Annotated in this window: 62 protein-coding genes and 1 riboswitch (1 of these 63 running past the window's edge); of the genes, 24 read left to right on the top strand and 38 right to left on the bottom strand. The window is 69.1% G+C overall.

Translation table 11 applies throughout. The features are described from left to right. The 6 genes from ASE12_RS00905 to ASE12_RS00885 form a co-directional block, all read right to left on the bottom strand. Nucleotides 1-118, bottom strand: partial view of a hypothetical protein gene (locus tag ASE12_RS00905; protein ID WP_056395716.1) — the beginning only. Its footprint begins 326 nt before the window's first position; 118 of the gene's 444 nt are visible here — the first part of the coding sequence; its start codon is at nt 116-118; its stop codon lies off the left edge, out of view. Continuing rightward, entirely contained in the window at nt 115-1062 is a 948-nt protein-coding gene (rsmH, locus tag ASE12_RS00900) for a 16S rRNA (cytosine(1402)-N(4))-methyltransferase RsmH (RefSeq protein ID WP_056395713.1), read from the bottom strand. The genes ASE12_RS00905 and rsmH overlap by 4 nt, the downstream gene beginning before the upstream one ends. Beyond that, nucleotides 1059-1187: a hypothetical protein gene (locus tag ASE12_RS20640; RefSeq protein ID WP_255355457.1), complete on the bottom strand. Its 129-nt coding sequence runs from the start codon at nt 1185-1187 to the stop codon at nt 1059-1061. Before ASE12_RS20640 ends, rsmH begins: the two co-directional genes overlap by 4 nt. A gap of 127 nt (nt 1188-1314) precedes the next feature. Continuing rightward, entirely contained in the window at nt 1315-1764 is a 450-nt protein-coding gene (gene mraZ / locus ASE12_RS00895; protein WP_056213312.1) for a division/cell wall cluster transcriptional repressor MraZ, read from the bottom strand. 206 nt (nt 1765-1970) lie between these two features. After that, a complete protein-coding gene (locus ASE12_RS00890) occupies nt 1971-2357 on the bottom strand; it encodes a DUF3040 domain-containing protein (protein WP_056395710.1) in 387 nt (128 codons plus the stop codon). After that, nucleotides 2344-3114, bottom strand: a complete 771-nt coding sequence (locus tag ASE12_RS00885) for a class I SAM-dependent methyltransferase (protein WP_056395708.1) — start codon at nt 3112-3114, stop codon at nt 2344-2346. Before ASE12_RS00885 ends, ASE12_RS00890 begins: the two co-directional genes overlap by 14 nt. An 85-nt stretch (nt 3115-3199) precedes the next feature. Here ASE12_RS00885 and ASE12_RS00880 point away from each other — a divergent pair, with 85 nt between their 5' ends. Beyond that, nucleotides 3200-4459, top strand: a complete 1260-nt coding sequence (locus ASE12_RS00880) for an NAD(P)/FAD-dependent oxidoreductase (protein WP_056395706.1) — start codon at nt 3200-3202, stop codon at nt 4457-4459. Here ASE12_RS00880 and metF read toward each other — a convergent pair. Then, the gene (gene metF, locus ASE12_RS00875; protein WP_056395702.1) at nt 4456-5349 is read right to left on the bottom strand and encodes a methylenetetrahydrofolate reductase [NAD(P)H]; all 894 of its coding nucleotides are present in this window, start codon (nt 5347-5349) and stop codon (nt 4456-4458) included. The genes ASE12_RS00880 and metF overlap by 4 nt on opposite strands. A gap of 23 nt (nt 5350-5372) precedes the next feature. Between metF and ASE12_RS00870 the strand changes: the two genes are divergently transcribed. Beyond that, a complete protein-coding gene (locus tag ASE12_RS00870; RefSeq protein ID WP_082582001.1) occupies nt 5373-6416 on the top strand; it encodes a polyprenyl synthetase family protein in 1044 nt (347 codons plus the stop codon). On the opposite strand, the gene ASE12_RS00865 is transcribed toward ASE12_RS00870, so the two are convergent. Both ASE12_RS00865 and ASE12_RS00860 read right to left on the bottom strand, forming a co-directional pair. Then, nucleotides 6391-6807: a barstar family protein gene (locus ASE12_RS00865; RefSeq protein WP_056395697.1), complete on the bottom strand. Its 417-nt coding sequence runs from the start codon at nt 6805-6807 to the stop codon at nt 6391-6393. The two genes, ASE12_RS00870 and ASE12_RS00865, sit on opposite strands and share 26 nt — an antisense overlap. Continuing rightward, nucleotides 6804-7211 carry a ribonuclease domain-containing protein gene (locus ASE12_RS00860; RefSeq protein WP_082582000.1) on the bottom strand — a complete coding sequence of 136 codons (408 nt, stop codon included), beginning with the start codon at nt 7209-7211 and terminating at the stop codon, nt 6804-6806. The genes ASE12_RS00865 and ASE12_RS00860 overlap by 4 nt, the downstream gene beginning before the upstream one ends. Before the next feature lie 131 nt (nt 7212-7342). Between ASE12_RS00860 and pknB the strand changes: the two genes are divergently transcribed. From pknB to ASE12_RS00845, 3 genes are read left to right on the top strand one after another with little or no spacing between them, the layout of a single operon-like run. Continuing rightward, nucleotides 7343-9394 (top strand): Stk1 family PASTA domain-containing Ser/Thr kinase, encoded by a 2052-nt coding sequence (gene pknB / locus ASE12_RS00855; protein WP_235508812.1) that lies wholly within the window; start codon nt 7343-7345, stop codon nt 9392-9394. A 3-nt stretch (nt 9395-9397) separates the two neighbouring features. Continuing rightward, the gene (locus ASE12_RS00850) at nt 9398-10270 is read left to right on the top strand and encodes a DMT family transporter (RefSeq protein ID WP_056395691.1); all 873 of its coding nucleotides are present in this window, start codon (nt 9398-9400) and stop codon (nt 10268-10270) included. A 4-nt stretch (nt 10271-10274) separates the two neighbouring features. After that, entirely contained in the window at nt 10275-10805 is a 531-nt protein-coding gene (locus ASE12_RS00845) for a carboxymuconolactone decarboxylase family protein (protein WP_056395688.1), read from the top strand. Here ASE12_RS00845 and ASE12_RS00840 read toward each other — a convergent pair. The 4 genes from ASE12_RS00840 to ASE12_RS00825 form a co-directional block, all read right to left on the bottom strand. Further along, nucleotides 10802-11281 carry a DUF1990 family protein gene (locus tag ASE12_RS00840; RefSeq protein ID WP_056395685.1) on the bottom strand — a complete coding sequence of 160 codons (480 nt, stop codon included), beginning with the start codon at nt 11279-11281 and terminating at the stop codon, nt 10802-10804. The two genes, ASE12_RS00845 and ASE12_RS00840, sit on opposite strands and share 4 nt — an antisense overlap. 167 nt (nt 11282-11448) lie before the next feature. Continuing rightward, entirely contained in the window at nt 11449-12786 is a 1338-nt protein-coding gene (locus tag ASE12_RS00835) for a class II 3-deoxy-7-phosphoheptulonate synthase (RefSeq protein ID WP_369797156.1), read from the bottom strand. A gap of 61 nt (nt 12787-12847) precedes the next feature. Next, nucleotides 12848-13876, bottom strand: a complete 1029-nt coding sequence (locus ASE12_RS00830; protein ID WP_056395662.1) for a 6-phosphofructokinase — start codon at nt 13874-13876, stop codon at nt 12848-12850. Between the two features lie 125 nt (nt 13877-14001). Then, a complete protein-coding gene (locus ASE12_RS00825; protein ID WP_056213288.1) occupies nt 14002-14754 on the bottom strand; it encodes a 1-acyl-sn-glycerol-3-phosphate acyltransferase in 753 nt (250 codons plus the stop codon). 78 nt (nt 14755-14832) lie between these two features. On the opposite strand from ASE12_RS00825, the gene ASE12_RS00820 reads away from it, so the two are divergent. Both ASE12_RS00820 and ASE12_RS00815 read left to right on the top strand, forming a co-directional pair. Continuing rightward, on the top strand, nt 14833-15609 hold the full coding sequence (locus ASE12_RS00820; protein WP_056395653.1) for a carboxylesterase: 777 nt from the start codon (nt 14833-14835) through the stop codon (nt 15607-15609). Next, nucleotides 15602-16006 (top strand): hypothetical protein, encoded by a 405-nt coding sequence (locus ASE12_RS00815; protein ID WP_056395650.1) that lies wholly within the window; start codon nt 15602-15604, stop codon nt 16004-16006. Before ASE12_RS00820 ends, ASE12_RS00815 begins: the two co-directional genes overlap by 8 nt. On the opposite strand, the gene ASE12_RS00810 is transcribed toward ASE12_RS00815, so the two are convergent. The 4 genes from ASE12_RS00810 to ASE12_RS00795 are packed head-to-tail and all read right to left on the bottom strand — an operon-like array spanning nt 15912 to nt 18616. Continuing rightward, nucleotides 15912-16949 (bottom strand): ROK family glucokinase, encoded by a 1038-nt coding sequence (locus tag ASE12_RS00810; protein ID WP_056395649.1) that lies wholly within the window; start codon nt 16947-16949, stop codon nt 15912-15914. The genes ASE12_RS00815 and ASE12_RS00810 overlap by 95 nt on opposite strands. Further along, entirely contained in the window at nt 16942-17895 is a 954-nt protein-coding gene (locus ASE12_RS00805) for an ROK family glucokinase (protein WP_056395645.1), read from the bottom strand. The genes ASE12_RS00810 and ASE12_RS00805 overlap by 8 nt, the downstream gene beginning before the upstream one ends. Then, the gene (locus tag ASE12_RS00800) at nt 17892-18182 is read right to left on the bottom strand and encodes a hypothetical protein (RefSeq protein WP_056395642.1); all 291 of its coding nucleotides are present in this window, start codon (nt 18180-18182) and stop codon (nt 17892-17894) included. The genes ASE12_RS00805 and ASE12_RS00800 overlap by 4 nt, the downstream gene beginning before the upstream one ends. Beyond that, nucleotides 18179-18616 carry an SRPBCC family protein gene (locus tag ASE12_RS00795; protein ID WP_056395639.1) on the bottom strand — a complete coding sequence of 146 codons (438 nt, stop codon included), beginning with the start codon at nt 18614-18616 and terminating at the stop codon, nt 18179-18181. Before ASE12_RS00795 ends, ASE12_RS00800 begins: the two co-directional genes overlap by 4 nt. Before the next feature lie 133 nt (nt 18617-18749). Here ASE12_RS00795 and ASE12_RS00790 point away from each other — a divergent pair, with 133 nt between their 5' ends. After that, nucleotides 18750-20477: a long-chain fatty acid--CoA ligase gene (locus tag ASE12_RS00790; RefSeq protein ID WP_235508811.1), complete on the top strand. Its 1728-nt coding sequence runs from the start codon at nt 18750-18752 to the stop codon at nt 20475-20477. Here the strand turns inward: ASE12_RS00790 and ASE12_RS00785 are convergent. From ASE12_RS00785 to ASE12_RS00775, 3 genes are all read right to left on the bottom strand, one after another. Continuing rightward, nucleotides 20444-21691: a basic secretory protein-like protein gene (locus ASE12_RS00785; RefSeq protein WP_056395637.1), complete on the bottom strand. Its 1248-nt coding sequence runs from the start codon at nt 21689-21691 to the stop codon at nt 20444-20446. The two genes, ASE12_RS00790 and ASE12_RS00785, sit on opposite strands and share 34 nt — an antisense overlap. Further along, on the bottom strand, nt 21684-22652 hold the full coding sequence (locus ASE12_RS00780) for a C40 family peptidase (protein ID WP_157412763.1): 969 nt from the start codon (nt 22650-22652) through the stop codon (nt 21684-21686). The genes ASE12_RS00785 and ASE12_RS00780 overlap by 8 nt, the downstream gene beginning before the upstream one ends. Nucleotides 22653-22660: 8 nt before the next feature. Beyond that, nucleotides 22661-22835: riboswitch (cyclic di-AMP (ydaO/yuaA leader) on the bottom strand. Between the two features lie 75 nt (nt 22836-22910). Beyond that, nucleotides 22911-23144: a hypothetical protein gene (locus tag ASE12_RS00775; RefSeq protein ID WP_056395631.1), complete on the bottom strand. Its 234-nt coding sequence runs from the start codon at nt 23142-23144 to the stop codon at nt 22911-22913. Nucleotides 23145-23276: 132 nt separating this feature from the next. Here ASE12_RS00775 and ASE12_RS00770 point away from each other — a divergent pair, with 132 nt between their 5' ends. Together ASE12_RS00770 and ASE12_RS00765 are read left to right on the top strand one after the other, a co-directional pair. Then, a complete protein-coding gene (locus tag ASE12_RS00770) occupies nt 23277-24980 on the top strand; it encodes a DEDD exonuclease domain-containing protein (protein WP_056395629.1) in 1704 nt (567 codons plus the stop codon). 10 nt (nt 24981-24990) lie between these two features. Further along, nucleotides 24991-25266 carry an Lrp/AsnC family transcriptional regulator gene (locus ASE12_RS00765; protein ID WP_056215766.1) on the top strand — a complete coding sequence of 92 codons (276 nt, stop codon included), beginning with the start codon at nt 24991-24993 and terminating at the stop codon, nt 25264-25266. Here the strand turns inward: ASE12_RS00765 and trpD are convergent. Together trpD and ASE12_RS00755 are read right to left on the bottom strand one after the other, a co-directional pair. Then, on the bottom strand, nt 25263-26303 hold the full coding sequence (gene trpD, locus ASE12_RS00760) for an anthranilate phosphoribosyltransferase (RefSeq protein WP_056395626.1): 1041 nt from the start codon (nt 26301-26303) through the stop codon (nt 25263-25265). The genes ASE12_RS00765 and trpD overlap by 4 nt on opposite strands. 4 nt (nt 26304-26307) lie before the next feature. Further along, the gene (locus ASE12_RS00755; RefSeq protein ID WP_056404428.1) at nt 26308-26712 is read right to left on the bottom strand and encodes a response regulator transcription factor; all 405 of its coding nucleotides are present in this window, start codon (nt 26710-26712) and stop codon (nt 26308-26310) included. Between the two features lie 93 nt (nt 26713-26805). Between ASE12_RS00755 and ASE12_RS00750 the strand changes: the two genes are divergently transcribed. From ASE12_RS00750 to ASE12_RS00735, 4 genes are all read left to right on the top strand, one after another. Further along, complete coding sequence (locus ASE12_RS00750) at nt 26806-27375, top strand: heme-copper oxidase subunit III (protein WP_235508810.1); 570 nt, start codon at nt 26806-26808, stop codon at nt 27373-27375. A 72-nt stretch (nt 27376-27447) separates the two neighbouring features. Then, the gene (locus tag ASE12_RS00745) at nt 27448-28275 is read left to right on the top strand and encodes a c-type cytochrome (RefSeq protein ID WP_056395621.1); all 828 of its coding nucleotides are present in this window, start codon (nt 27448-27450) and stop codon (nt 28273-28275) included. Further along, nucleotides 28272-29321: a ubiquinol-cytochrome c reductase iron-sulfur subunit gene (locus tag ASE12_RS00740; RefSeq protein ID WP_056395618.1), complete on the top strand. Its 1050-nt coding sequence runs from the start codon at nt 28272-28274 to the stop codon at nt 29319-29321. Before ASE12_RS00745 ends, ASE12_RS00740 begins: the two co-directional genes overlap by 4 nt. Then, a complete protein-coding gene (locus ASE12_RS00735) occupies nt 29318-31030 on the top strand; it encodes a cytochrome bc complex cytochrome b subunit (RefSeq protein ID WP_056395615.1) in 1713 nt (570 codons plus the stop codon). The genes ASE12_RS00740 and ASE12_RS00735 overlap by 4 nt, the downstream gene beginning before the upstream one ends. A gap of 110 nt (nt 31031-31140) precedes the next feature. Here ASE12_RS00735 and ASE12_RS00730 read toward each other — a convergent pair whose 3' ends face one another. From ASE12_RS00730 to ASE12_RS00680, 11 genes are all read right to left on the bottom strand, one after another. Beyond that, on the bottom strand, nt 31141-32316 hold the full coding sequence (locus tag ASE12_RS00730) for an Ig-like domain-containing protein (protein WP_235508808.1): 1176 nt from the start codon (nt 32314-32316) through the stop codon (nt 31141-31143). A gap of 77 nt (nt 32317-32393) precedes the next feature. After that, a complete protein-coding gene (locus tag ASE12_RS00725; RefSeq protein WP_056395611.1) occupies nt 32394-32789 on the bottom strand; it encodes a cytochrome c oxidase subunit 4 in 396 nt (131 codons plus the stop codon). Nucleotides 32790-32792: 3 nt separating this feature from the next. Continuing rightward, nucleotides 32793-34556, bottom strand: a complete 1764-nt coding sequence (ctaD, locus tag ASE12_RS00720) for a cytochrome c oxidase subunit I (protein ID WP_056395608.1) — start codon at nt 34554-34556, stop codon at nt 32793-32795. Then, entirely contained in the window at nt 34556-35371 is an 816-nt protein-coding gene (coxB, locus tag ASE12_RS00715) for a cytochrome c oxidase subunit II (RefSeq protein WP_056395605.1), read from the bottom strand. The genes ctaD and coxB overlap by 1 nt, the downstream gene beginning before the upstream one ends. 125 nt (nt 35372-35496) lie before the next feature. After that, complete coding sequence (locus tag ASE12_RS00710) at nt 35497-36471, bottom strand: carbohydrate kinase family protein (RefSeq protein WP_056395601.1); 975 nt, start codon at nt 36469-36471, stop codon at nt 35497-35499. 58 nt (nt 36472-36529) lie between these two features. Further along, a complete protein-coding gene (locus ASE12_RS00705; protein ID WP_056215755.1) occupies nt 36530-36898 on the bottom strand; it encodes an iron-sulfur cluster assembly accessory protein in 369 nt (122 codons plus the stop codon). Between the two features lie 78 nt (nt 36899-36976). Further along, complete coding sequence (locus tag ASE12_RS00700) at nt 36977-38092, bottom strand: glycerate kinase (protein ID WP_056395599.1); 1116 nt, start codon at nt 38090-38092, stop codon at nt 36977-36979. Nucleotides 38093-38096: 4 nt separating this feature from the next. Beyond that, nucleotides 38097-39368 carry an aminotransferase class I/II-fold pyridoxal phosphate-dependent enzyme gene (locus ASE12_RS00695; protein ID WP_056395595.1) on the bottom strand — a complete coding sequence of 424 codons (1272 nt, stop codon included), beginning with the start codon at nt 39366-39368 and terminating at the stop codon, nt 38097-38099. Between the two features lie 26 nt (nt 39369-39394). After that, nucleotides 39395-39964 carry a hypothetical protein gene (locus ASE12_RS00690; protein ID WP_056395592.1) on the bottom strand — a complete coding sequence of 190 codons (570 nt, stop codon included), beginning with the start codon at nt 39962-39964 and terminating at the stop codon, nt 39395-39397. Between the two features lie 5 nt (nt 39965-39969). Next, complete coding sequence (gene htpX, locus ASE12_RS00685; protein ID WP_056395589.1) at nt 39970-40872, bottom strand: zinc metalloprotease HtpX; 903 nt, start codon at nt 40870-40872, stop codon at nt 39970-39972. After that, a complete protein-coding gene (locus tag ASE12_RS00680) occupies nt 40847-41572 on the bottom strand; it encodes a PspA/IM30 family protein (protein WP_056395586.1) in 726 nt (241 codons plus the stop codon). Before ASE12_RS00680 ends, htpX begins: the two co-directional genes overlap by 26 nt. A 30-nt stretch (nt 41573-41602) precedes the next feature. On the opposite strand from ASE12_RS00680, the gene ASE12_RS00675 reads away from it, so the two are divergent. Further along, nucleotides 41603-42133, top strand: a complete 531-nt coding sequence (locus ASE12_RS00675) for a DUF3043 domain-containing protein (protein WP_056395583.1) — start codon at nt 41603-41605, stop codon at nt 42131-42133. Nucleotides 42134-42196: 63 nt separating this feature from the next. Here the strand turns inward: ASE12_RS00675 and ASE12_RS00670 are convergent, their stop codons facing one another. Together ASE12_RS00670 and gcvT are read right to left on the bottom strand one after the other, a co-directional pair. Next, nucleotides 42197-42400 (bottom strand): hypothetical protein, encoded by a 204-nt coding sequence (locus ASE12_RS00670; RefSeq protein ID WP_056395580.1) that lies wholly within the window; start codon nt 42398-42400, stop codon nt 42197-42199. A gap of 3 nt (nt 42401-42403) precedes the next feature. Further along, nucleotides 42404-43504, bottom strand: coding sequence for a glycine cleavage system aminomethyltransferase GcvT (gene gcvT, locus ASE12_RS00665; RefSeq protein WP_056395577.1), 1101 nt, complete (start codon nt 43502-43504; stop codon nt 42404-42406). Between the two features lie 58 nt (nt 43505-43562). Here gcvT and ASE12_RS00660 point away from each other — a divergent pair, with 58 nt between their 5' ends. Beyond that, nucleotides 43563-45011: a leucyl aminopeptidase gene (locus ASE12_RS00660; RefSeq protein WP_056404424.1), complete on the top strand. Its 1449-nt coding sequence runs from the start codon at nt 43563-43565 to the stop codon at nt 45009-45011. Continuing rightward, nucleotides 45008-46360 carry a serine hydrolase gene (locus ASE12_RS00655; RefSeq protein ID WP_056395576.1) on the top strand — a complete coding sequence of 451 codons (1353 nt, stop codon included), beginning with the start codon at nt 45008-45010 and terminating at the stop codon, nt 46358-46360. The genes ASE12_RS00660 and ASE12_RS00655 overlap by 4 nt, the downstream gene beginning before the upstream one ends. Before the next feature lie 78 nt (nt 46361-46438). Here ASE12_RS00655 and ASE12_RS20295 read toward each other — a convergent pair whose 3' ends face one another. After that, nucleotides 46439-47014 carry a hypothetical protein gene (locus ASE12_RS20295; RefSeq protein ID WP_200954939.1) on the bottom strand — a complete coding sequence of 192 codons (576 nt, stop codon included), beginning with the start codon at nt 47012-47014 and terminating at the stop codon, nt 46439-46441. A gap of 104 nt (nt 47015-47118) precedes the next feature. On the opposite strand from ASE12_RS20295, the gene lpdA reads away from it, so the two are divergent. From lpdA to ASE12_RS00630, 4 genes are read left to right on the top strand one after another with little or no spacing between them, the layout of a single operon-like run. Further along, entirely contained in the window at nt 47119-48501 is a 1383-nt protein-coding gene (gene lpdA, locus ASE12_RS00645) for a dihydrolipoyl dehydrogenase (RefSeq protein ID WP_056395573.1), read from the top strand. Nucleotides 48502-48522: 21 nt separating this feature from the next. Next, entirely contained in the window at nt 48523-50439 is a 1917-nt protein-coding gene (gene sucB / locus ASE12_RS00640) for a 2-oxoglutarate dehydrogenase, E2 component, dihydrolipoamide succinyltransferase (RefSeq protein WP_056395570.1), read from the top strand. Between the two features lie 3 nt (nt 50440-50442). Then, nucleotides 50443-51336 carry a TIGR01777 family oxidoreductase gene (locus ASE12_RS00635; protein ID WP_056395567.1) on the top strand — a complete coding sequence of 298 codons (894 nt, stop codon included), beginning with the start codon at nt 50443-50445 and terminating at the stop codon, nt 51334-51336. Then, the gene (locus ASE12_RS00630) at nt 51333-51848 is read left to right on the top strand and encodes a DUF664 domain-containing protein (RefSeq protein ID WP_056395564.1); all 516 of its coding nucleotides are present in this window, start codon (nt 51333-51335) and stop codon (nt 51846-51848) included. The genes ASE12_RS00635 and ASE12_RS00630 overlap by 4 nt, the downstream gene beginning before the upstream one ends. On the opposite strand, the gene ASE12_RS00625 is transcribed toward ASE12_RS00630, so the two are convergent. Further along, on the bottom strand, nt 51820-52311 hold the full coding sequence (locus tag ASE12_RS00625) for a hypothetical protein (protein ID WP_056395561.1): 492 nt from the start codon (nt 52309-52311) through the stop codon (nt 51820-51822). The two genes, ASE12_RS00630 and ASE12_RS00625, sit on opposite strands and share 29 nt — an antisense overlap. 24 nt (nt 52312-52335) lie before the next feature. Between ASE12_RS00625 and lipB the strand changes: the two genes are divergently transcribed. The 3 genes from lipB to ASE12_RS00610 are packed head-to-tail and all read left to right on the top strand — an operon-like array spanning nt 52336 to nt 54736. Continuing rightward, complete coding sequence (gene lipB / locus ASE12_RS00620) at nt 52336-53058, top strand: lipoyl(octanoyl) transferase LipB (protein ID WP_200954938.1); 723 nt, start codon at nt 52336-52338, stop codon at nt 53056-53058. A 36-nt stretch (nt 53059-53094) separates the two neighbouring features. Then, complete coding sequence (gene lipA, locus ASE12_RS00615; protein WP_200935550.1) at nt 53095-54018, top strand: lipoyl synthase; 924 nt, start codon at nt 53095-53097, stop codon at nt 54016-54018. A 10-nt stretch (nt 54019-54028) separates the two neighbouring features. Continuing rightward, nucleotides 54029-54736 carry a DUF4191 domain-containing protein gene (locus tag ASE12_RS00610; RefSeq protein ID WP_056395559.1) on the top strand — a complete coding sequence of 236 codons (708 nt, stop codon included), beginning with the start codon at nt 54029-54031 and terminating at the stop codon, nt 54734-54736. Nucleotides 54737-54801: 65 nt separating this feature from the next. Here the strand turns inward: ASE12_RS00610 and ASE12_RS00605 are convergent, their stop codons facing one another. Beyond that, the gene (locus ASE12_RS00605) at nt 54802-55161 is read right to left on the bottom strand and encodes an RDD family protein (protein ID WP_056395556.1); all 360 of its coding nucleotides are present in this window, start codon (nt 55159-55161) and stop codon (nt 54802-54804) included. Between the last annotated feature and the right edge of the window lie 54 nt (nt 55162-55215).

Here is a 55215-nt window from a genome sequence, read left to right as displayed (position 1 = left end):
GGGCCCGGCTGCGTACGGGCCGGACGAGACGCAGGCCGGCTGCCTTGGCGGCCTCGGGCGAGAACCGCGGAGCGGCTGCTCCACCCAGGTTCACGGCGCGCGCCGTCTGCGGGCTCACGCGGCGATCCGCTCGACGACACGAAGGCGTACGGACCGGGCACGCGAGTTCTCCTCGATCTCCGCGTCGGTCGCCATCTCGGCGCCACGCGTGACCAGGCGGAAGCGGGCCTCGTGCCCCTCAGGCACGAACGGCAGGTCGCGGGGCACGTCGGTCGTGGTGACCTCGGTGAACGCGCGCTTGGTGATCCGGTCCTCGAGCGAGTGGTAGGCCAGCACGACGACCCGGCCGCCGGGTGCCAGCACCTCGAGCGAGGCCGGCAACGCGCGGCGGTAGACGCCCAGCTCGTCGTTGACCTCGATGCGCAGGGCCTGGAACGTCCGCTTGGCGGGGTTGCCGCCGGTACGCCGGGCGGCCGCCGGGATCGATGTGCGGATCAGGTCGACCAGTCGGGCGCTGTCGGTGAACGGCTCACGGGCCCGCTCCGCGACGACGGCGTCGGCGATGCGCTTGGCGAACTTCTCCTCGCCGTACTCCCGCAGCACGCGGGCCAGGTCACGTGAGGTGTACGTGTTGAGGATGTCGGCAGCCGTGAGCTCGTCCTCAGGGTTCATCCGCATGTCCAGGGGAGCGTCCTGGGCGTACGCGAAGCCGCGCTCGGCGAGGTCGAGCTGCATCGAGGAGACACCGAGGTCGAACAGCACCCCGGACACCGTGCGGAAGCCGGCGTCGGCGACGACATCGGCGATCTCGTCGTAGACCGCGTGCGCGAACGTCACGCGGTCGCCGAAGGACTCGAGCCGCGCCTTGGCCCGGGCGAGCGCCTCGGGGTCGCGGTCGATGCCGATGACGTGCAGGTCGGGGAAGCGGTTGAGCATCGCCTCGGTGTGGCCGCCGAGTCCCAAGGTCGCGTCGATGACGACAGGGCGATCGACGGCGACTGACGGAGCCAACAGGTCGAGGACGCGTTCGAGCAGGACCGGAACGTGGCTCGCCTCGGTCATAGCGACCCCAGGACGAGCGCGATCACGGCGGCGAGGGCGACCGACGAGCCGAGGGAAAAGGCCATGAGCCGCACGCCGTCGGCAACCTCGTGCCGTACGCGTCGTGTGCTCGTGTCGATCCTCATGCCACCTCGTCCTCTCCGCTCGTCGTGCTGCCCGGCTGCTTTCGTGTGGCCAGATCTGCGTCCGCTGGGTCTGACACCGGGGAAGTGATGTCAGAACCACGCGGGCGCAGATCTCGCCACGCGACCGTCAGAAGATGCCGGGCATCACTTCCTCTGACATGTCCGCGAACGGACCTTCCTGGGCGTTCGAGAACTCGGTCCATCGGCCCGAGTCCCAGATCTCGATGCGGTCCATCGCCCCGACGACCGTGCAGTCGCGGTCCAGATGGGCCCACTCGCGGAGAACAGTCGGCACGGAGATCCGGCCCTGCTTGTCCGGGACCTCCGACGAGGCGCCGGAGAAGAACATGCGGGTGAAGTTGCGGGCCGCCTGGTTGGTGAACGGCGTGTCGCGGACCCGGTCGGTGAAGGCGTTGAACGCCTCGGTCGTCCATCCGTAGATGCAGTTCTCCTGGCCGCGGGTGAGCACGATGCCGTGCTCGAGCCGGGGGCGGAACTTGGCCGGGAGGAAGAGCCGGCCCTTGTCGTCGAGACGAGGGGTGTAGGTGCCGAAGAAGTTTGCGACATCCGGGTTCACCTCTCTCCTCCTCGCTACCGGCCAGTTCCTCCATTTCGCTCCACCATACCCCACGATCCCCCACCCAGCACCCATTTCGGGCATGTTCGAGTGGATTTCTGGGTGGGTGCTCCCAGACGTGGGGCAGCGTCAAAACGCCGTCAGGGCAAAGAAAAACCGCCCCCGAGGGGGCGGCTGTGGTGAATGTGGAGTGAAGTGGGGCGGATCTAGCGTTCGTCGCCGTCCCGGCGGCGCTGCCAGCGCTCCTCCATGCGGTCGACGAACGTGCCCGTGGGCTTGGACGGCTTGCCCGGGGTGCGGGCCGGCTCCTCGTTGCTGCGGCCGATCCCCCGCTTCCAGGCGTTCATGAACAGATAGGCCGTGCCGAGCATCGCGACGAATCCGAGGACCCCGAGCCAGGTCATCGCCGACACCGCGCCGGCGAACAACAGGACCAATCCACCGAGGAATCCCAGGACAGCAAGGATCGCCACGCGACGGTTGTGGGCCATGAACTTCGAGCCACGAAGGGTGGAGGCGAAGTCAGGGTCTTCGGCGGCCAATGACTGCTCGAGCTGGTGGAGCAGCCGGGCCTCTTCATCAGAGAGCGGCACTTTTGCCTCCTGGATCGGGTGTTGCTACTGACAAGTCTAGGCGTGCGATCGTGTGCAGACCAGCCGAAAGGGCTGTGAAGTCCTCAGAAGTGCTCAACAGGCGCTCCAACGCATACAGCGCATCGCGCGCGCCAGGCTCGGTGTCGACGATCGCGCTGGGCACGAGGTCGGCGAAGACCCGCACGCCAGTCGTCGCGATCGGCACGAATCCGTGGGTCGTCAACAGGTCCTCGACCTCTCCCACGACGAAGCGGCGCGGTCCCATCGAGCGGACGTCCCAGCTGCCGGCAGAACGCCCGACCAAGGACTGCGCCGTGACGAAGTCACCGGCGAGGGCACGCGCGGCCACCGCGGCATTGCGGCCCGCGACAACGACGCTGACGTGTCCGCCGGGACGCAGCACCGTGGCGATCGTCGCGAGCGCCTGTCCTGGGTCGTCGACGTGCTCGATGACGTCGTGGCAGATGACGAGGTCGAACGACGACGGGGCCACGTGGTCGAGCAGGTCGGCCGCATCGCCCTGGACCGCGTTGACCCCTTGGGTGAGGCCGGCCTCGACGCCGCGGCGGTGCAACGAGGCAAGTGCGTCGGGGCTGGGGTCGACGACCGTGACCCGGTGCCCGAGGGCCGCCAGACGTACGGCATCGCTGCCCGTGCCGCCACCGAGGTCGAGCACGTCGAGCATGTCACCGGCTCCCGCCACGTCGACGGCGTCCACGACGGACTGCCACATCAACTCGGTGCGGACCGGACCCATGACGGACACTGTGCCACAGCGCCGGTCCCGGATTCCGACAGCGTCCGGGGGCGTCGCGCCGCCGCGCGGCCGCTAGTCTGCGCGCATGGCGAACGTCGTGGTCGTGGGTGGCGGCTTCGCAGGCATGTCCGCCGCCGCACGCCTGGCCAAGCTGCGTCATCACGTGACCCTCCTGGAGAGCACCCAGACGCTGGGCGGACGACTCAACGGCATGACGGTCGGCGGCCGGACCTGGCCCCTCGAGCTCGACACGGTGACGCTGCCCGGTGTCTTTCGCGACCTCTTCCGCAAGTCGGGCCGTCCCCTCGAGCAGGTGCTCGACCTCACCAAGACGGAGGGGCGCCGGCACGTCTTCAAGGACAAGTCGGTGCTCGACCTTCCGCTCGGCAACAGGGGCGACCAGCACAACGCGCTGATGGCGGCGTTCGGCGAGGACGAGTGGTCGCCGTGGGTCGACACGCTCGCCGACTCGTGGGACGTCATCCGGCGCATGGCGCTCGACCAGGTGTTCCCCGGCAAGCCGGCGGTCGACCGTACGGTGCGCAAGGCCCTGCAGCCACGACGCAGCCTCGCGGCGCTCGCCGACAAGGACCTCGACGACGACCGCCTCCGCAAGCTCGTGCTCAACCCCCCGCGGCTGGCGGGTCAGGACCGCTTGGCGACGCCGGGGTTCGTCGCGGTCAGCCACTACGTCGAGCGTTCCTTCGGGCGTTGGCGGTTCGCCGGTGGGCTGCCGGCGCTCGCGACGGCCCTGGAGAAGCGGCTCGGCGAGCGCGGCGTGACCGTCGAGCTCGGCGAGTCGGCGCACGAGCTGGTCCTCGAGGAGGGGCAGGTCCGCGGCGTCGTCACCTCACTGCGTACCGTGCCGGCGGACATCGTCGTGTGGTGCGCGCCCAACCGCCCCGCTCCCTTGCCGCCCGTCGACCTCATGCCGGTCATCCCGGCGTCGCGCAGCCTCGTCGTGCTGTCGGCCGAGGCGCCGGAGCTGCCCGACGAGATCTTCGTGCACGCCAACCCGCCGATCCGCATGTGGTCGGGCGGAGACGGGCTCTGGACGATCGAGCATCGCAGCGGCGAGGATCCGCTTCGCGCGCTCGTACGCTTCGGGATCGACGTAAGGCCGTACGTCGAGGAGCAGATCGACCTCAGCCCGTCCGACCTCGTGGGGATCGGTCACTGGGGCTGGGCCCTGCGCAGCTGGACCAGCATCTTCGACGTGCCCGGCGTGGCGCCCACCGGCGGCTTGTTCTTCGCCGGTGCGCACGCGCACCCGGGCCCGACGCTCGAGGCGATCGGCATGGCCACGGCCTCGATCGCCGAGGCGATCGGTCCCGTGCCCCGTTAGATCAGGCCGTCGGAGCGCAGGGCCTCGAAGATCTCGCGTGTCGCCTTGGAGCGGTTGAGCGTGATGAAGTGCAGGCCCGGGGCACCGCCCGCCAGCAGGTCGCGGCACAGCTGGGTCGCCAGCTCGATGCCCTTGGCACGCACGGCCGCCTTGTCGTCCTGGATCGGCTCGACCTGGTCGAGGACCTCGCGAGGCAGCTCGGCGCCGGACAGCTCGGCCATGCGGGCCACCTGGGCGAAGTTGAGGATCGGCATGATGCCCGGCACGATCGGGATGTCGCAGCCCTTGGCACGCACGCGCTCGACGAGGGCGAAGTAGTCGGACGCACGGAAGAACAGCTGCGTGATGGCGTAGTCCGCGCCGGCGTTGGCCTTGTCGACCAGCACCTGGGCGTCGTGCTCGATGCTCGCCGCGTCGGGGTGGCCCTCGGGGAACGCCGCGACACCGATGCAGAATCCGCCGAGGTCCTTGGCGAGCTCGACGAGGTCGATCGCGTGGTCCATGCCGTCGGGGTGCGGCTCCCAGGGAGCACGAGGGCCGCCCTTGGGATCGCCGCGCAGCGCCAGCACGTCGTCGACACCGGCTGCGGCGTACTGCTTGAGCACCGACTCGATCTCGCCGCGGGTCTGCGCGACTAGCGTCAGGTGGCCGACGGGGCGCATCCGGGTCTGCTCCGCGATCCGTGCGGTGATGCGGACCGTGCGCTCCTGGCTCGTGCCGCCCGCGCCGTAGGTCACTGAGACGAACGTCGGCTCGAGCTCCTCCAGGTCGGCGATGGTCTGCCACAGCACGGCTTCGCCGTCGTCGTCCTTGGGCGGGAAGAACTCGAACGAGTAGCTCGGCGACGGCCCGCGGATGGCGTCGACGAGGGACTGGTCTTGGGAAGGCATGGTCCAACGGTATCGTCCGGGCTGTGAATGCACGTGCCGTTGATCCCGAATTCCGGACGCGTATTGATCACACTCTCGAATCCTTCGTCGACGGCCAGCGGGCGCTTCTCGCCGACCTGGGCCCGGACCTCGACGGTCTCGCCGACGCGGCGATCGCGTTCGTCGGCGGCGGCAAGCGCCTGCGGCCGCAGTTCTGCTACGCCGGGTGGCTCGTCGCCGAGGGCGCGCCCGACGAGCCGGGAATCGTCACGGCCGCGGCTGCGCTCGAGTGGCTGCAGGCCAGCGCCCTCGTGCACGACGACCTCATGGATGGCTCCGACACCCGCCGCGGTCGGCCCAGTGTGCACCGCGCCTTCGAGGCGAAGCACCGCGAGGAGAAGCGCCACGGTGACCCCGTGGGCTTCGGCACCTCCGCCGCCGTGCTGCTCGGCGACTTGCTGCTGTCGTGGTGCGACGAGATGTTTCGTAGCAACGGGCTGCCGCACACCGACGACGCATTCCGCTTCCTCGACCTCTGCAAGACCGAGGTGGTGGCCGGCCAGTTCCTCGATGTCGCAGGGCAGACCCGCGAGTCGCTGTCGGTCGCCGAGGCCATGAAGGTCGTCCGCTACAAGTCGGCCAAGTACACCGTCGAACGACCGCTGCACATCGGCGCTGCGCTCGCCGGCGCCGGCCCCGACCTGATCACCGCCCTGACCGACGTCGCGCTCCCCCTCGGCGAGGCGTTCCAGCTCCGTGACGACGTGCTGGGCGTGTTCGGCGACCCGGAGCTGACCGGCAAGCCGGCCGGTGACGATCTCCGTGAGGGCAAGCGCACCGTGCTCGTCGCGCGGGCCGCCGAGCTCACCGACGACGCGGGACGTGCCCTGCTGCGTACGTCGCTGGGCACCCTCGAAGGTGTCGACGCCGTACGCGACCTCATCGAGACCTCGGGCGCGCTCGCCGCTGTCGAGGACGACATCGCGAGGCTCGAGGCTGCGGCCGACGAGGGCATCGACCGTCTCGGGCCGGCCGCGCGCGACGTCCTCGGGCCGCTCGCGCTCACAGCAACCCGTCGAACTCGCTGACCTCCAGCTCGTCGCGCACCACCACGACGAGCGCCGGCGCCTGACCAGTCGCATCGCGCAGCACCTCGACGACCGCGCTGGTCTGCACGGGGTCGACGTCGGCCAGCTCCCGCAGCCCGTCCCACACGATCACCGTCGGCTGAGCGGTGAGGTCGGCCAGGGCGTCGAACAACGCGTCGAGGTTGCGGCCGAACCACTCCGGCAGCGACCAGGAGGCCGCCACCCTGTCGTAGAACTCGTCGTACGACGTCACGCCGCGCGTGTCGAGGCCGAGCGCCTGCCACCCGGCGGCCGTCGCCTCGCCCACCAGGTCGCGGTCGCGTCGGCCACGCCAGGCGTACACGCCCGGCGAGACCCGCCCGGCCAGCACCGAGTCGAAGGTCGCGGTCATCGTGGCTCCTTCACGCGTACGAACGAGCGGTAGTGGTCGGCCGTGTAGTAGAGCTCGCCACCCCGCCCGGCAATGATCCGGCGGGCGCCGCGGTCCGACTCGCCCGGGGTCGGCACCGTGTATTCGTGCCAGTAGCCGCGCTCATGCTCCGGCAGCAGACCCTCGCGGTTCATGAACACGACACCGTCCCTGCTGTAGGGGAAGGGACCGCCGGCCCTGATCAGGGCGATCGTCTCGAACGCCTCCGCCGGCAGCCCCTGACGGTCCGGAACGGCCTGCGTCTGCGTCGTCGACGTCGGCGCAGGATCGTCATCGGCCGACCTGTCGCGTGCGCCGAGGACGATCACCAGGACGCCCACGATCGTCAACAGGAGGATCCAGCCACCGCGGCGCATGCCGTCCATCGTCCCTCATGAGCGACGTGGCGAACGTCACGGCAACACCGTGACACGCCCACCGTCACGTTCTGGATGTGGAAGAGTCTCTAGAATCAGTGGACGGGTTCGGGGGGATCCAGATGTCGAGGGAGGGTGGCGTGACAGTGACGGGCGACGAAGCCCTGGTCGGGCGCGTCCTCAACGACCGCTACCTGATCGGCACCCGCATCGCGCGTGGCGGGATGGCGAGCGTGTTCCGGGCCGTCGACCAGCGGCTCGACCGCGAGGTCGCGATCAAGGTCATGCACCACGGCCTCGGCGACGACCAGCAGTTCACCGACCGGTTCGTCCGCGAGGCCAAGTCCGCCGCCAAGCTCAACCACCGCAACGTCGTCTCCGTGTTCGACCAGGGGCGCGACGGCGACGTCACCTATCTCGTCATGGAGTACGTCCCCGGCCGCACGTTGCGCGACCTCATGCGCGACGAGGCGCCGATGCCGCCCTACCGCGCACTCGAGCTGCTGGAGCAGGTGCTCGTCGCCCTCTCGGCCGCCCACGCCGCCAAGATCATCCACCGCGACGTCAAGCCCGAGAACGTCCTGATCACCCCCGACGGTGACGTCAAGGTCGCCGACTTCGGTCTCGCGCGTGCCGTCAGCGCCGCGACGACCGCCACGGGCGGCACGCTGATCGGCACGGTCTCCTACCTCGCTCCCGAGATCGTCACGAACGACGGCGCCGACGCCCGCTCCGACATCTACGCGTGCGGCGCGATGCTCTACGAGATGCTCACGGGGATCAAGCCGCACGCCGGCGAGTCCCCCATCCAGGTGGCCTACAAGCACGTGCACGAGGACATCGGCGCCCCCTCGGCGATCCAGCCCGGCATCCCCCCGTACGTCGACGCGCTGGTGGCGCGGGCGACGGTGCGCGACCGCGACCAGCGATCCACCGACGCGCGAGTCATGCTGCAGCAGGTCCGGTCCGTGCAGCGCGCACTCGATGCCGGGCTCGCCGACGACCCCGACCTCGTCGCTGACCTCCTGCCGGGCGTACGCCACGTCGATCCCGACGAGGCGCGCACCGTCCCGGTGACCCAGTCCGCCCCGCTGGCCTCCCGCTCCCTGGCGTCCGACTCCGAGGCCACCGAGGCCGTCGACGTCAACGAGGCCACGGTCCAGTGGTCCGCCGGACTGGCGCCGATGCCGGTCGACCCCGCCACCCGCGCCGGCCTCGACACCCCGCCGGAGCTGCCCGAGACGGCGGAGCGCCCGGTCGGACTCCACCCGCCGATCTCGCCGGAGGCCTACAAGGAGGCCCGCGGTGCCGAGGCGAAGTCGCATCGCGGCCGCAACCTGCTGATCCTCGTCGTCCTGCTGGCGCTCCTCGTCTTCGCGGTCAGCTATTGGTTCAGCGTCGGCCGCTACGACAAGACGCCGTCCCTCGAGGGCAATGCGGTGACGATCGCCAAGGAGGCAGCCCAGAGGAACGGCTTCTCCTTCAAGGTGATCAAGGAGGAGTACTCCGAGAAGGCACCCGCCGGCACGGTCATCGACACCAACCCCGAGCCCGGCGCCAAGATCCTGCCGGGCAAGACGATCGACGCGGTCGTCTCCCTGGGTCCCGAGCGCTTCTTCATCCCCACGACCATCAAGGGGCAGACGGTCGCCGCCGCCACGGCCGCGCTCGACAAGGTCCACCTCAAGGTCGGCGAGCTCAAGCAGGTCTACGACGAGAAGGTCCGCGAGGGCCGTGTGGTCGGCCCGACCAACCACACCTACAAGGACGAGCTCAAGCGCGGACAGACGGTCGACCTCGCGATCAGCAAGGGTCCCAAGCCCATCGACGTCGTCGACTACCGCGGCCGATCGTTCCAGGACGCCAAGGCCGGGCTGGAGAAGGCCGGGTTCAAGGTCAAGGCCAGTGAGGTCTTCAGCGACGACGTCGCCAAGGGCATCGTCGTGAGCCAGGACCCGTTCGAGGGCACCCAGATCAAGGGCGACACGATCACGCTCACCGTCTCCAAGGGACCCGAGCTCATCGAGGTGCCCAACGTGGTCGGCCGGCCCAAGGTCTCGGCCATGGTGATCCTCAAGCGCGCCGGCTTCAAGGTGACCCCGTTCGGCGCTGGCAACTTCACCGTGCGGGCACAGACACCGTCCAGCGGATCCCGTCCCAAGGGCAGCACCGTCACCATCGTCGGCTTCTGACCCGTGCGCACCAGGCTCGCCGCCGCGGCGCTGCTCGGCGTCACCGCCGTATGGGGCTCGACGTTCTTCCTGATCAAGGACCTGCTCGACCGCGTGCCGGCGCCGGACTTCCTCGCCGTACGCTTCACGATCGCGTTCCTCACGCTCCTGCTGATCGCGCCCCGCGCGATCGGTCGCCTCTCCCCCGAGGTGCGCCGCCGCAGCGTGTACGCCGGTGGCATCTATGGCGTCGCGCAGATCATGCAGACCGTCGGCCTGGGCCACACCGACGCGAGCGTGTCGGGCTTCATCACCGGCCTCTACGTCGTGGCCACTCCTGTGCTCGCTTCCTTGGCCTTCCGCCAGCGCGTGTCCAGGATCGTCTGGGTGGCCGTCGCCCTGTCGACCATCGGCTTGGCGATCCTCTCGCTGCGCGGCTTCGCCGTGGGATTCGGCGAGTCGATCACGTTCGTCTGCGCGATCCTCTACGCGGTGCACATCGTGGTGCTGTCGCGGTGGTCCACGGCCGAGGACGCGTACGCCATGGCCACGATCCAGATGGGCGTCATCGCCGCACTGTGCTTCGTCGCCGCCGCGCCCGGAGGGCTGACACTGCCCGAGCGGTCAGGCGACTGGGTCGCCACGGTCTACATGGCGCTGGCGGCCGGCGCCCTCGCGATGCTGGCGCAGACGTGGGCCCAGAGCCAGCTCGACGCATCCCGCGCCGCGCTCCTCATGACGATGGAGCCGGTGTTCGCCGCGACCTTCGCCATCACGTTCGGCGACGAAGGCGTCGGCTGGCGCCTGCTCGTCGGGGGTGCCCTCGTGCTCGCCGCCATGATCCTCGCGGAGACGTCCGGGCGTAGTGAGACGTCCGTACAGGTTCCCCTAGACTGACGCGATGGACCAACCCCGTATCGCGCCCGGCGGGCTCAAGGAGCTCGGACTCGTCAACTACGGAGTGAGCGCGGTCGCCGGTCGGGTCATCGGCGGCACGAAGCCCAACATCTTCACGACGCTCGGTCGGCAGCGCAAGCTCTTCCGCGGCTGGCTCTACTACAGCGGCAAGCTGATGCCCGGTGGCCGGCTCCCCCGCCGCGAGAGCGAGCTCGTCATCCTGCGCATCGCCACGATCCGCGAGTGCGAGTACGAACGTCGGCACCACGTCCGCATCGGCCGCAAGGCCGGCGTGACCCCCGCGCAGATCGACCACCTCGCCGACGAGACCTGGCCGGGCTGGACCGAGCGGGAGCGGGCGTTCTTCGCGGCGGTCGACCAGTTCGTCGACGACAAGTTCATCGACGATGCCACGTGGGCCGCGCTGAGCCGGCACCTCACGGAGCCCGAGCTCATCGAGTTCCTGCTGCTGTGCGGCCAGTACGACTCGTTGGCCACCGTCCTGCTGACGCTGAAGGTCCAGCCGGAGGACTAGGGATCCATCGCGTCGAGGTAGCGACGGGTCATCACTCGCTGCACGAGCCGACCCACGGGACCACCGAGCCGGGTCACCCAGGTGGCCGGGTTGGAGAAGGCACAGATCGTCGCCGTCACCTCGCCGGTCGCCGGGTCACGCTCGACGACGAAGCGCTCCTCCCCCGTCTCGGGATGTCCGGGCAGCGTGCCGTACGCGAAGCCGCGGCGATCAGGCTCGTCCACGACCTCGACGACGCGGCACGGGATCGTCTGGAGCAACGAACGGAACGTCACGTCAACGCCGAGCGCCACCCGTTCGGGGCCGGCGACCCGGCGCACACCGGCCCGCTCCTGAACCTTCCAGCTGAACAGGATCTCGCCGACCGCGTCGAGGTCGACGACACCGAGCGAGCGTGTGGCTCGTACGTGGTGATAGCCGTCAGGCAGCGGCTCGGAGGCCGTCGCCCCGACCTCGGCGTAGGTGAGCTCAGCCATGGACCCAGCCGACACGTGGCTCCGTCACGACGCGACGCCTGGACCGGGGCGCGACGGCAGCAGAAAGCACCTCGGAGCGACGGCTCGAGCCCCTGCAAGGTCGAGTCATGGTGAGACGACGACCAGAAGACGTCGTCGACCCCGACCCCAACGCGAACCGAGAGAACTCAAGACCGACCGGACAACATCTCGGCGACGAGGAACGCGAGCTCCAGGCTTTGGGCACGGTTGAGGCGCGGGTCGCACAGCGTCTCGTAACGGTGCGACAGGTCCTCGGCCGACAGCTTGGCGCCGCCGCCCACGCACTCCGTGACGTCGTCGCCGGTGAGCTCGACGTGCACGCCGCCGGGCCACGTGCCGAGCGAGCGGTGCACCTCGAAGAAGCCGCGGACCTCGTCGATGACGTCGTCGAACTCGCGAGTCTTGTAGCCGTTGGAGGTCTCGAACGTGTTGCCGTGCATCGGGTCGCACACCCACGCGACCTCGATGCCCGCGGCGGTGACCTTCTCGACGAGGTTGGGCAGCCCGTCGCGGATCTTGCCGGCACCGAAGCGGGTGATGAACGTGATCTTGCCGGGCGTGCGCTCGGGGTTGAGCTTCTCGTAGAGCGCGATCGCGTCGTCGGCGGTGCTCGTGGGGCCGAGCTTGACGCCGATCGGGTTGGCGATCTTGCTCATCAGCTCCACGTGGGCGCCGTCGAGCTGACGCGTCCTCTCGCCGATCCACACGAAGTGGCTCGACACGTCGTAGGGCCGCTCGGTGCGCGAGTCGATGCGCGTCAGCGAGTGCTCGTACTCGAGGATCAGGGCCTCGTGCGAGGAGAAGAAGTCGACCGTGTGGAACTCGTCGGGATCGACACCGATCGCGTCCATGAACGCGAGGGCGCGGTCGATCTCGGCGCCGACGCGCTCGTAGCGCTCGCCGACCGGGCTGTTCTTGACGAAGTCGGTGTTCCACGCGTGCATCTGGCGCAGGTCGGCGTAACCACCGGTCGTGAACGCGCGTGCAAGGTTCAGCGTGGACGCCGAGGCGTGGTAGACGTCGACGAGCCGCTGCGGGTCGTGCGCCCGCGACTCGGCGTTGAAGTCGAAGCCGTTGACCGCGTCGCCGCGGTAGGCCGGCAGCGTGACACCGTCGCGGGTCTCGGAGTCGCTCGAGCGGGGCTTGGCGTACTGACCGGCGAGCCGGCCGACCTTGACGACAGGGACGCTCGCGGCGTAGGTCAGCACGACCGCCATCGAGAGCAGGACACGGAGCTTGTTGCGGACGTTCTCAGCGGTGACACCCTCGAACGTCTCGGCGCAGTCGCCGCCCTGCAGCAGGAACGCCTCACCGCGCGCGACCTCGGCGAGCCGGTCACGCAACGCGTCGCACTCGCCGGCAAACACCAGGGGTGGCATCTTCCGCAGCGTCTGCACCGCGGCGTCGCGGGCAGAGGGATCGACATACGTGGGCTGCTGGGCAGCACCCATCGCATGGAGGTCGTCAAGGCTGGGAATACTCACCCGCCAAGGATACCTGCGTGGCGACACCGCCCGTTCCACGCGTTCTTGCGTGGACGCGACCTCAGCCGAACAGGACCTCGGCCTCTTCGTAGAGCTCCGGGCGTACGACCTTGAGCTCCTTGGTGCCCTCCGACAGCGGCACGCGCTCGATCTCGGTGCCGTGCAGGGCGACCATCTTGCCGAAGTCGCCCTCGTGGACCGCCTGGATCGCGTGGAGGCCGAACCGCGTGGCGAGCCAACGGTCGAACGCCGTGGGCGTGCCTCCGCGCTGGATGTGGCCCAGGACGACAGCGCGGGCCTCCTGGCCCGTGCGCTGCTCGATCTCGGACGCGAGCCGGTCGCCGATGCCGCCGAGGCGTACGTGGCCGAAGGCGTCCTTCTGGCCGCTCACGAGCGACATGGACCCGCCGTCGGCGGGGACGGCGCCCTCCGAGACCACGATGATCGGCGAGTAGTGCGTCGCGAAGCGGCTCTCGACCTGCGCGCAGACCTTGTCGATGTCGAACGGGCGCTCGGGGATCAGGATGATGTTGGCGCCACCGGCGAGTCCGGCGTGCAGCGCGATCCAGCCGGCGTGCCGGCCCATGACCTCGACGACGAGCACGCGGTGGTGCGACTCCGCCGTCGTGTGGAGCCGGTCGATCGCCTCCATCGCGATGTTGACCGCGGTGTCGAAGCCGAACGTGAAGTCGGTGCCGGACAGGTCGTTGTCGATGGTCTTGGGCACGCCGACGACGTTGACGCCGAGGTCGGCGAGCTTGGTGGCGACGCCGAGGGTGTCCTCGCCGCCGATCGCGATCAGCGCGTCGCAGCCGTTGGCCGCGAGGTTGTCCTTGATCCGCTCGACGCCGTTCTCGATGGCGAACGGGTTGGTGCGCGACGAGCCCAGGATCGTGCCGCCCCGGGGCAGGATGCCGCGGACGGCGTTGATGTCGAGCTGGATCGTGTCGTTCTCCAACGGTCCGCGCCAGCCGTCTCGGAAGCCGACGAACTCATGTCCGTACGTGGACACTCCCTTGCGCACCGCGCCACGGATGACCGCATTGAGTCCGGGGCAGTCGCCTCCCCCAGTGAGCATGCCGACGCGCATCGAGCTTCCCTTCGTTGGTGACGGTTCAGTTGTTGAGTTGTCTCACGCTTCGCTGCTGACGCCTTCGGCGTGATCGCTCCCGCTTCGCTGGCGCGGACTGAGGTTTGCTCGCAGAGCTCGCTCACTCATTCCGGCTTGATCTCGTCCCAGACCTCGTCGGCCTCGGCGCGGGCGACGACCTTGGCGGCCTCGCGCTCCGCGTCCCGGTCGCGCTTCTTGGAGTCCTGCGCGTAGAGGTCGACGTACTCCTGGCCGGACAGCCGCATGATCTCGTACATGATCTCGTCGGTGATGGCGCGGAGGATGTAGCGATCGTCCTGCATGCCCTCGTAGCGGCTGAAGTCGAGCGGCTTGCCGAAGCGGACGCCGGGACGCGCGAACTTGCCGAAGATCTTGCCGGGAGGCGCGACGACGTCCGTGCCGATGACGGCCAGCGGGATGACCGGCACACCAGCCTCCAGCGCCAGACGGGCCACGCCCGTGCGGCCGCGGTAGAGCTTGCCGTCGTGGGAGCGGGTGCCTTCGGGATAGATGCCGCAGACCTCACCGTCCTTGAGGAGGCGCAGCTGGGTCTTGATCGCGCCGGCCGCCGCCGAACCGCTCGTACGATCGATGGGCACCTGGCCGGCACCGGAGAAGAACGTCTTCTGCAGCCAGCCCTTGATGCCCGAGCCCTCGAAGTACTCGGCCTTGGCGACGAACGTGACGCGGCGCGGGATGACGAGCGGCATGAACAGCCAGTCGGAGTAGGACAGGTGGTTGCTCGCGAGGATGACCGCGCCTTCCTTCGGCACGTTCTCCGTGCCCTCGGCCCAAGGCCTGAAGATCAGCTTGAGCAACGGGCCCAGTGCGAGGAACTTCAGGAACCAATAGAACACGGACAGGACACTACTCTGAACCGCGTGCCTTTCGCATGATGCGACCCGATCAGAACCGCGATGAGGGAAGATGGACGCATGACCTCGACGACGTCCCCCACCGTGGTGCCCGGAGCCGAACCCTTCTCCGCCGACGGCGGGCGCGTCGGCGTCCTCCTGAGTCACGGCTTCACCGGCTCCCCCGCGTCCATGACGCCGTGGGGACGGCAGCTCGCGGGCCTGGGCTATACCGTGCGCGTGCCGCGGCTCCCCGGGCACGGCACCACGTGGCAGGAGCTCAACTCCACCCGCTGGGACGAGTGGTACGCCGAGGTCGACGCCGCACTGACCGAGCTCCGGTCGCGGTGCGACCACGTCGTCGTCGCCGGCCTGTCGATGGGCGGCTGCCTCGCGCTGCGCCTCGCCGAGCAGCGCCCCGCCGAGGTCGACGCTGTCGTGCTCGTCAACCCGGCGATCAACCTCGCGCGCTTCGACCTCAAGCTCCTCCCGGTCCTCAAGTGGGTGGCCCGGTCGCTGCCCGGCATCGGCAACGACATCAAGAAGCCCGGTCAGGACGAGGTCGGCTACGTCCGTACGCCGCTCAAGGCGCTCGCGTCACAGCTCGTGATGTGGAAGGACGTCCGCAACCACCTCGACCAGGTCACGCAGCCGCTCCTGGTCTTCAAGTCCGACGAGGACCACGTCCTCGATGCCACGTCCGTCGAGCTCATCCGGGCGGGCGTGTCGTCCAAGGTTCTCGACGTCGTGGCGCTGCCGGAGAGCTATCACGTCGCGACGATCGACAACGACGACCAGCTGATCTTCGACCGCACCGCGACGTTCATCGCCGAGCACGTGGGTGCGTTCGATGACTGAGCGCGACGACTTCGACAAGATCGTCGAAGGGCTGGACCTCGATCTCTCGTTCGTCGACGAGCCGCTCGAACCCGTCGACGAGAAGCCCGTGGAGCCGGCATGGTCGCCGCGCACCGACGACGACCTGGACGCAGAGGACGCCGAGGAGCCGTTCTACCGCAAGGTCGAGCCGACTCCCCTGATCCCGCGGCGTCGCGGCGTGCTGCTGGCCTGGGTCGGCGTGCTCGGCGCGCCGTTGTCACTCGTGCTCGCGACGTTGAGCGGCGTCTACCTCGACCGACCGGTCGTGGCCGCCGCCTCACTCACTTTCGTCGCGTGCGCGATCTATTTGATCTTGCAGTTGCCCGAACACGGGCCCTCGCGGAGGGATTGGCCGGACGACGGCGCCGTGCTGTGAGCCTGGCCATGTCGGCAGCGCCGATGAGGCCGGCCTCGGGTCCGAGGTGCGCCCGTACGATCCGCGCCTCGGCGCGATAGCCGCGACCCGTCAACGTACGACTGAAGGCGGCCCGTGCCGGGTCGACCAGCAGCTCGCCGGCGTCGCTGACGCCGCCGCCGATGACGAACATGCCCGGATCGAGCGCTGCCGCGAGGTTGGCGATGCCGACGCCCAGCCAGTCGCCGACCTCGGCGATCCATTCGACGGCCTCGTCGTTGCCGGCCTGCGCGTGCTTGGTGACCAGGTGGCCCTCGATCGCCGTCACCTCGCCGCCGGCCTCGGCCAGCAGCGTCTTGCCGAAGTCGGTGCCCTCGGTCGCAGCGGCTCGGGCGCGGCGAGTCAGGACCCGGCCGCTGGCGTACTGCTCCCAGCACCCCTTGTTGCCGCACTCGCACTGGTTGCCGTTGGGGACGACCTGCATGTGGCCGAACTCGCCCGCGATGCCGAACTGGCCGCGGTAGGGCTGGCCGTCGATGACGATCGCGCCGCCGATGCCGGTGCCCAGGGTGATGAGGACGAGGTCGGCCTCGTTCTGCGCCGCGCCGTAGCGCCACTCGGCCCAGCCGGCGGCGTTGGCGTCGTTGTCGACCAGGACGGGCAGGCCTGTGCGTCGGGCGACCGCGTCGCGGAGCGGCTCGTGGCGCCAGGCGAGGTGCGGGGCGAACAGGACGGTCGACTGCGTCGCGTCGACGAACCCGGCGGCGCCGACCCCGATCGCGCGGATGTGGTGCTCGCGCCGGAACTCCTCGGTGATGTCGGCGATCGCGTCGATGACCTCGAGCGGCTCGGTCGTCGGGGTCTCCCGCTTGAGCCGGGCCAAGATGTGGCCGTCCTCGTCGACGACGCCGGCGGCGATCTTGGTGCCACCGATGTCGATGCCGACGGCGAGCTTGTCAGCCATGGTTGGGCTCGACTCGTGCGAGATCGGCGGCGCCGATGATGCCGGCCTCGTTGCCGAGGGCCGCGAGCCGCAGAGCCGCCTCGGGGCGGTGCGCCCGGGCCGGCAGGTGGGCCTCGAACGCCTCGAACACCGGCGTCATCAGGAGGTCGCCGGCAGCTCCGACGCCACCGCCGATGGCGATGACGCTCGGGTCGAGGATCGTCGTCAGCACCGCGATGCCCTCGCCCATCCAGCGGCCGAGCTCGGCGAGCAGCTCGATCGCCAGGGTGTCGCCCTGTTGCGCCAGCTTGGTGATGCCGGGTCCGGTGATCTTGCTGAGGTCACCGCCGCCGAGGGCGGCAATCGCCTCGGAGCCTTCGTCCTCGTTGGCGACGCGCTCACGGGCGTTGCGCACGAGGGCGCTGCCACTGGCGTACTGCTCCCAGCAGCCGTGCTGGCCGCAGCCGCACAGGATGCCGTCGGGCACCACGCGCATGTGACCGATCTCGGCTGCGACGCCGAACCCACCGCGGAACAGCTGGCCACGGTGCACGATGCCGCCACCGATGCCGGTGCCGATCGTGACGAGCAGCAGGTCGTCCGTGTCCTCGCCGGCGCCGAAGCGGAACTCGCCCCAGGCTGCGGCATTGGCGTCGTTCTCGACCACGACGGGCAGGTCGACGAGGGCACGTACGCGCTCACCGAGCGGCTCCTCACGCCAGTCGATGTTGGGGGCGAAGCGGACCGTCGAACGGTCCTCGCCGACGAAGCCCGCGGCGCCGATGCCGATGCCCGCAGCCTTCTCGTCACCGACGAGCCGCTCGACGAGATCGGCCACGACGGCCGGGATCTTGGTCGCGTCGTCGGGGGTGGGCTCGGAGACCGAGTCGAGGATCTTGCCGTCCTCGGAGACCAGTCCCGTCGCGATCTTGGTTCCGCCGATGTCGACGCCAACGGCCAGTGTCATGTCTCTTCCCGAGGTGTCAGAGCGGTGTCGATGAGCTCGCGGAGCGAGCGGGTGAGCTGGGCTGCGGATTCGGAGACCTTTGCGAGCGCTTCCGGGTTGTCGCGCACGAAGCCTGCGACCTGGCAGACGGGGCACCACGTGTTGGTGCACACGTGGGTCGCGCTGTCGTCACCCTGGGCGCCGGTCTGGGGCTGGGAGGCCATGGCGCGGAAGAGCTTGAACGCCTCCTCGGCGACCGAGCCGACCGGCTCAGAGGCGGCGTCAGCGCTGGAGCTGTGTCCGCTCACAGGGCTTCTACCTGTTTCTTCAACCCCTTGAGGGCGGTGTCGATGATGACCTTCTCGGCCTTGCGCTTGAGCATGCCGAGCAACGGGATCGAGACATCGACGGCGAGCTGATAGGTGACACGGGTCCGGGAGTCGTCGAGCGGCTCCAGGATGTAGGCGCCGTCCATCGACTTCAGCATCGAGCCCTTCTCGACCAGGCTCCACGACACGGACTTGTTGCCGTCCCAGGTGTAGCCCAGGTCGTACTCGTCACGGATCGGCGTGGCGTCGAGGATGAAGTGGACCTGCTTGGCGCGCGCGCCGTCGGCCGCGTCCACGACGTCGGCCGCCTTGACGCCCGTCGCCCAGCCCGGATAGGACCCGAAGTCGGCGATCACGTCCATGATTGTGTCGGCTGGAGCGTCGATGACGATGTCGCTCGTGGTTCGCGCCATCACCCCTCCTCGTCCGGCTCGAATGTGTGTCCCCATGCTAGTGGTGTTGCCGCTGGCTGGTCGCGCCGGGAGGTCGCCGCCGGGACGCCCACCGATTCCTGCAGCCGGAGCCCGTGAGAGTAGCCTGCCGTACGTGACACAGGCGCATGCACCCGAACTGGGCAACCTCTCCGACGACATCCTCGACCGTCTTCCGGGACACGCTGACGACATCGCACTGGCCCGGATGGTGGACGGCGAGTGGCACGACGTCACCCTCGGCGACTTCCATCGCACCGTCGTCGCGGTCGCCAAGGGCCTCGTCGCCGCCGGCGTCGCAGCCGGCGATCGCGTCGCCCTGCTCTCCAAGACCCGCTACGAGTGGACCGTCGCCGACTACGCCATCTGGTGGATCGGTGCGGCCACGGTCCCCATCTACGAGACCTCGTCCGCGGCGCAGATCGAGTGGATCCTGTCCGACTCCGGCGCCGTCGCCGCGATCGTCGAGTCCGAGGCCCACCTCGCCCGGGTCAAGGAGGCCGAAGCGCCCGACCTGCGAGACGTGTGGGTGCTCGACAGCGACGCGATCGAGCAGATCACGGCCCGTGGCGCCGACGTCAGCGATGCCGACGTCGAGGCCCGCCGGGCCGCGCTCACGAGCGACACCCTCGCGACGCTGATCTACACGTCCGGCACGACCGGCCGGCCCAAGGGCTGCAAGCTCACCCACGGCAGCTTCCGCTACGAGCTGGGTGCCGCACTCCCCGCCCTCCCGGAGCTGTTCGAGCGCGAGGGCGCCTCGACCCTGTTGTTCCTCCCCCTCGCCCACGTCTTCGCCCGCATCATCCAGGTCGGCGCGATCCGTTCAGGCGCCAAGCTGGGTCACACGGCCGACGTCAAGGACCTCGTGACGCACCTCGGGTCCTACCAGCCGACGTTCGTGCTCGCGGTGCCGCGCGTGTTCGAGAAGGTGTTCAACACCGCCAGCAGCAAGGCGTACGCCGACGGCAAGGGGAAGATCTTCGACCGGGCCGCGCAGACCGCGATCGCCTACAGCAAGGCCCTCGACAACGGGAAGCCCGGAATCGCGCTGCGGACCCGGCACGCACTGTTCGACCGCCTCGTCTACGGCCGTCTCCGCGACGCTCTCGGCGGCCGCGCCGAGTGGGCGATCTCCGGCGGTGCCCCGCTCGGCGACCGTCTCGCGCACTTCTACCGCGGCATCGGCGTGTCGGTCCTCGAGGGCTACGGCCTGACCGAGACGACCGCTGCCTTGTGCGTCAACACCCCCGACGACCAGCGGATCGGCACGGTCGGCCGCCCGCTGCCCGGCACCGAGGTGCGGGTGGGACCCGACGGCGAGCTGAGCTTCCGCGGCCCCCAGGTCTTCACCGGCTACTGGCACAACGACGAGGCGACGGCCGAGGCCCTCGACCCCGACGGCTGGTTCAGGACGGGCGACCTCGGCGAGGTCGACGCCGACGGCTACGTACGCATCACGGGGCGCAAGAAGGAGATCATCGTGACGGCGGGCGGCAAGAACGTCGCGCCGGCCGTGCTCGAGGACCGCGTGCGCGCCAACGCGTACGTCAGCCAGTGCCTCGTGGTCGGCGACGGCAAGCCGTTCGTCGCCGCGCTCGTGACGATCGACACCGAGGCATGGACCGGAGATCTCGACGACCCCGCACTGCGCGACGAGGTGCAGAAGGCGATCGATGACGCCAGCTCACAGGTCTCGCAGGCCGAGTCGATCCGCAAGTTCGTGATCCTGCCCGACGACTGGACCGAGGACAACGGCTATCTGACGCCGTCGTTCAAGGTCAAGCGCAACGCCGTGCTGCGGGACTTTCACGACACCGTCGAGGCGCTCTTCGCGAGGTAGTCCCGCCAGCTGGTCGTCAGCTCGTCGACCGTGAGACCGAACGACGCCACCAGCGCCTTGTCGAGCGCCGTGCCGGACATGACCGCGTTGTAGAACCTGACGACGCGGTCGTCGCCGTACGTCTGCCCGAGCATGCGGAAGATCATCCACGCCGACTCGTAGACGGCACCGAGCCCATGGCTCTCGGCGTTGAAGTCCGCCGATGTCGGCAGGTGCTTCGGACCGCGGCCGGCCTTGACGTCCGCAAGGATCTGGCCGGCGCTGACCGACAGCGGCGCGGTGTCGTCGTGCAGGGCGACGAAGTCAGCGAAGCCCTCGACGACCCAGCTCTCGGCGCGGGTGCCGACGGCGTGGGTGAGCAGGTGCGTCGCCTCGTGCGTGAGCACGACCTGCGCGGCGCGGCGGTCCATCGTCGAGAACACCGCGGGATTGAGCACGATGACGGTGTCGTCCGAGCTGCCACCCCGGCCGTCGAGCCGTGTGGTCACCGCGGCGATCTGCCGTACCTGGTCGATCGGTTGTCCGACGAGACGAGCCATCTGGGCCTCGGTGTGCGGCGAGACGACGGTGACGTCGCCCTTCGTGCCCGGGACGACCCGGCCGACGGCCGAGCGTGCGGCCGTCGCCATCGACTCGACCGGCAGGTCGGCGTCGCCGCCGTCGACGCGGATGACCACGGACCCGGAGACCCGTTCGACCGTGACGTCGCCGGCCAGCCAGATGGGCAGGGCTCCGTCTCGCGGAGCTGCGGAGACGACCGACAGCCGGCCGTCGGTCTGCGGCGCGACCCGGAACGCCACGGACGAGGTGTGGACCGTCTTGTCGCTCAGGCCGATCTCGTCGCCGGCGCGCCAGCTGACGTCCACCACGGCAGTCGCCGACCCGTCGGCGTGATCCGCGACGTCGCCGCCGCTGACGTACCTGAGCTCGACGGCGTCGGCGCCCAAGGCCGTACGGGCGCGCCATGCCTGGCGGGCGAACACCTTGGCGGTGCGCGACGTCCCGGCAGCGGCGACGAACGCCGACTCCGAGTCGGCATCGGTCAGCGCACGGAACTGTGCGGCGAGCCGGGCAGGAGCATCGTCGGGAATGCCGACGACGGCATCGTCAGAACTCTCCCAGGGCCGCTGCCAGAGCAGCAGCCCCGCGGCCAGGCAGATCAGGACGAGGATGGCGACCGCGTTGGGCCCCAGTCTTCGACCTGGGTCAGCCAACCCGCCCGCCGACGCTGAAGCCGCTCAGGCTCGTGATCTCGACGCTCTTGCCGGGTCGCGGTGCGTGCACGACCTTGCCACCGCCGAGGTACATGCCGATGTGCGACATGTCGCCGTACGCGACGAGGTCGCCGGGCTGCAGGGCGTTGAGCGGGACGCGCGTCGTGGCCGCCATCTGCGGACCGACCACACGAGGGAGCGAGACGCCGGCAGCGGCCCACGCCTTCATGATGAGGCCCGAGCAGTCCCACGAGTTGGGGCCGGTGCCGCCGTAGACGTACGGGTCGCCCAGCTGTGCGAGAGCGAAGTTGATCGCGGTCTTGGCCCGGCCGGAGGCGTCGACCTCGGGCATCGTGGTGTCGCTGGAGTTGAACTTCGCCTGCTGCGCGGCCGTCAGGCGAGCGAGCTCGGCCTTGGCGTCCGCGTACTGCTTGCGGATCTTGTCGCGCTTGGCATCGGCGTTCTTGCGAGCCTCGGCGAGCGCGTCCTTGCGGTCCTGGAGCTGGGCCCGACGGTTCTTGAGCTCCTTGCTCGTCTCGCCGAACTTCTCGAGCGCATCGGCGCGCGTGCTGTTGAGCGCCTGCACGGCACCGAGGCCGGCGAGGAACTCGTCGGGGTCGCCGCTGCTGAGCAGGTTGACGCTCGGCCCGAGGGGGGCGTCCATCTGCTGCTGGGCGATCGCGTCACCGAGCTCGGACTTCTGCCGGTTGTAGTCGACGAGGTCACGGTTGATGTCACTCGTGATGTCGTCGATCTCGGACTGCGTCTGCTTGGCCTGGACATCGAGCTGGTTGACCTGCTCGTTCATGGCCTCGGCCTTGTGGAAGGCAGCTTCGACGTCCTTGGGGGTGACGGCGGGATCGGCTCCGGCGGACGGGAGGACGAAGAGCCCTCCGATCACGGCGAGCGCCGCAGCTGCGGCAAATCCTTGACGACGGGTTGGGACAGCGGGCAAGCGCACGCAAAACTCCTATGTTGCCTCGACGCCTACCGGGTGAGCTGACGGGTTCGGGCCAAGGTCTGCCCTACGGTCCGCACCGATCCTGTGACAGATCAGTGCGCTCCGATTCACCCCACACACATGGGTCCCCGGTTCGCCTCAGACATCTTCCCCATGACTGTGGCAATTCGGCGGTGCGCCCGACGCCGCCCGGGGGGGACGGCGTTCACCGGTCACACAAGCCACCACTGTAGGGGGCGGATGGGGTCAGTTCAACTCTCAACCAGCTTGTGTCTCCGGACCCGTGACAGGGGTCACAAGGCGGAGGGGCGGCGTCAGCCCGGCATCGGCGAGCACGCCGAGGGCGGCCATCTCCTCGGGGTCGATCTCGATCCCGGCCGGCGGTTCGCCGAGCAGGACGGTCACGATGCAGTCGCCGCACGCACTGGGACCGCGTACGAGACACCGGTCGCAATCGACGACCACGGAGTCGGTGGGGGAATTCTCGGTCATGGCTGCACCTCCTGCTGTATCCAACGCCCCGCCGTTCGGGGACATCCATGACGCTAGGAGCCGGTCCGGACAAAAACGCCGCGCGTTGCAGGATCCACGAGTCTGTCGGCACCCCCACCTACGGTGAACCACATGGAGGTAGTTCAGGGTTCGTTCGACGAGCTCGGTCGTCCCCTGGCCGACACGACGTTCTGCGTGGTGGACCTCGAGACCACCGGCGGCTCGGCCGCCAAGGGCTCCAAGATCACCGAGTTCGGCGCGGTCAAGATCCGCGGCGGCGAGGTGGTCGGCGAGTTCCAGAGCCTGGTCAATCCCGACGAGCTGATCCCGGCCTACATCACGGTGCTGACCGGCATCACCAACCAGATGGTCATCGGTGCGCCGCGGATCGCCGAGGTGCTCCCGAGCTTCCTGGAATTCGCGCGCGGCAGCGTGCTGGTGGCGCACAACGCGCCGTTCGACGTCGGCTTCCTCAAGCACTTCAGCCGCGAGCTGGGCATCCCGTGGCCCGGCTTCGAGACGCTCGACACGGCGACCCTCGCCAGAAGGGTGCTGACGCGCGAGGAGGTGCCCAACTGCAAGCTCTCGACCTTGGCCGCCAAGTTCCGCGCCACCACGACGCCCAACCACCGGGCGTTGTCGGATGCCCGGGCGACGGTCGACGTCCTGCACGGCCTGTTCGAGCGCCTCGGGCCCTTGGGCGTCACGACGCTCGAGGAGGTGTCGACCTACACCGCCAAGGTCAAGCCCGAGCAACGGCGCAAGCGACACCTCGCCGAGCACCTGCCCGAGGCCCCCGGTGTCTACCTGTTCCGCGACGCCCGCGACGAGATCCTCTACGTCGGCACGTCTCGCAACCTGCGCGTCCGCACCCGGTCCTACTTCACCAAGGCCGAGACCCGCACCCGCATGGGCGAGATGGTCATGCTGGCCCAGCGCATCGAGGGCATCGTCTGTGCCACCGCCCTGGAGGCGCAGGTGCGCGAGCTGCGGCTCATCGGCAAGCACCGGCCGCCCTACAACCGCCGTTCCCGGTTCCCCGACCGGCTCAGCTGGCTCAAGCTGACGCGTGAGCCGTGGCCGAGGCTGTCGATCGTCCGCAAGATCCTCGACGACGACGCCGACTACATCGGGCCGTTCCGGGGCCGAGCGGCCGCCGAAGGAGCCCTGACGGCGCTGCACGACTCGTTCCGCATCCGGCAGTGCACGACCAAGCTCGCCAAGAAGTCGCTCATCTCGCCGTGCGCGCTCGCCGAGATGGGCCACTGCCTGTCGCCGTGCGACGGCTCGGTCGACCTCGAGACCTACGCCGCTGAGGTCTCCCACGTACGCAAGGCCATGACCGGCGATCCCGAGGAGCTCGTCACCGCGATCCGCACCCGCATGCTCGACCTGGCGCGCACCGAACGCTTCGAGGACGCGGCGGTCTGGCGGGACCGGCTCACCGGCTTCCTGCGCGCCGTCGCTCGCACGCAGCGGCTCCGCGAGCTGACCGGCACCGAGGAGCTCGTCGCAGCGGCCCCGCATCCCGAGGGCTGGGAGATCCACGTCATCAGGTTCGGCCGGCTCGCGGCTGCCGGCGTCATGCCGCGAGGCACCCATCCGATCGGCTGGGTCGACGCGCTCCTGGCGACGGCCGAGACGGTCGAGCCGGGTTTCGGCCCGATCCCGGCGGCCACCGCCGAGGAGACCGAGACCCTGCTGCGCTGGCTGGCCTCCCCCGGCCTGCGCATGGTGCGCGGCTCGTGGCACACCCCGCTGGGTGGCGCGGCCCGGCACCTGTCGCCGTTCGAGGACGCCAGCGCGTCATGGCAAGGACTCCAGCGGCCGGGATAGTCTGCAGAGCGTGATCACCGCCATCGTCTTCATCCAGGCCGAAGTCTCACGACTGTCCGAGATCGCCGAGCAGATCGCCGACATCGACGGTGTCAGCGAGGTCTACTCCGTCACCGGTGACCTCGACCTGCTGGCGATGGTCCGCGTGCGCCAGGTCGACGACGTGTCGTCCGTCGTGGCCGATCAGCTCAACAAGGTCGACGGCGTGCTGTCGACGCAGACCCAGATCGCGTTCCAGACGTTCAGCCAGCACGACCTCGAAGAAGCCTTCTCGATCGGCCTCTAGACCAACGTCTGCGTGGTCCTCGCCCAGTTCTCCAGGACCCTCGTGGCCGCGCCGGAGTCGATCGACTCCCTGGCCCGCTCGATGCCGGCCCGCAGCCTCGTCTCCAGGTCGCCCGCTGCCGCCTCGTGCGCAGCGATGGCAGCGCCGGCGTTGAGCAGCACCGCCGTGCGTACGGCCGACTGCTCGCCGGCCAGCACGCGTTCGAACACCTTGGCGTTGAACGCCGGGTCGCCGCCGGTCAGCTCGGACACCGGCGCGTAGTCGAAACCGAGCGCCCGGGGATCGATCGTGTCCTCCGCGACCTCGCCGGTGGCGCCGCGGGCGATCCAGACCCGGGAGGTCGTGCTCGTCGTGATCTCGTCGAGTCCGTCGTCACCGCGGAACACGAACGCATCGGCGCCGCGCGCGCCCAGGACACCGGCCATGATCGGCCCCATCCGGGCGTCGGCCACGCCAACCGCCGAGGCAGCGGGTTTGGCTGGGTTGACCAAGGGCCCGAGGAAGTTGAACGTCGTGGGGATGCCGAGCTCGCGTCGCGGCACCGCCGTGAAGCGGTAGGACGCGTGGAACACCGGTGCGAAGCAGAACGTGATCCCGACGGAGTCGAGGACCTCGCCGAGCCGCGTGGGTGGCACGTCGAGGCGAACGCCGAGCTCCTCGAGCACGTCGGCAGCGCCACTGGCGCTGGACGCCGCGCGGTTGCCGTGCTTGACCACCGGGACCCCCGCGCCGGCGATGACGACAGCCGACATCGTCGAGATGTTGACGGTCTTGGCGAGGTCGCCACCGGTGCCGACGATGTCGACGACCCGTCCCTCGACCGTGAACGGGACGGCGTGGCGGTACATCGCGTCGACCAGGCCCTGCACCTCCGCGAGCGTCTCGCCCTTGGCACGCAGAGCCACCGCGAAGCCGGCGATCTGTGCCGGCGTCGCGTTGCCGGAGAGGATCTCCTCCATCGCCCAGGTCGCCGAGCCGGCGTCCAGATCCTGCCTGGCCACGAGTGCGGAGAGAACCTCAGGCCATGTTGTCGACATGACGTCAGCCGGGTTGCAGCACACCGCGGGCGAGGTCGATGACGACTTCAGCCAGGCGGATCGGCTCGATGGGATGGGGAACGGCCGCCTCGGCACGCGACCACGTCGCGAGCCACGCGTCCTGGGGCCGTCCGGTCAGGACCAGCACGGGCGGCGCCTGGTAGATCTCGTCCTTCATCTGGCGAGCGATGCCCAGGCCACCGGCCGGCACGGCCTCGCCGTCGAGGATCACCAGGTCGATCTTGCCCTCGTCGAGGTGCTGGAAGACGACCGGCTCGGTCGCGCACTCCACGTACTCGAAGGGCGGGAGGTCGGGATGCGGGCGAGTTCCGAGGGCCGCCAGCACGGCGGCGCGGACGTCACGATCGTCGCTGTAGACCAGGACACGTAGGGGCTTGTGCTCGCTCACGGGTCGATCGTACATAATGATCGCGTGGCGACTACATCCGTGATTCCTGCTTCCCGACTCCATGGCCAGGAAGGCCGTCCGTCGATGGTGACGGTGGGGACCATCGTGTGGCTCTCCAGCGAGCTGATGTTCTTCGCCGGGCTGTTCGCGGCCTACTTCACGATCCGCAACATCTCCCCCAATCTCTGGAGCCAGGAGACGGCGAAGCTCGACGTCCCGTTCGCCGCCGTCAACACCACGATCCTCGTGCTGTCATCGGTCGCGTGCCAGTTCGGTGTGTTCGCCGCCGAGCGCGGCAAGCCCGGGCGCAGCGGCAAGCTCTCCCAGGTCAAGCTGTGGGGCATGCGTGAGTGGTTCGTCCTCACCTACCTCATGGGCGCGATCTTCATCGCCGGCCAGGCCACCGAGTACGCCAACCTCGTCACCGAGCACGTGACGATCTCCAGCTCGCCCTACGGCAGCCTGTTCTACCTGGCGACCGGATTCCACGGCCTCCACGTCGTCGGCGGCCTCATCGCCTTCCTGCTCGTGATCGGCCGTACGTTCGCGGCGCGCAAGTTCACGCACGAGCAGGCGATCTCGGCGATCGTCGTGTCCTACTACTGGCACTTCGTCGACGTCGTGTGGGTCGGGCTGTTCGCCACGATCTACCTCATCAAATAAGGCTCCCCTCACTGCATCTCGGGTCACCGCCCGAAGGTATTCTCAGCAGCACTTCAAGGAATGAGGTTCTCGGTGCGGAAACTGTCCACCAGACGCCGGCACCCGCTTGCCGGCATCGTCGTTCTGCTCCTGGCGCTCGGCGTTGTCGGAGGGGTCTACGTAGCCGTCAGGCCTCAGCCTGCGAGCGCTGCCGATACCGCATCGAAGAATGACGCCGAGGCCGGTCGCAAGCTGTTCCTGGTCGGCTGCGCCAGCTGCCACGGCAAGAACGCCAGCGGCATCGAGACCAAGCGCGGCGGCAACTACGGGCCCTCCCTGATCGGCGTCGGCGCTGCCGCGGTCGACTTCCAGGTCGGCACGGGCCGCATGCCGATGGCGCAGTCGGCGCCCCAGGCTCCGGCCAAGGATCCCGAATACACGGCCGAGGAGACCCGGCAGCTCGCCGCCTACGTCGCGTCGCTGGGTGCCGGACCGGCCATCCCCGACGACGAGTACACCGACATCTCCGGCAAGACCGTCGAGCAGATCCGTGAGGGCGGCGAGTTCTTCCGCACCAACTGCACGGCCTGCCACAACTCGGTCGGCGCCGGCGGAGCCCTGCCCGGCGGCAAGTACGCCCCCAGGCTCGACGGCGTCAGCGCCAAGCACATCGCCGAGGCCATGATGACCGGCCCGCAGCAGATGCCGGTGTTCTCCGACGACGTCATCACGCCGGAGGACAAGAGCAACATCATCGCCTACATCAAGCAGGTGCAGAACCAGCCCAACTACGGCGGCGTCGCCGGTGGCGGCCTCGGACCGGTGTCCGAGGGCCTGATCACCTGGCTCGTCGGCATCGGCGGACTGCTGATCCCGGCGGTCTGGATCGGTGCGCACGGAGCGAGAGTGAAGAAGAAATGAGCGACGAGCTGGATCAGGTGACCCACACCGAGCCGGTCAGGGACCCGGGGCTGCCGGCACACCAGTACCGCCCGACCGACGTCGACCCGGTGCAGGAGCTGCGTGCCGAGCGCCAGATCACCGCGATGTTCACCGTGGCGTCGCTGCTGCTCATCGGCTTCTGCGTCGGCTACATCGTGATCGACAAGGACGAGACGTTCCTCGGCTGGTCCGCCATGAACTTCACGCTCGGCGCGACCCTCGGCGGCGCGCTGCTGCTGATGGGCGTCGGGATCATCCAGTGGGCCAAGAAGCTCATGGGCGACCACGAGATGGTCGAGATGCGCCACCCCGCCGCCTCGACCGACGAGGAGCGCGCCGCGACGCTCAAGGAGCTCAACGACGGCATCAACGAGTCCGGATTCGGCCGTCGACCGCTGATCCGCCGCTCGCTGTTCCTGTCGATCAGCTTCCTGGCGCTGCCCACGGTCATCATGCTGCGCGACATGGGCCCCCTCCCCTACGGCCACAAGAACACCGTGTGGAAGAAGGGCATGCGCGTCGTCAACGACGTCGCCGGCACCCCGATCAAGCCGTCCGACCTCCAGGTCGGCCAGCTCGTCAACGCCGAGCCCGCGATCATGTACGAGAAGGACAAGGACGGCGAGCCCGTCCTCCACGGCACCGAGCTGCTGCAGGAGAAGTCCAAGGCCGCCGTGATCGTCGTACGGATGAAGCCCGAGGACATCACCCCGTCCAAGGGCCGCGAGAACTGGGGCATCGATGGGATCCTCTGCTACTCCAAGATCTGCACCCACGTCGGTTGCCCGATCAGCCTGTGGGAGCAGCAGACGCACCACCTGCTCTGCCCGTGCCACCAGTCGACGTTCGACCTGGCCGACAACGGCAAGGTCGTGTTCGGGCCGGCTCACCGCCCGCTCCCCCAGCTGCCGCTCGCGCTCGACTCCGAGGGCTACCTGATCGCCGTGAGCGACTTCCCCGAGGTCGTGGGCCCCAGCTACCCAGAACTGGCCCGCGACCAGAAGAGGTTGGATGATAAGTCATGAGCACCACTGACGAGTACACCAACATCGAGGAAACCGGGTTCGGCAAGAAGTCCGCCGGCCCGGTCGGTTGGCTCGACGACCGTCTCGGTCTGGCCGGCGCCAGCAAGCGGTCGCACCTCCTCCGCAAGGTCTTCCCCGAGCACTGGTCGTTCATGCTCGGCGAGATCGCGCTGTGGAGCTTCATCGTCCTGCTCCTGACCGGTACGTTCCTGACGTTCTGGTTCCAGCCGAGCATGGCCGAGACGACCTACAACGGCTCCTACACGCCGCTCAACGGCCTCGAGATGTCCCACGCGTACGCCTCGACGCTCGACATCTCCTTCGACGTCCGTGGCGGCCTGCTGATCCGGCAGATCCACCACTGGGCCGCCGCGCTGTTCGTCGCCGCCATGATCGTGCACATGCTGCGCGTCATGTTCACGGGCGCCTACCGCAAGCCGCGCGAGATCAACTGGCTGATCGGCATCAGCCTCATGGTGCTGGGACTCGTCGAGGGCTTCGCGGGCTACTCGCTCCCCGACGACCTGCTGTCCGGCACCGGCCTCCGCTTCGTCGACGGCCTGCTGCGATCGATCCCGATCGTCGGGTCCTACCTCGAGTACTTCATCTTCGGTGGTGAGTTCCCGGGCGACGTGATCATCCCGCGCCTCTACATGGTGCACATCCTGCTGATCCCGGCGCTTCTGCTCGCGCTGATCGGCGCTCACATGATCCTGCTCGTCTACCACAAGCACACGCAGTGGGGCGGTCCCGGACGCACCGAGAAGAACGTCGTCGGCTACCCCATGCTCCCGGTCTACGCGGCCAAGGCAGGCGGATTCTTCTTCGTCGTGTTCGGCTTCACCGCGCTCATGGGCGCCATGCTGCAGATCAACCCGATCTGGGCCTACGGTCCCTACAACCCCTCAGAGGTCACCGCCGGGTCCCAGCCCGACTGGTACATGGGCTTCGTCGAGGGCGCGGTCCGCATCATGCCCAACTGGGAGAGCACGTTCTTCAACTACACGTGGAGCTGGAACGTCTTCTTCCCGGCCGCGATCCTGCCAGGTCTCTTCCTCGGTGTCGGCGCTGCCTGGCCGTTCATCGAGCAATGGATCACGGGTGACAAGCGCGAGCACCACCTGCTCGAGCGTCCGCGCAACGCACCGTTCCGCACGGCGTTCATCGTCGCCGCGATGACGGCCTACGGCGTGCTGTGGATCGGTGGCGGCAACGACATCATCGCGACCAAGTTCCACCTGAGCCTCAACGCGATCACGTGGTTCTGCCGGATCGGGCTGTTCGTCCTGCCGTACGTCGCCTTCAAGGTCACGCAGCGGATCTGCATCGGCCTCCAGCGGGCCGACGCCAACCGCATCCTGCACGGCTACGAGACCGGCGTCATCGAGCGGTCGCCCGACGGCGGCTTCACCGAGCGCCACGCTCCCCTGCCGGTCGGCTCGCAGTACTCGCTGACCAACCACGACCGGCTGCCCGTGCTCGAGGCTCCTCCGGAGACCGACGACAACGGTGTCGCGGCACCCCACGGCCGCATGGCCAAGGTGCGCGCCAAGGCGCGGGAGATCTACTACCGCGGCGCCGTCGACAAGCCGACCGTCGAGGACGTCCACCACGCCGAGGAGCACCTGCGCGACCACGACGGTCACCCCGTCGAGCTCGGCGACGAGTTCCAGGGCGTGTCCGAGACCGGTGTCCCCCGGGTCCACTGACCTCGCGCACGACCGACAGGGCCCCCGTCAGCGATGCTGACGGGGGCTTCGTCTGTGCAGGACGTCCCCGCTGGGCGGGGTCCCCCGCAAGCCGGCGGCCGCCGGAGAGGTCAGGCCTGGTGGAGTGCTGAGCCCTTGAGCCAGGTCGCCCAGGACACGTTCCAGTCGGTCCACCCGTTGCGGTCCTCGAGCGAGCGAGGACTGTGGATGTAGCGGACGACGTCGCCGCGGCGCGAGTGGTGATAGAGCCAGCTCGCGTTGGCGGTGCTCATGCCGGTGCAGCCGTGGCTGACGTTGGCGCGGCCCTGCGACGCGACCGACCAGGGCGCGGCGTGCAGGAACTCGCCGGAGTTCGTGAGGCGCATCGCCCAACGTACGTCGGAGATGTTGTAGTAGCCCGGGTCCTCGGAGTCGACACCCGTCGTGGCCGCGTCCATGTCGATCGAGGAGAACTTCTCCATGATGATCTTGGTGCCCTCGCGGGTACGGTGTCCGTTGTCACCCGTCGTCACCGGGATGGTGTTCTCGGTCTTGCCGTCGACGGTGTACTTGAGCCGGTGCTTCGCCACGTCGACGATGCTGATGCGCTGGCTGCCGACCTTGAAGTCGATCAGCTGGTCCTGCTGGCCGTAGATGCCGCCACCGGCCGGCAGCCCGTTGAGCCGCAGGTTGACCTTGACCCTCGCGTGCGCGGGCCAGTAGGTCCGTGGTCGGAAGTGCGCCTCACGGTCGGAGAACCACGTCCAGGACCCGTTGACGGCGGGAGTCGACTGCACGCTCATGTTGCGCTCGAACAGCGCGCGATTCTTGACGGGTACGTCGAACGTCACGATGACCGGCATGCCGACCCCGACGGTCTCGCCCTGCAGCGGTGCGACGGACGGATAGGTCTGTTGCTGGAGGGTGAGCGCCTGGGTCGTGAAGTGGCGGACGATGCCCTTGGGCTTGCCGTCCTCGCCCTTGCCCCGGACGCGCAGGGTGTAGGCGGTGCCCGGCTCGAGACGCTGGCTCGCCAGCCACGAGTCGCCGGCGACGCGGCCCGAGACCTTGGACTTGCCGTCGTCGCTGGCCAGCACCGCGCTCGTGATCGCCCCGTGCGCCGCCTTGACCGCGACGACCGTGTCGACGTGCACGTCCGCCGCCTTCTGCGGCACGTTGGCCGTCAGGGTGACCGGATCCTTGGGCTTGTCAGGCGTGATGGCGTCCTTGACCCCGTCAGCGGTGCAGGCGGACAGGCTCACAAGAGCCGCGCACACGAGCGCGGCCGGCAGACGAAGATCCTTCACCAGAACATTCTAGATGGTGCTCGGTCACCATCTCGGACGCCAAGCGCTTGCGCCGGGCGTACGAGCGAGATCTCGGGTCAGTGCGCGTGGATGCCGCGGTAGTACTCGAAGATCCAGCCGATCGCGGCCACCGAGAGGAGGCCTGCGCCGATGATGAACAGCCACCAGCCGATCACGACGCCCAGGACGACGATCGCGAGCGCCGAGGCGCAGAACAGCGGCCACCAGCTGTAGGGCGGGAAGAAGCCCTGCTCGCCGGCGCCGTCGGCGATCTCACCGTCGCTGCGGTCCTCAGGACGGTCCGGGATCTGCCTCGCGACGACACCGAGGTAGAAGCCCAGCAGCGCTGTCAACAGGAACGTCATGGTCAACGCTGACGTGCCGGTGTAGTCGTGCGTGAGAACCCAGTAGACGGGCGCGACGATCGCGAAGAAGATCCCGCACGCGATGATGGTCCAGTACTCGGCCTTCATGGATCAGTGACCGCCCTTGCCGTCGGTGTCGTCTTGTGCCGCCTGGCCCTTGCCCTCGACATCGGGGGCATCGGCGATCGGCGAGGTCTCCCCCGGGTTCTCGAGCAGCTCCAGCCGCGCGATCTCCGGGTGGTGCAGGTCGAACGCCGGGCTCTCCGAACGGATGCGCGGCAGTGACGTGAAGTTGTGGCGCGGCGGCGGTGAGGAGGTCGCCCACTCGAGCGAGCGGCCCCAGCCCCACGGATCGTCGAGACCCACGAGCGGGCCCTTGCGCGACTTCCACACGTTGTAGAAGAACGGCAGCGTCGAGGCTCCCAGCAGGAACGCGCCGATCGACGAGATCTCGTTGAGGGTCGTGAAGCCGTCCGTGGGGCTGTAGTCCGCGTAACGACGCGGGAAGCCCTCGACGCCCAGCCAGTGCTGCACGAGGAACGTCATGTGGAAGCCGATGAACAGCAGCCAGAAGTGGATCTTGCCGAGCTTCTCGTCGAGCATGCGGCCGGTGAGCTTGGGCCACCAGTAGTAGAACCCGGCGAACATCGCGAACACCACGGTGCCGAACACGACGTAGTGGAAGTGCGCGACGACGAAGTAGCTGTCGGACAGCTGGAAGTCGAGCGTCGGCGAGGCCAGGATGACGCCGGTCAGGCCGCCGAAGAGGAACGTGGTGAGGAAGCCCAGCGAGAAGATCAGCGGGGTGTCGAAGGACAGAGATCCCCCCCACAGCGTGCCGATCCAGTTGAAGAACTTCACCCCGGTGGGCACCGCGATCAGGAACGTCATGAACGAGAAGAACGCCAGGTCGACCGCGCCGGTCACGAACATGTGGTGCGCCCAGACCGCGACCGACAGCGCCGCAATCATCAGGGTCGCGCCGACCAGGCCCATGTAGCCGAAGATCGGCTTGCGGGCGAAGACCGGCAGGATCTCGGTGATGATGCCGAAGAACGGCAGCGCGATGATGTAGACCTCTGGGTGCCCGAAGAACCAGAACAGGTGCTGCCAGAGGATCGGCCCGCCGTTGGCGGCGTCGAACACATGGGCACCGAGGCGCCGATCGGCCTCGAGCGACAGCAGGGCCGCGGCGAAGATCGGGAACGCGATGATCACGAGGATGCTCGTGACGAGCGTGTTCCACACGAAGATCGGCATGCGGAACATCGTCAGGCCGGGCGCGCGCATCGTGAAGATCGTGGTGATGAAGTTGACCGCACCCAAGATCGTGCCGAGGCCCGACATCCACAGGCCCATGACCCACAGGTCACCGCCGATGCCCGGTGAGTTGACCGCATCACTGAGCGGCGCGTACGCGAACCAGCCGAAGCTCGCCGCTCCCCCGGGCACGAAGAACCCGGACACGACGATCGTCGAGCCGAACAGGTAGAGCCAGTAGCTGAACATGTTGAGCCGCGGGAACGCGACGTCGGGCGCGCCGATCTGCAGCGGCATGATCGCGTTGCCGAAGCCGAAGAACAGCGGCGTCGCGAACATCAGCAGCATGATCGTGCCGTGCATCGTGAACAGCTGGTTGTAGGTCTCTTCGTCGACGATCTGGGTGCCGGGCTGAGCCAGCTCCGCGCGGATCAGGAGCGCCAGGATGCCGCCGATGATGAAGAAGGCGAACGAGGTGAAGAGGTACATGTTGCCGATCACCTTGTGATCGGTCGTGGTCAGGACCGTGACGACCTTCTGGCCGAGGGTGCGCTCGCGGGTTCCTGCGCGGAGCGCCTCGGAACCGTCGTCGAATGCTGCTGTCGTGGTGGCCATCAGCCTTCTCCGCTCTCGTTCAGGCCCGCGATCGTGTGCGCTTCCTCGGCACCCTTGGGCGCGCCCTTCTGGCCGGCCTTCTCGAGCTCGACCAGGTGCGCATCGTAGTCAGCCTTGGAGACCACGTGAACCTTGAAGATCATGCGCGAGTGGTAGAGGCCGCAGAGCTCGGCGCAGCGCCCGGTGAAGACGCCCTCGCGGGTCGGGGTCATGTCGAACGTGTTGATCTTGCCGGGCACGACGTCCATCTTGAAGTAGAACTCCGGGACCCAGAACGAGTGGATGACGTCGGGCGACACGAGGTTGAACCGGACGGACTCGTCGACCGGGAGCCACAGCTCGGTGGGCTCCTCGGGCGTGCCGATGTCGTAGACGTCCTGGCGCTGCGTGGCGTCTTCCTTGAGGTAGTTGAACGCCCACTGCCACTTGCTGCCGACGACCTCGACGGTGTGGTCGGGGTTCTTGACCTTCTCGAGCATCTCGTTCTGCGACGTGACGGTGTGGAAGAAGAAGACCGCGACGATGATGACGGGCGCGAACGTGTAGAGCGCCTCGATCGGCAGGTTGTAGCGGATCTGGACCGGTACCTCGTCCTCGCTGCGGCGGCGGTAGCGGATCATCGAGTAGACGATCAGGCCGAAGACCAGCAGGAACACCACGAGCACGGCGATCCAGGCGCCGAGCCAGACGTCCCACATGGTGCGCGAGCGGTCGCTCGCCTCCACGGGCAGCGCAAGCCGCTTGACGTCGGAATCATCGACGGGGGAACAGCCGCTCAAGACCACGGCGGCGACGGCGAGAACCGCCAGCTTCATCCGACCCACGGGGCGCCTTTCTGGACCATGACTGTCACGTGATGTCACGTGAAGCACCTTACTGGAGCGAGACCGGCCCTCTGCGGTGAGGTCAGCCTCTGTTGGACGTACGTGTGAAGGACTCGTCACGCGAGTGAGAGCGCGGCGCCGACCTCGGCCTCGGCCCGCTCGCCGTAGGCCGCGCCGAAGCGCTTGAGGAAGCCCTCGCGATCGAGCTCGTACTCCTGCGTGCCCTTGGTCTCGACGACGCTCGCGGCGATCGTGCAACCGATCTGGGCGGAACGCTCGAAGTCGAGTCCGGCCGCGATGCCGGCGAGGAATCCGGCGCGGAAGCTGTCGCCGACGCCCGTCGGATCGACCGCGACGACACCCTCGATGGCCTTGACCTCGATGGGGGCGCCGTCGGCGGGGTAGACCGTCACGCCGGCCTTGCCGCGCGTCACGATGCGGGTCTTGACGTGGGCCTGGACGTCGTCGGACGACCAGCCGGTCTTCTGCTCGATCAGCGCCGCCTCGTAGTCGTTGCTGAACAGGTAGGTGGCACCGTCGATGAGGTCGCGGATCATGTCGCCCTCGGCGAACGCGAGCTGCTGCGAGACGTCGGCGGCGAACGGCACACCGCGCTCACGGCAGGCGCGCGTGTGGCGCAGCATGCCCTCGGGGTCGTCCGGGCCGACGAGGACGAGGTCGAAGTCCTGGCCGACGGCGAACAGGTCGATGTCACGGGACTCCGACATCGCGCCGGCGTAGAACGTGGCGAACTGCGCCAGGTCGGTGTCGGTCGTGCACACGAAGCGGGCCGTGTGGCGGGTCTCGGACACGAGAACGCCCGAGGTGTCGACCCCGGCGTCGTCGAGCCAGCCGCGGTACTCGGCCTCGAAGTCGCGGCCGACCGCGCCGACGAGCAGCGCGCGGTGGCCGAGCCTGGCGAGCGCGTACGCGATGTTGGCGGCGCACCCCCCACGGCGTACGTCGAGGTCGTCCACGAGGAACGACAGCGAGATCTTGTCGAGCTGGTCCGGCACGAGTGAATCGGCGAACTTGCCCGGGAAGGTCATGAGGTGATCAGTGGCGATCGAACCGGTGATGGCGAGGTGCACCCCCACACAATAGACAACGGCCTCCTGCAATGCAGGAGGCCGTCGTGTGTCGTATGTCTTAGTGGAACGAATCGCCGCAGGCGCAGGAGCCGGTGGCCATCGGGTTGTCGATCGTGAAGCCCTGCTTCTCGATCGTGTCGACGAAGTCGATCGTCGCGCCACCGAGGTAGGGCAGGCTCATCCGGTCGACCACGACGTTGACGCCGCCGAACTCGAAGATCTGGTCGCCGTCGAGCGAACGCTCGTCGAAGAACAGCTGGTAGCGCAGGCCGGAGCAGCCGCCGGGCTGCACCGCGATGCGCAGCGCGAGGTCGTCGCGGCCTTCCTGGGCCAGCAGGCTGCTGACCTTCTCGGCAGCGCCGTCGCTCAGGGTCACTCCGGTGGCGGGTGCGGTCTCGACGGTGGACTGCTCAGTCTCGATCGTCATGTGGTCTCCCATGCGTGGTCTTTGGTCTCGACACGGTGGTCAACCTTCTCCGTGCCGATTCCATTCCATCGTACGCCGTCATTCCTCGTCGCGAGGCGACCACGTACGTGCGACACGCTCCGCGAGCGCCGCGAGGCTCTCGTAGGGCTCGGTCATCGCGGCCTCGACGCCGACGAGGTCGGCCATGGCGTACGCGCTCTCGACACCCATGGCCCGCATCTCGCGGGACCCGACCAGGACCTGTCCGGCCAGGACGATGCACGGGCGGGCGGCGGCACCGGCCACTGCGGCCACGCCGAAGACCACCTTGCCGGCGCGCGAGGAGAAGTCGTAGGCACCCTCGCCCGTCACGACCAGGTCGTGGTCGCCGGCCTGGGTCGTGAGACCGACCGCCTCGGCGACGAGCTCGATGCCGGACACGACACGTCCGCCCAGCAGCATCAGGGCGAAGCCCAGTCCGCCCGCCGCACCGGCGCCCTTGGCGTCCGCGGTGCGGCGCTCCGCCGGTGTCGGGCCACACGTCGCGTCGACGAACCGGTCGAGGATGCCGTCGACCGCGATGATCTGCTCGTCGGTGAGACCCTTCTGCGGCCCGAACGTCTTGGTGGCTCCGAACATGCCGAGCAGCGTCACGTCGACGTCGGCCGCGATGACGAGCTCGATCCCGTCGAAGCGGGCGCGGGCCGCGGTGAGGTCGACATGGGTGACCCCGGTCAGGCCCTCGGGCCCGGCGTCGAGCGGGACGTCGGCAGTGGCGCCCAGCGCTGCGAGCAGGCCCGCTCCCCCGTCGTTGGTCGCGCTGCCGCCGAGTCCCACGACGACTCGTCGGGCCCCGGTGTCGAGCGCGGCAGCGATCGCCTGGCCGACCCCGTACGTCGTCGCGTGCAGCGGGTCCTGCGGGTCGACGAGGTGCAGCCCGCAGGCCTGGGCGCTCTCGACGTACGCCGTGCCGTCGGCGTGCAGCACCGTCACCGGCACCTCGACGCCCACCGGTCCGCGTACGGTCACCACCTCGAGCTCACCGCCGAGGCCCTCGTGCAGCACGTCGACGAACCCCGGGCCGCCGTCTGCCATCGCCGCGGTGCTCAGCTCGTCCTCGGGCGCGTGGCGGTGCCAGCCCTCAATGATCGCGCGCGCCGCCTCGGGTGCCGTGAGCGTGCCGCCGAAGGCGTCGGGCGCCACCAGGACCTTCACAGGGCTACTGGGCGAGCGCTTGCTCGCACGCGGCGATCAGCACGCAGGTCGCGAGCACGTCGATCGCGGCGGCCAGCTCCTCGGGCGAGGGGTAGGACGGAGCGATGCGGATGTTGCGGTCGCGGGGGTCGTCGCCGTACGGGAACGCCGCACCGGCCGGAGTCATCGCGACGCCGGCCTCGCGGGCGAGCTGGATGACCCGCGACGCGGTGCCGTCCACGACGTCGAGGCTGACGAAGTAGCCACCCTTGGGCTCGGTCCAGCTCGCGACGGCGTAGTCACCCAGACGGGCCTTGAGGATGTCGACGACGGCCTGGAACTTGGGCGCCAGGATCTCGCGGTGACGGTCCATCAGCGCGTGCACGCCGTCGACGCTCTTGAGGAACCTGGCGTGGCGGAGCTGGTTGACCTTGTCGGGGCCGATCGTGCGCTTGCCGAGGTGCTTGAGGTACCACTCGATGTTAGCGGCGGAGCTGCCGAGGAAGCACACGCCCGAGCCCGCGAACGTGACCTTGGACGTGGACGCGAAGATCACCGGGCGGTTGGGATGACCCGAGGCGGAGCACAGGCCGAGGATGTCGGCGGTCTTGGTGTGCTCGTCGGTGAGGTGGTGCACGGCGTACGCGTTGTCCCAGAAGATCCGGAAGTCCGGCGCCGCGGTCTCGAGCGCCGCGAGCTCTGCGGCAACCGCCTCGCTGACGACCGCCCCCGTCGGGTTGCTGTAGGTCGGGACGAGCCACATGCCCTTGACCGCCGGGTCCTTGACCAGCTCGCGCACGGCCGCGACGTCCGGTCCGTCGTCGAGCAGGTCGACCGGCAGCATCTCGATGCCGTACTCCTCGAGCAGGGCGAAGTGCCGGTCGTAGCCGGGCACGGGGCAGATGAACTTGACCGCCTCCTCGACCCCCCACGGCTGCTCGGAGTCGGCGACGCCGTGGAACAGCGCGAACACGAGGTTGTCGTGCATCATCGCGAGACTCGCGTTGTCGCCGGCGACGACCTGGTCGACGGGCACCTGCATGATCGGCGCGAAGATCTCCCGCAGCTCGGTCAACCCGGTGAGGCCGCCGTAGTTGCGGGTGTCGGTGCCGGCCGCGTCGGTGAAGTCCGGCCCGGGCATCGACAGCAGCTCGTTGGACAGGTCGAGCTGCGCCGGCGACGGCTTGCCGCGCGTCAGGTCGAGCTTGAGCCCTGAGGCCTTGAGCGTCTCGTAGGCCGCGGTCTGCTCGTCGAGGAGAGCCTGGATCTGGTCACTGGAAAGGGTGTCGAACGTCACCCGTCCAACCTATCGCGGCGGGATCGTCAGCCGAGACCGGGAGCGCCCCAGATCGCGAGCCACTTGGTCAGGTCGGGCTCGATCGGCACGTCCTCCCCGACGACGCCGCGCACCTGCAGCTCGAGGGCGTTGTCACGCTTCTCGCCTTCGAGCGGGACGAACGGGTAGAACGTTCCGCGCTTGTAGAGGTAGACCAGTGCGAGCGGTGCCGCGTCAGGCGTGGTGAAGCCGATCGTCGAGCACAGCAACGCGGAGCCGAACCCGGCATCGGCGAGCGAGCTGTTGACGGCGTGCAGGTCGGTGACGAGCCCGGAGACGTCCTTGTCGGTACGCGTGACGGTGAGCCAGTGGAACCCGAACCGGTCCGAGCTGCGGGTCACCGTGGCACCTGCGGTCGTGGTGATGAGCTTCTCGGCGTCCGCCATCACGGTGTCGTCGGCGGCACCCTCGACGTCGCGGAAGCACACCGAGCCGGAGCCCGAGACCGCGAAGCCCGCGGCCTGCAGCGACAGCGCGGCCTGCGGCACGGCGAACAGCACGTCGAGGTCGGCCTGCGGCGGCTTGGTGCGGCCGAGGATCGAGTCGAAGATGCCCACGACGCCTAGCCCTGCTCGGACAGCTCGGCGCTGACCTTGGCGAGCTGGTCGAGGCGCTGCTGCAGCGGCGGGTGCGTGGAGAACAACGCGCCGATCGACTCCCGGTTGATGGCCGGCGCGAAGAAGAACGCACTGATCGCCTGGCCCTCGCGGAGGTCGCGGTTGGGGATGCGCGCCATGTCGCCGGAGATCTTGACCAGCGCCGACGACAGCTTGGACGGCCGGCCGGTCAGGTACGCGCCGCTCCGGTCGGCGCTGAGCTCGCGGTAGCGCGACAGCGAGCGGGTCAGGACGAAGCTCACGAAGTAGACGATCATGCTGACGAGGAACACGACCAGGAACACCGCGCCGCTGTTCTTGTTGTTGCGGCTGCCGAAGATGTTGCCGGCGTACATGCCCCAGCGGGTGATGAACCCGGCGAGCAGTCCGATCGACGAGGCGACGGTCATGACCGTGACGTCCCGGTTGGCGACGTGGGACAGCTCGTGCGCGAGCACACCCTCGAGCTCGTCGGCGTCGAGGCGTTGCATGATGCCGGTCGTCACGCAGACCGACGAGTGCTTGGGCGATCGGCCGGTCGCGAACGCGTTGGGCATGTCGGTCTCCGCGACGGCCACCCGCGGCTTGGGCATGTCGGCGAGCGCGCACAAGCGGTCGATCATCGCGTGCAGCTCGGGCGCCTGCTCGGGCTCGACGACCTTGGCGCCCATCGACTTGAGCGCCAGGGAGTCCGAGAAGTACCACTGCCCCCAGGCGATGCCGAGGACGATGACGATTCCGAAGGAGCCGAGCGGAGTGAGGGTGTAGAGGATTGCACCGAACGCGACGTAGAGGGCGCCGAGACCGAGTCCCACACCGCCCATCCGCAGCGTCAGTCCGCTGTCACCTCTGAACCGGGTTCGAGCCATCGTCGTCCTTCCTGGGGGTGGTGATCTGCTCGAGCTGTCGGTCGACCTCGGCGCTGTCGAGCGCGGTGTCGAACTGCCGGCGCTGCGCCTCGTCGGCGCTCTCGCCGGGCTTGCTGATGATGCCGTCGGCGACCAGCTCGTCGACCGCGTCGGCCGTGGCCTCGAGCTCACGGGTACGGCGTTCGGCCGACTCGACGGCCTGTCCGACGTCGCTCACCGAGGAGTTGATGCCGCGAGAAGCGCTGTTGATCTCGGCGCGTGCGGCAGCTGCGGTGTGCCGCGCCGCCAAGGTGTCCTTGCGGACGCGGAAGTCCTCGACCTCCTGCGCGACCTTGAGCTCGGTCGCCTCCAGCTTGGCCTCCTCGGACTCGAGGTCGGCGTGCCGGGCCTTGAGGTCGGCGGCGGCCTTCTCGAGCGTCACCTTGCGGGTGAGGATCGCCCGGGCCTCGTCGTCGTTGCCCTGGGCCACGGCCTGGCGGGCCTCGTCGTCGAGCTGGGCAGCCTGCTGGTCGAGCGCAGCCAGCTGGATCTCGACCCGCTTGCGGCTCGTCGCGACGTCCGCGACGCCGCGACGCACCTGCTGAAGCAGCGCCGTCTGGGTGCGATAGGTCTCGTCAAGCTTGTCCTTGAGAGCCTCGACGTCATCGCCGCGAAAACGCCGCGAACGGAAGATCCGGGCGATGCGCTTGCCGATGCTCATGCCTAGAAGCCTACGGGTAGGGTTGCGCCCGTGGTAGACGAGACAGAGGCCGGCAAGGGGCGTCGCACACCGACGCGCAAAGAGGCCGAAGCGGCGCGCAAGAAGCAGATGAAGGTCCCGGTCTCCCGCAAGGAGCAGGCCAAGCGTGAACGCGCCGCCCGCGAGGAGATCCGGCTCAAGCAGCGCGAGGCGCTCAAGACCGGTGACGAGAAGTACCTGCCGGCTCGCGAGCGCGGGCCGGTGCGCAAGTTCTGCCGCGACTACGTCGACCGCCGCTGGAACGTCGGAGAGTTCCTGCTCCCCCTGCTCATCATCATCCTGGTGGCGTTGTACATCGCGCCGGTGCTCACCTCACTGCTGTGGGCCGTGATGCTGGTGGCGTTCGGCATCGACGAGCTCATCCTGATCCGCGGACTGCGCAAGGAGCTCAAGAAGCGGTTCAAGCCCGAGGAGACGCGCGGCGCGACGCCGTACACGTTCTTCCGCAGCACGCAGCTGCGCCGCTTCCGGCTGCCGAAGCCGCAGCTCGAGCGCGGCGAGGCGCTCGCTCAGCGCTACTGACCTGATCGGTCCTTGAGCCTGTCGAAAGGACGTTGCGACCCGCTCAGCGTGGCGGGCGAGGTCCTACGAATCGGTCGACGCGTGCAATGACATCGGGCCGTAGACCTCGGTCTCGTCGTCGAACAAGCGCACCTGGTCGATGCCCTGCTCGAGCAGTGCGCCGAACTCCTCGCCGACCCACGACTCGGCGTCGCCGCGGCTCTCGAACTCCTCGGACCGGCCCTTGACCTCACCGAGCGAGTCCTCCAACGTCCATGTCCAGCCCATGATTCAGACCTCCTTGGTCGACGGTTGCACGAAGGGCGGCTTGGTCACCGTGAACGCCTCGGAGCGCCCGCGTACGTCGACGATCACGGTCGCGCCGTCAGCGACTGACGGCTCGAGGAGCGCCAGCGCGATGCCCTGGCGCAGCGTCGGCGAGAACGTGCCGGAGGTGATCTCGCCGAGCTCGCCGCCGTCCTCGTCCTGGACCTTCATGCCTGGGCGCGGAATGCCACGGCCCTGCGAGAGCAGTCCGCGCAGCGTGCGGACGGTCTTCTCCGCGCGCTGACGCTCGAGCACCTCCTTGCCCCAGAACGCCGGCTTGTTCCAGCCGACGGCCCAGCCGGCACGCGCCATGACGGGGCTGATCTCGAGCGACAGCTCGTGGCCGTGCAGCGGGTAGCCCATCTCCGTACGCAGGGTGTCGCGCGCGCCGAGGCCGCAGGCGCGGATGCCGTACGGCTCCCCCGCCGCGATGACGGCATCCCAGACCTCGCCGGCCGATGCCGAGGGGACGACCAGCTCGTAGCCCCGCTCACCGGTGTAGCCCGTGCGGCACACCGTGATGTCCTGGCCGGCGATCGTGGCGTCGGCGAACGACATGTACTCGTGGTCGACCGGCAGGTCTAGGGACGTCAGCACCTCGTCGCTCAGGGGGCCCTGGATCGCCAGCACGGCGAAGTCGCGGTGCTGGTCGGTGACCTCGATGCCCTCCGGCGCCGCGGCCTGCAACCGGGCGACGACGGCGGCGGTGTTAGCCGCGTTGGGGATCAGGAAGACCTCGAAGTCGCTGCGCAGGTAGGCGATGAGGTCGTCGACGGTGCCACCGTCCTCGTCGCAGCACAGGGTGTACTGCGCCTTGCCGGTCTCGATGCGCCCGAGGTCGTTGGTGAGGCACTGGTTGACGAAGTCGGCAGCACCCGTGCCACGCACCAGCGCCTTGCCGAGGTGACTCACGTCGAACAGGCCGACGGCCTCGCGTACGGCCTTGTGCTCGGCGAGCACGCCACCGCCGGCGTACTCGAGCGGCATGTCCCAGCCGCCGAACTCGGCGAGCTTGGCGCCCAGGGCGACGTGGCGGTCGTGCAACGGCGAATGCAGCAGATCCATGGCAGCCAACCTAGAGCAGGGTCGCGCGCCCCCGACCCCCGAGCCTAGAGTGGCGGACATGCTTTCCGTGACCCTCAGCACCGCCAAGCCGTCCACCGCGCGCGCCGACGCCCTGATCCTCGGGATCCGAGGCGACGACGACAAGGGCGACCTGGCCGCGACGCTGGACCTGCTGGGCTTCACGGGTGAGAAGGGGCAGACCGTCACGTTCCCTGCCGGCGACGCGGCGAAGGCGCCGCTGGTCGTCGCCGTGGCGCTGCCTGCCGAGCCCACGGCCGAGGACCTCCGGCGTGCCACCGCCCGCGGCATCCGCGCGGCCAAGAACGCCACGAGCGTCGCGATCGCGCTGCATCCTGCCGGCGTCGACGAGGTCGAGGCCATCGCCGAGGGCGCCCAGCTCGGGGCCTACTCCTACGACACCTACAAGACGAGGAAGAAGGGCGACGCCAAGAAGCCCAAGCTCAAGAGCGCCGTCATCCTGAGCCCGTTCGCCCGCCAGACGACCGCGACCAAGGCGGTCGAGCGGGCGACGACCGTCGCCGAGGCCGTCAACATCACCCGCGACTGGGTCAACACGCCTCCCGGTGACCTGCGGCCGGCCGACTTCGCCGACGCGATCACGGCGCACGCCGGCACTGACGTCAAGGTCAGCGTCTGGGACGAGAAGCGGCTCGCCAAGGAGCGGTGCGGCGGCATCCTCGGCGTCGGACAGGGCTCCGACAGCCCGCCGCGCCTCGTGACCCTCACGTACGCCCCCGCCAACGCCGTCACCCACCTGGCGCTCGTCGGCAAGGGCATCACGTTCGACTCGGGCGGACTCTCGATCAAGCCCGGCGCGTCGATGCAGACCATGAAGCTCGACATGGCGGGTGCGGCCGCGATCGCGGCGGCGACTGTCGCGATCGCCCGCCTCGGCCTGCCGATCAAGGTCACGGCGTACGCCTGCATCGCCGAGAACATGCCCAGCGGCAGCGCCACCCGCCCCGGCGACGTGCTCACGATGCGCAGCGGCTCCACGGTCGAGGTGCACAACACCGATGCCGAGGGACGCCTCGTCCTCGCCGACGGCCTTGCCCTCGCCGCCGAGTCCAAGGCCGACCGCATCATCGACGTCGCCACGTTGACCGGTGCCTGCATGGTGGCCCTCGGCGAGCTCACGAGCGGCATCCTCGGCAACGACGAGGAGTTCGGCGACCAGGTGTTCGCGGCGTCGAAGTCCGCCGGCGAGTCGATGTGGCCGCTGCCGATCACCGAGGAGATGAAGGGCAAGGTCACCTCGTCGAGCCTCGCCGACCTGCGCCAGCACAACCCCAAGCCCTATGGCGGCGCCCTGTTCGCCGCGGCGTTCCTGCGGGAGTTCGTCAACGACATCCCGTGGGCCCACCTCGACATCGCCGGGCCGTCGTTCAACGAGGGCAGCGCCGTCGACTACACGCCGGTCGGCGGCACGGGTGTCGGAGTACGTACGCTCGTCCGACTCGCGACGGAGCTGGCCGGGACTCGATGACGATCGATCCTTCGACCGCGCGAGCCCTGTCGCAGCGGCTCGCCGTCGAGCAGTCCAAGCAGCGCCTCCCGTCGATCGCGGCCGGCATCGTGCGCGACGGGGCGATCGTGTGGTCCGACGCCGCCGGCACCCTCGACGGCCGCCCAGACGGACCCTCATCGACGACGGACACGCAGTACCGGATCGGCTCGATCTCCAAGACGTTCGTCGCGGTCGAGGTCATGCGTCTCCGTGACGAAGGGCACCTCGACATCGGCGACTCGATCGGGACGCACCTGCCAGAGGTGCCGTTCGGGCAGGTGACGATCGCGCAGCTGTTGACCCACACCTCAGGCCTGAAGGCGGAGACCGACGGCGAGTGGTGGGAGCGCACCCCCGGGGACGCCTGGAACGCCCTGCTCGCATCCGGCGTCCATCTGCGCGCCACGCCAGGCACCGGCTTCCACTACTCCAACGTCGGCTACGCCGTGCTCGGCGAGCTCGTCGCCCGGTTGCGCGACCAGCCGTGGCAGGACGCCGTACGGGAGGGGCTGCTCGAGCCTCTCGGCATGACCCGTACGACGACACGGCCCGTCTCCCCCGCGGCTCCTGGGCTCGCCGTGCATCCGCTCGCCGATCTCGTGCACGTCGAGCCCGAGCACGATGCCGTCTCCATGGCGCCGGCCGGTCAGCTGTGGTCCACGGTCGAGGACCTCTCACGGTGGGCCGCCTTCCTCGGTGGCCGGACCGGCAGCGTCCTCAAGGCGGAGACGCTCAAGGAGATGCTTCGGCCGATCGCGGTCAACGACGTCGCCGGAGCGCCGTGGACCGGGGCACACGGCCTCGGCTGGCAGACCTGGAACGTCGACGGCCGCCGCTACGCGGGCCATGGCGGATCGATGCCGGGGTTCCTCGCGGACCTGCGCGTCGACGTCGAGTCCGGCGACGGGATCGTGCTGATGACGAACGCGACCAGCGGGCTCGGCAAGGCGACCACCGAGCTGCTCAGCCTCTTCGCCGAGAAAGAGCCGGTCCCGCCGAAACCGTGGACCGCCGACGCCTCGCAGCAGGCGCGCCTCGACCTCGTCGGCCCGTGGTACTGGGGAACGTACGAGTTCAGGCTGACCCTGGCCCCCGACGGCCACCTGCGCCTCGGCACGCCCGGAGAGGGACGCGGAGCCCGGTTCAAGCCGGACGGAGACCGGTGGACCGGCCTCGACGGCTACTACACCGGCGAGCCGCTGACGGTGGAGCACGACGCGTCCGGCCACGCCATCCGCCTGGTGCTGGCGTCGTTCGTGTTCACGCGTACGCCCTACGATCCCGGTGCCACGATCCCGGGCGGCATCGACGACGCCGGCTGGCACTAGCCGGAATCTCCGAGATCTGGCCGATGATCCACGTCGGAGCCACGCGTCGAGGTGGATCTGAGGCCAGATCTCGGCGGGTCAGTCGGGGAGGCCGAGGGCTCGTGCAGCGTCCTCGACGGTGTCCCACTTGGTGCGCTCGCCACCGAGCCGGTCGGGGTGCGCCTGCTTGCGAGCCTTGCGATAGACCCGCATGAGCTCATCGAACGACGGGTTGGTCGGCAGCGGATCGACGCCGGCGATCGACTCGAGCGTCATGATCGCCGCGAGCTCCTTGGGCGTCTGCTTGGCAGGCTGGGGTGCGGACGAGGCCGACGGCGGCGTCGGGGTGCCCTTGGCCTTGCGCAGGTCGTAGTCACGCTTGCGTGACGGGATGCCGACCAGGTTGGCGTCGTAGACCGGGATGTTGAGCCTCTTGCGGGCGAACTCGAACGCGGCCTGCGCCGAAGCGACCCGGCGACGGATCGACTCGCCGTCCGAGGCGACGAGCAGCAGCGTCGTCTGGGTGACCGAGGTCTTGGGCTCGACGTACGCCTCGACGCCCTTGCGTGACTCGGCGAAGGCGCGCAGCGCGTCGAGGTCGGCGCGGCTCGCGTTGCGGTCCGAGACCACGGCGCCGCCGTCCGTCCTGGCCTTGCGGCCTCGGAAGATTCCCATGGCACAAGTGTGCCCGATCGTCGGGCATACCCCGATCAACCCCGGTGGCAGCGTGGTTGCCGCAAGTGACAAGATGATGACGAACGACATCCTTGGGAGGAACCGTGGCGGACGTCGCCGGCAACAACTTCGACATCGTGATTCTCGGCGGCGGCAGTGGCGGATACGCCTGCGCGCTGCGTGCGGTCCAGCTCGGCAAGTCCGTCGCGCTGATCGAGAAGGGCAAGCTGGGCGGCACCTGCCTGCATACCGGCTGCATCCCGACCAAGGCGCTGCTGCACTCCGCAGAGGTCGCCGACCTGTCCCGCGACGGTGAGCACTACGGCATCAAGTCGACGTTCGACGGCGTCGACATGCCCGCGGTCAACAAGTACAAGGACGGCGTGATCGACCGCCTCTACAAGGGCCTGCAGGGGCTCATCAAGTCCGGCGGCATCACGGTCGTCGAGGGTGAGGGCAAGCTCGTCGATCCCAAGACCGTCGAGGTCAACGGCGAGCGCTACACCGGCACCAACGTCGTGCTGGCCACCGGCTCGGTGTCCCGCACCCTGGGCCTCGACATCGGCGGCCGGGTCATCACGAGCTCCGAGGCGCTCACGATGAGCGAGGTCCCCGAGAAGGTCGTCATCATCGGTGGCAGCGTCATCGGCGTCGAGTTCGCGTCGGTCTGGAAGTCGTTCGGCGCCGACGTCACGATCATCGAGGGACTGCCGACGCTGATCCCCCTCGAGGACCCGTCGCTGTCCAAGCAGCTCGAGCGCGCGTTCCGCAAGCGCAAGATCAACTTCAAGACCGGCGTCAAGTTCAGCAGCGTCGAGCAGACCGAGTCCGGTGTGACCGTCTCGCTCGAGGACGGCACGACGATCGACACCGACCTGGTGCTCGTCGCCGTCGGTCGTGGGCCCAACTCCGCCGGCATGGGCTACGAGGAGGCGGGCATCACGGTCGACCGTGGCTGGGTGCCCACCAACGAGCGCCTCGCGACCAACGTCGACGGCGTGTTCGCGGTCGGTGACCTCGTGCCCGGACTGCAGCTCGCGCACCGCGGCTTCGCGCACGGCATCTTCGTCGCCGAGGAGATCGCCGGGCTCAACCCGCAGCCCGTGATCGACTCAGGCATCCCCCGCGTCACCTACTGCGACCCCGAGATCGCCTCCGTCGGCCTCACCGAGCCCCAGGCCCGCGAGAAGTACGGCGACGACAAGGTCGAGATCCAGGACTACAACCTGGGCGGCAACGGCAAGTCCCAGATCCTCGGCACAGCGGGCAGCGTCAAGCTCGTACGCGAGAAGGACGGCCCCATCGTGGGCGTCCACATGATCGGTGCCCGCTACGGCGAGCAGGTCGGAGAGGCGTCCCTGATGGTCAACTGGGAGGCTTATCCCGAGGACGTGGCGCAGTTCATCCACGCCCACCCCACGCAGAACGAAGCACTCGGCGAAGCAGCACTCGCTCTCGCCGGCAAACCGCTCCACTCACACGCCTGACCCGGAGAACCAGAGGACATCATGGCTACGTCTGTCACCCTTCCCGCTCTCGGCGAAAGCGTCACCGAGGGCACAGTCACCCAATGGCTCAAGCAGGTCGGCGACACTGTCGCGGTCGATGAGCCCCTGCTCGAGATCTCCACCGACAAGGTCGACACCGAGATCCCGTCGCCCGTCGCGGGCGTGCTGCTCGAGATCAAGGCCAACGAGGACGACACCGTCGAGGTCGGTGCCGTGCTCGCGATCATCGGCGAGGAGGGCGAGAGCGCCGGCGGCGACGCCGCCCCGGCGTCCGAGGCCCCAGCAGCCGAGGCACCCGCCGAGGCGCCGGCCGCCGAGCCCGCTCCAGAGGCTCCGGCCGAGCAGCCCGTCGCCGAGAGCGCTTCGGAGGAGCGGTCCCCCGCCCCCGCCGGCAGCGCCGACGCCCAGCAGGCTGCCGCCGAGAACGCCCCGGCACCGCAGCCCGAGACCGCACCGTCGTCAGGTGGCGGCACCGCCGTGACCCTGCCCGCCCTGGGCGAGAGCGTCACCGAGGGCACCGTGACCCAGTGGCTCAAGCAGGTCGGTGACGACGTCGCCGTCGACGAGCCGCTCCTCGAGATCTCCACCGACAAGGTCGACACCGAGATCCCGTCGCCGGTCGCCGGCAAGCTCCTCGAGATCAAGGTCGCCGAGGACGAGACGGTCGAGGTCGGCGCCGAGCTGGCCATCATCGGGTCCGCGGACTCGGCCCCGGCCGAGAGTGCGCCCGCCGCACCCGCGCCCGAGGCAGCCCCCGCACCGGAGGCACCGGCACCCGAGCCCACGCCCGAACCGGCAGCCGCGTCGGAGCCAGCTCCGGCCGATCCGGAGTCGCAGGCCAACCCGGCCGAGTCGTCACCGCCCGCCGAGGCCCCGGCCCCACAGGCCGCCCCGGCTCCGCAGGCCGAGGCCCCGCAGGCCGCCCCGGCTCCGGCGCCCGAGCCGGCACCGGTTCCCGCTGCATCGCCCAGCGCCACCGGCGACACGTACGTCACGCCGATCGTCCGCAAGCTCGCCAAGCAGCACGACGTCGACCTGTCGACCGTGACCGGCACCGGCGTCGGCGGTCGCATCCGCAAGCAGGACGTGCTCGACGCTGCCGCGAAGCCGGCTGCCGCACCTGAGGCCGCCCCGGCGGCCGCGGGCGCACCCGCTGCTGCCCCGGCAGCCGCTGCCCCGGCTGAGCCGTCGGCGCTGCGCGGCAAGACCGAGAAGGTCTCGCGCCTGCGCAAGGTCATCGCCTCGCGCCTGGTGGAGTCGCTGGAGATCTCGGCCCAGCTGACGCAAGTCCACGAGGTCGACGTCACCGAGGTGGCCCGTCTGCGGGCTCGCCACAAGAACGCGTTCCTCGAGCGTGAGGGCGTCAAGCTGACCTACCTCCCGTTCTTCGCCAAGGCGACCATCGAGGCGCTCAAGGTCTACCCCAAGCTCAACGCTGCCCTGGATCTCGAGGAGGGGACGATCACGTACCCGGCCGGCGAGCACCTGGGCATCGCGGTCGACACCGAGCGCGGCCTGATCGTCCCGACGATCAAGGACGCCGGTGACCTGTCGATCGCGGGCCTGGCCCGCAAGATCGCCGACGCCGCCGAGCGCACCCGCACCAACAAGATCTCGCCCGACGAGCTCTCCGGTGCGACGTTCTCGATCACCAACCTCGGCAGCAACGGCGCCCTGTTCGACACGCCGATCATCAACCAGCCGCAGGTCGCGATCCTGGGTGTCGGCGCCGTCGTCAAGCGCCCGGTCGTGGTGACCGACGCGCAGGGCAGCGACAGCATCTCGGTGCGCAGCATGGCCTACCTCTCGCTGACCTACGACCACCGGATCATTGACGGCGCCGACGCCGGCCGGTTCCTCACGGCGATCAAGCAGCGCCTTGAGGGTGGACAGTTCGAGGGCGAGCTCGGGTCCTGACCCGTGCAGGTCGTCATTGGTGGCGCCTCAGGGTTCCTCGGTACCGCGCTGACGCAGCACCTGCGTCTGCGCGGGCACCAGGTCACCCGCCTGGTCCGTTCGGCTGACCCCGCCGACGACGCCTCGCTGTGGGACCCCTACACGGGGCGCATCGACCAGATCGTGATCGATCGTGCCGACGCCGTGGTCAACCTGTCCGGGTCCTCCGTGGCGCGGTGGCCCCGCACCGCGAAGCAGCGCAAGGCCATCCTCGAGTCGCGGACCTCGACGACCGGCACGCTCGCCAAGGCCGTCGCCGCGTCGGCCAGTCCGCCTGCGCTGATCTCGGCGTCGGGAATGTCCTACTACGGCGTCGACTGTGGTGACGAGGTGCTCACCGAGCGCACGGGCCCCGCCGACTCGGGGTTCCTGCCCGGCGTCGTCCAGGCCTGGGAGGCCGCCGCCACGCCGGCCGTCGACGCCGGAGCGCGGGTCTGCTTCATCCGTACGACGTTGGTGCTCAAGGCCGACGAAGGCCTGCTGCGGTTCATGGTCCCGTTCTGGAAGCTCGGACTCGGCGCCCGGCTCGGGCCCGGCCGTCACTACATGTCCTACATCTCGCTCAACGACTGGATCCGCGCCGCGACGCTGCTGATCGAGTCCCCCGACCTCCGCGGCCCGTTCAACTTCGGTGCGCCGGTGCCGGTCACCAACGCCGAGTTCACCGACACGCTCGGAGACGTCGTGCACCGGCCGACCTTCCTCGTGGCGCCGCGCTTCGCGATCAAGGCAGCGCTCGGCAGCATGGCCGACGACCTGCTCGGATCGATGCGGGTCTCCCCCGCTGCACTGGCCGACACCGGGTTCACGTTCGAGCAGCCCGATCTCACGACGGCGCTCGAGGCTGCGTTGCGATGAACCTCCCGGAGCCCGGCTCCGACGTCGTGGACCCGGCAGCGAGGTTCCTCGACTACCTCGACTACTTCCGCGCCGAGGTGCGCCGCAAGGTCGCCGACCTCGACGACGTGGCCCTCAACGCGAGCGTGCTGCCGTCGGGCTGGACCCCGATCCAGCTGGTCGCCCACCTCGCCCACATGGAACGGCGTTGGCTCGTGTGGGGGTTCCTAGCGGAGCAGGTCGACGACCCTTGGGGCGACCACCTGGATGGCGCCGAGTCCGGCGTGTGGGCCACGGATCGTACGCTCGACAGCCTCCTCACCGCGCTCGACGAGGGCGGCCGGCGTACGACCGAGATCGTGACGAGCCATGACCTGATGGACCACGCGGCGACCGGAGGACGCTTCCCGGCCGGCGAGCCGGCACCGACCCTCCTGTCGATCCTGTTCCACGTCGTGCAGGAGTACGCGCGCCACATGGGCCACCTCGACGTCGTCCGTGAGCTCATCGACGGGACGACGGGCGAGGGCTGACCCCCGCGATCCGCCAGCCCTCGGTCGTACGCGCGAGGGTGATCACTCGGCGTGACGGCTCGTCGCGTGGCAGCTCGGTCACCGAGCCGTCGGACCACACGACCCGCGCCGGACCCAGCCGGTCGATCACGTCGAGCCGGGCGCGCGACGACGACTCCGACAGGACCCGGCAGGAGATGACCCGGAGGTCCGCGGCCAGGATCCTGCCACCACGCTTGCGGTAGTCCGCGATCGTCCGCGCATCCGCCTCTGCTGCACGGCTGCCGCGGACGTACACGCGGTCGAGCAGTGCCGCGTCGCTCGCCGCGAACGCCTCGGCCCGCACCTCGTCGAGGCCGCTCAGCAGGGTGGCCCACTGGTCATCGGGCGCGGGCGATGCGGCTCGCAGGATCGCGATCAGCACCCACAGCCAGTCCATGTGGGCCACTGTGCCGCGACCGGCCACCGGCACGCTGGGGTTCATCCACAGGGCGGTTAGTCTGGAGACGTGACGCTGCAGATCCTGGACGAGTGGTACGGCGACCGTGCGATCGACTACGTCGATGCGTGGGAGCTCCAACGCGAGCTGCACGCCCAGCGCGTCGCCGACGAGATCCCCGACACCGCGATGTTCCTCGAACATCCGCCCGTCTACACCGCGGGGCGCCGGACCGAGCCGCACGAGCGACCGCTCGACGGCACCCCCGTGGTCGACGTCGACCGTGGCGGCAAGATCACGTTCCACGGCCCGGGCCAGCTCGTCGGCTACCCCATCACCAAGCTCCCGTCGCACGTCCTCGTCGTCGACTACGTCCGCCGTGTCGAGGAGGCCATGATCCGTGCGTGCGCCGACCTCGGCGTCACCACCGGGCGCGTCCCGGGCCGTTCCGGCGTGTGGCTCGCCGCCGGGCAGGGCCGCATCGAGCGCAAGGTCGGCGCGATCGGCATCCGGGTGTCCCGCGGCGTCACGATGCACGGGTTCTCGCTCAACGCCGACGTCGATCTCGGCTTCTACGACCGCTTCGTCCCGTGCGGCATCGCCGATGCCGGAGTCACGACCCTCAGCGCCGAGCTGGGTCGCGACGTGACGGTCCGAGAGGCTGCTGCGGCCATCGCCCCGCACCTGCGTGAGCTGCTCGAGTGGCAGCCGTACGAGCCCTCCGCCGACCTCGTCCATGACGAGCATCCCAGCGTGCCGGTCCTCGGCGTGACCGCTGGGGCACGGGCGTAGGCTGGGACAGTGACTATCGCTCCTGAGGGACGCAAGATGCTGCGTCTGGAAGTCCGCAACGCCGAGACCCCCATCGAGAAGAAGCCCGAGTGGATCAAGACCCGGGCCAAGATGGGTCCCCAGTACAACGAGCTCATGAAGCTCGTGAAGGGCGAGGGTCTCCACACGGTCTGTCAGGAAGCCGGATGTCCCAACATCTTCGAGTGCTGGGAGGACCGCGAGGCGACGTTCCTCATCGGCGGCGAGCAGTGCACGCGTCGATGCGACTTCTGCCAGATCGACACCGGCAAGCCCGACCCGATCGACCGTGACGAGCCGCGTCGCGTCGCCGAGTCCGTCCAGCAGATGGAGCTCCGCTACGCCACGATCACCGGTGTCGCCCGCGACGACGTCCCGGATGGTGGCGCGTGGCTCTACGCCGAGACGGTCCGCAAGATCCACGAGCTCAACCCCGGCACCGGCGTCGAGAACCTCATCCCCGACTTCAACGGCATCCCCGAGCTGCTCGAGCAGGTCTTCGACAGCCGCCCCGAGGTGCTGGCGCACAACGTCGAGACCGTGCCGCGCATCTTCAAGCGCATCCGCCCGGCGTTCCGCTACGAGCGCTCGCTCGACGTCATCACGCAGGCCCGCGACTACGGCCTGGTGACCAAGTCCAACCTGATCCTCGGCATGGGCGAGACCCGCGAAGAGGTCTCCCAGGCCCTGGTCGACCTGCACGAGGCGGGCTGCGACCTCATCACGATCACGCAGTACCTCCGCCCGTCGGTGCGTCACCACCCCGTCGAGCGTTGGGTCAAGCCCGAGGAGTTCGTCGAGCTCAAGGCCGAGGCCGACGAGATCGGCTTCGCCGGCGTCATGTCCGGACCCCTCGTACGTTCGTCCTACCGGGCCGGCACCCTCTACAAGCAGGCAATCGAGTCCGGACGCGGCAGCGTCGCACTCCGCAACGCGACGTAGACTGACCCTCATGTCGAATGCCACCCCCGAACCCGCCAAGGGTCGCCTGGGCCAGATGCGCCAGGCGTACACGATCACCAAGCGCAGTGACCGCAACATCGGTCTGATCCTGCTGCTGACCTTCCTGGTGGGTGGCGGTGTCGCAGGGGCGCTCGGCTACTTCGTCTTCGGCACCGGCACGTTCGGGCTGATCATCACGATCGTCTTTGCGATCCTGATCGGCATCCTGTCGGTGCTCATCGTGTTCGGCCGCCGCGCCGAGAAGGCCGCGTACGCGCAGGTCGAGGGCCAGGTCGGCGCCGCCGCCGGTGCCCTGCAGATGCTGCGCCGCGGATACGAGCTCAAGCCCGCCGTCGCGTTCACCAAGAACCAGGACGTCGTGCACCGCGTCGTCGGCCGTCCCGGCATCATCCTGGTCGGCGAGGGCAACCCCACGCGCGTGCGCAACCTGTTGACGGCGGAGAAGAAGAAGCACGCCCGCATCGGTGGCGACGAGGTCCCCGTGCTCGACATCGTCGTCGGCGACGGACCCGGCGAGGTCAAGCTGACCAAGCTCGTCAAGCACGTCCGCAAGCTGCCCAAGAACATCAAGCCGGCGCAGATGACGGCCGTGCTCTACAAGCTCAAGGCGCTCGACGCGATGCGTCCCGCAGCGCCGATGCCGCGTGGCCCCGTGCCGACGAACATGAAGGGCTCCCGCAAGGCGATGCGCGGCTGACCGAGGCCCACCACCGCACATTGAGCCTGTCGAAATGTCCTTTCGACAAGCTCAAGGAGCAGATCTCACATCCGGATGACTCGCGATCCCGCGGCGAGGTCATGGATGCCGCGCTTGTCGTCGGTCATGACGACCGCGGGGATGACGAGACAGATCAGCAGCGACCTGATGAGCGCTCGGGGAATCCCGATGGGCCGCCCGTCGACGTTCTCGACCCTCAGGCCGAGGACCCGCTTGCCGATCGAGTAGCCGAGCAGCCCCGTCAACACCGACATCTCGACGACGAAGAACGCCGTGATGACGAGGTTCTCCTTGATGTCCCTGGGCGGGTAGTGCGTACCGGCGAGGGCTGCAGCGCTGAGCGAGGCGACGATCCAGTCGATCAGGAGGGCACCGAGGCGTCGCAGGAGCGAGGGAGGTTGCACGCGGTGAGCCTACAGACGCTGTGATGGCGCCTGTCACGGGCACTTGTAACATTC

Origin of the sequence: Aeromicrobium sp. Root236 (assembly GCF_001428805.1) — a bacterium.
In the GTDB taxonomy this organism is placed as follows: Bacteria; Actinomycetota; Actinomycetes; order Propionibacteriales; family Nocardioidaceae; genus Aeromicrobium.
This window is presented reverse-complemented; position numbering and strand designations above follow the sequence as displayed.

Excerpts from the sequence above, each read along its gene's own strand:
- ASE12_RS00820 (WP_056395653.1), top strand. The coding sequence starts at position 14,833 with ATGACCTCGACGACGTCCCCCACCGTGGTGCCCGGAGCCGAACCCTTC.
- htpX (WP_056395589.1), bottom strand. The coding sequence starts at position 40,872 with ATGGCTCGAACCCGGTTCAGAGGTGACAGCGGACTGACGCTGCGGATG.
- ASE12_RS00625 (WP_056395561.1), bottom strand. The coding sequence starts at position 52,311 with ATGAACCCCAGCGTGCCGGTGGCCGGTCGCGGCACAGTGGCCCACATG.
- ASE12_RS00795 (WP_056395639.1), bottom strand. The coding sequence starts at position 18,616 with ATGGCGCGAACCACGAGCGACATCGTCATCGACGCTCCAGCCGACACA.
- ASE12_RS20640 (WP_255355457.1), bottom strand. The coding sequence starts at position 1,187 with ATGAGGATCGACACGAGCACACGACGCGTACGGCACGAGGTTGCCGAC.
- ASE12_RS00810 (WP_056395649.1), bottom strand. The coding sequence starts at position 16,949 with ATGGCTGACAAGCTCGCCGTCGGCATCGACATCGGTGGCACCAAGATC.
- ASE12_RS00830 (WP_056395662.1), bottom strand. The coding sequence starts at position 13,876 with ATGCGCGTCGGCATGCTCACTGGGGGAGGCGACTGCCCCGGACTCAAT.
- ASE12_RS00735 (WP_056395615.1), top strand. The coding sequence starts at position 29,318 with ATGAGCACCACTGACGAGTACACCAACATCGAGGAAACCGGGTTCGGC.
- ASE12_RS20295 (WP_200954939.1), bottom strand. The coding sequence starts at position 47,014 with ATGGGAATCTTCCGAGGCCGCAAGGCCAGGACGGACGGCGGCGCCGTG.
- ASE12_RS00740 (WP_056395618.1), top strand. The coding sequence starts at position 28,272 with ATGAGCGACGAGCTGGATCAGGTGACCCACACCGAGCCGGTCAGGGAC.
- ASE12_RS00880 (WP_056395706.1), top strand. The coding sequence starts at position 3,200 with ATGGCGAACGTCGTGGTCGTGGGTGGCGGCTTCGCAGGCATGTCCGCC.
- trpD (WP_056395626.1), bottom strand. The coding sequence starts at position 26,303 with ATGTCGACAACATGGCCTGAGGTTCTCTCCGCACTCGTGGCCAGGCAG.
- ASE12_RS00775 (WP_056395631.1), bottom strand. The coding sequence starts at position 23,144 with ATGACCGAGAATTCCCCCACCGACTCCGTGGTCGTCGATTGCGACCGG.
- ASE12_RS00815 (WP_056395650.1), top strand. The coding sequence starts at position 15,602 with ATGACTGAGCGCGACGACTTCGACAAGATCGTCGAAGGGCTGGACCTC.
- ASE12_RS00725 (WP_056395611.1), bottom strand. The coding sequence starts at position 32,789 with ATGAAGGCCGAGTACTGGACCATCATCGCGTGCGGGATCTTCTTCGCG.
- ASE12_RS00840 (WP_056395685.1), bottom strand. The coding sequence starts at position 11,281 with ATGGCTGAGCTCACCTACGCCGAGGTCGGGGCGACGGCCTCCGAGCCG.
- ASE12_RS00670 (WP_056395580.1), bottom strand. The coding sequence starts at position 42,400 with ATGGGCTGGACATGGACGTTGGAGGACTCGCTCGGTGAGGTCAAGGGC.
- ASE12_RS00805 (WP_056395645.1), bottom strand. The coding sequence starts at position 17,895 with ATGACACTGGCCGTTGGCGTCGACATCGGCGGAACCAAGATCGCGACG.
- ASE12_RS00860 (WP_082582000.1), bottom strand. The coding sequence starts at position 7,211 with ATGGACGGCATGCGCCGCGGTGGCTGGATCCTCCTGTTGACGATCGTG.
- lipA (WP_200935550.1), top strand. The coding sequence starts at position 53,095 with ATGCTGCGTCTGGAAGTCCGCAACGCCGAGACCCCCATCGAGAAGAAG.
- coxB (WP_056395605.1), bottom strand. The coding sequence starts at position 35,371 with ATGAAGCTGGCGGTTCTCGCCGTCGCCGCCGTGGTCTTGAGCGGCTGT.
- ASE12_RS00680 (WP_056395586.1), bottom strand. The coding sequence starts at position 41,572 with ATGAGCATCGGCAAGCGCATCGCCCGGATCTTCCGTTCGCGGCGTTTT.
- ASE12_RS00845 (WP_056395688.1), top strand. The coding sequence starts at position 10,275 with ATGGACCAACCCCGTATCGCGCCCGGCGGGCTCAAGGAGCTCGGACTC.
- ASE12_RS00770 (WP_056395629.1), top strand. The coding sequence starts at position 23,277 with ATGGAGGTAGTTCAGGGTTCGTTCGACGAGCTCGGTCGTCCCCTGGCC.
- ASE12_RS00885 (WP_056395708.1), bottom strand. The coding sequence starts at position 3,114 with ATGGGTCCGGTCCGCACCGAGTTGATGTGGCAGTCCGTCGTGGACGCC.
- ASE12_RS00660 (WP_056404424.1), top strand. The coding sequence starts at position 43,563 with ATGCTTTCCGTGACCCTCAGCACCGCCAAGCCGTCCACCGCGCGCGCC.
- rsmH (WP_056395713.1), bottom strand. The coding sequence starts at position 1,062 with ATGACCGAGGCGAGCCACGTTCCGGTCCTGCTCGAACGCGTCCTCGAC.
- gcvT (WP_056395577.1), bottom strand. The coding sequence starts at position 43,504 with ATGGATCTGCTGCATTCGCCGTTGCACGACCGCCACGTCGCCCTGGGC.
- ASE12_RS00865 (WP_056395697.1), bottom strand. The coding sequence starts at position 6,807 with ATGACCGCGACCTTCGACTCGGTGCTGGCCGGGCGGGTCTCGCCGGGC.
- ASE12_RS00610 (WP_056395559.1), top strand. The coding sequence starts at position 54,029 with ATGTCGAATGCCACCCCCGAACCCGCCAAGGGTCGCCTGGGCCAGATG.
- metF (WP_056395702.1), bottom strand. The coding sequence starts at position 5,349 with ATGCCTTCCCAAGACCAGTCCCTCGTCGACGCCATCCGCGGGCCGTCG.
- ASE12_RS00655 (WP_056395576.1), top strand. The coding sequence starts at position 45,008 with ATGACGATCGATCCTTCGACCGCGCGAGCCCTGTCGCAGCGGCTCGCC.
- sucB (WP_056395570.1), top strand. The coding sequence starts at position 48,523 with ATGGCTACGTCTGTCACCCTTCCCGCTCTCGGCGAAAGCGTCACCGAG.
- ASE12_RS00630 (WP_056395564.1), top strand. The coding sequence starts at position 51,333 with ATGAACCTCCCGGAGCCCGGCTCCGACGTCGTGGACCCGGCAGCGAGG.
- ctaD (WP_056395608.1), bottom strand. The coding sequence starts at position 34,556 with ATGGCCACCACGACAGCAGCATTCGACGACGGTTCCGAGGCGCTCCGC.
- ASE12_RS00705 (WP_056215755.1), bottom strand. The coding sequence starts at position 36,898 with ATGACGATCGAGACTGAGCAGTCCACCGTCGAGACCGCACCCGCCACC.